Annotated in this window: 45 protein-coding genes, 1 rRNA gene and 1 riboswitch; of the genes, 30 read left to right on the plus strand and 16 right to left on the minus strand. The window is 51.3% G+C overall.

The annotated features are described in order from the left end of the window. Positions 1-659: 659 nt before the first annotated feature. Entirely contained in the window at positions 660-1,325 is a 666-nt protein-coding gene (gene yihA / locus MHN01_RS01725; protein WP_239409758.1) for a ribosome biogenesis GTP-binding protein YihA/YsxC, read from the minus strand. A 158-nt stretch (positions 1,326-1,483) separates the two neighbouring features. Here yihA and MHN01_RS01730 point away from each other — a divergent pair, with 158 nt between their 5' ends. Then, positions 1,484-2,101, plus strand: a complete 618-nt coding sequence (locus MHN01_RS01730; RefSeq protein WP_239409759.1) for a cytochrome c — start codon at positions 1,484-1,486, stop codon at positions 2,099-2,101. Positions 2,102-2,195: 94 nt separating this feature from the next. On the opposite strand, the gene MHN01_RS01735 is transcribed toward MHN01_RS01730, so the two are convergent. Continuing rightward, entirely contained in the window at positions 2,196-2,651 is a 456-nt protein-coding gene (locus MHN01_RS01735) for a hypothetical protein (protein WP_239409760.1), read from the minus strand. 351 nt (positions 2,652-3,002) lie between these two features. On the opposite strand from MHN01_RS01735, the gene MHN01_RS01740 reads away from it, so the two are divergent. From MHN01_RS01740 to hemN, 4 genes are all read left to right on the plus strand, one after another. Beyond that, a complete protein-coding gene (locus MHN01_RS01740) occupies positions 3,003-3,644 on the plus strand; it encodes a class I SAM-dependent methyltransferase (RefSeq protein ID WP_239409761.1) in 642 nt (213 codons plus the stop codon). Then, the gene (gene yihI / locus MHN01_RS01745; RefSeq protein WP_239409762.1) at positions 3,644-4,210 is read left to right on the plus strand and encodes a Der GTPase-activating protein YihI; all 567 of its coding nucleotides are present in this window, start codon (positions 3,644-3,646) and stop codon (positions 4,208-4,210) included. The genes MHN01_RS01740 and yihI overlap by 1 nt, the downstream gene beginning before the upstream one ends. A gap of 52 nt (positions 4,211-4,262) precedes the next feature. Beyond that, positions 4,263-4,733 carry a DUF2489 domain-containing protein gene (locus MHN01_RS01750; RefSeq protein ID WP_370646394.1) on the plus strand — a complete coding sequence of 157 codons (471 nt, stop codon included), beginning with the start codon at positions 4,263-4,265 and terminating at the stop codon, positions 4,731-4,733. A gap of 204 nt (positions 4,734-4,937) precedes the next feature. Continuing rightward, entirely contained in the window at positions 4,938-6,311 is a 1,374-nt protein-coding gene (hemN, locus tag MHN01_RS01755; protein ID WP_239409764.1) for an oxygen-independent coproporphyrinogen III oxidase, read from the plus strand. 105 nt (positions 6,312-6,416) lie between these two features. Here the strand turns inward: hemN and MHN01_RS24485 are convergent, their stop codons facing one another. The 6 genes from MHN01_RS24485 to glnA form a co-directional block, all read right to left on the minus strand. After that, positions 6,417-6,545 (minus strand): hypothetical protein, encoded by a 129-nt coding sequence (locus MHN01_RS24485; RefSeq protein WP_255724937.1) that lies wholly within the window; start codon positions 6,543-6,545, stop codon positions 6,417-6,419. Positions 6,546-6,870: 325 nt separating this feature from the next. Continuing rightward, positions 6,871-9,429: an EAL domain-containing protein gene (locus tag MHN01_RS01760; protein ID WP_239409765.1), complete on the minus strand. Its 2,559-nt coding sequence runs from the start codon at positions 9,427-9,429 to the stop codon at positions 6,871-6,873. A 182-nt stretch (positions 9,430-9,611) separates the two neighbouring features. Then, on the minus strand, positions 9,612-11,027 hold the full coding sequence (gene glnG, locus MHN01_RS01765; protein WP_239409766.1) for a nitrogen regulation protein NR(I): 1,416 nt from the start codon (positions 11,025-11,027) through the stop codon (positions 9,612-9,614). Positions 11,028-11,075: 48 nt separating this feature from the next. Then, positions 11,076-12,125: a nitrogen regulation protein NR(II) gene (gene glnL, locus MHN01_RS01770; RefSeq protein WP_370646390.1), complete on the minus strand. Its 1,050-nt coding sequence runs from the start codon at positions 12,123-12,125 to the stop codon at positions 11,076-11,078. A gap of 122 nt (positions 12,126-12,247) precedes the next feature. Next, positions 12,248-12,802, minus strand: coding sequence for a DUF4124 domain-containing protein (locus MHN01_RS01775; RefSeq protein WP_239409768.1), 555 nt, complete (start codon positions 12,800-12,802; stop codon positions 12,248-12,250). Positions 12,803-12,930: 128 nt separating this feature from the next. Beyond that, entirely contained in the window at positions 12,931-14,340 is a 1,410-nt protein-coding gene (gene glnA, locus MHN01_RS01780) for a glutamate--ammonia ligase (protein WP_239409769.1), read from the minus strand. A 538-nt stretch (positions 14,341-14,878) separates the two neighbouring features. Here glnA and typA point away from each other — a divergent pair. Continuing rightward, on the plus strand, positions 14,879-16,708 hold the full coding sequence (gene typA / locus MHN01_RS01785) for a translational GTPase TypA (RefSeq protein ID WP_239409770.1): 1,830 nt from the start codon (positions 14,879-14,881) through the stop codon (positions 16,706-16,708). A 106-nt stretch (positions 16,709-16,814) separates the two neighbouring features. Beyond that, on the plus strand, positions 16,815-17,345 hold the full coding sequence (locus MHN01_RS01790; RefSeq protein ID WP_239409771.1) for an AAA family ATPase: 531 nt from the start codon (positions 16,815-16,817) through the stop codon (positions 17,343-17,345). Here the strand turns inward: MHN01_RS01790 and MHN01_RS01795 are convergent. Next, positions 17,342-17,983 (minus strand): DUF2959 domain-containing protein, encoded by a 642-nt coding sequence (locus tag MHN01_RS01795; protein WP_239409772.1) that lies wholly within the window; start codon positions 17,981-17,983, stop codon positions 17,342-17,344. The two genes, MHN01_RS01790 and MHN01_RS01795, sit on opposite strands and share 4 nt — an antisense overlap. Positions 17,984-18,084: 101 nt before the next feature. Between MHN01_RS01795 and MHN01_RS01800 the strand changes: the two genes are divergently transcribed. From MHN01_RS01800 to MHN01_RS01810, 3 genes are read left to right on the plus strand one after another with little or no spacing between them, the layout of a single operon-like run. Beyond that, the gene (locus tag MHN01_RS01800) at positions 18,085-19,026 is read left to right on the plus strand and encodes a virulence factor BrkB family protein (protein WP_239409773.1); all 942 of its coding nucleotides are present in this window, start codon (positions 18,085-18,087) and stop codon (positions 19,024-19,026) included. After that, complete coding sequence (gene dtd, locus MHN01_RS01805) at positions 19,023-19,460, plus strand: D-aminoacyl-tRNA deacylase (protein WP_239409774.1); 438 nt, start codon at positions 19,023-19,025, stop codon at positions 19,458-19,460. Before MHN01_RS01800 ends, dtd begins: the two co-directional genes overlap by 4 nt. Before the next feature lie 49 nt (positions 19,461-19,509). Next, complete coding sequence (locus tag MHN01_RS01810) at positions 19,510-20,430, plus strand: bifunctional GNAT family N-acetyltransferase/hotdog fold thioesterase (protein WP_239409775.1); 921 nt, start codon at positions 19,510-19,512, stop codon at positions 20,428-20,430. Here MHN01_RS01810 and MHN01_RS01815 read toward each other — a convergent pair. From MHN01_RS01815 to hslR, 4 genes are all read right to left on the minus strand, one after another. Next, the gene (locus MHN01_RS01815) at positions 20,385-22,355 is read right to left on the minus strand and encodes an AsmA family protein (RefSeq protein WP_239409776.1); all 1,971 of its coding nucleotides are present in this window, start codon (positions 22,353-22,355) and stop codon (positions 20,385-20,387) included. The two genes, MHN01_RS01810 and MHN01_RS01815, sit on opposite strands and share 46 nt — an antisense overlap. 159 nt (positions 22,356-22,514) lie before the next feature. Next, positions 22,515-24,146 (minus strand): phosphoenolpyruvate carboxykinase (ATP), encoded by a 1,632-nt coding sequence (gene pckA / locus MHN01_RS01820; protein ID WP_239409777.1) that lies wholly within the window; start codon positions 24,144-24,146, stop codon positions 22,515-22,517. Between the two features lie 319 nt (positions 24,147-24,465). Beyond that, entirely contained in the window at positions 24,466-25,344 is an 879-nt protein-coding gene (gene hslO, locus MHN01_RS01825) for an Hsp33 family molecular chaperone HslO (protein ID WP_239409778.1), read from the minus strand. A gap of 26 nt (positions 25,345-25,370) precedes the next feature. Then, entirely contained in the window at positions 25,371-25,778 is a 408-nt protein-coding gene (hslR, locus tag MHN01_RS01830; RefSeq protein ID WP_075762186.1) for a ribosome-associated heat shock protein Hsp15, read from the minus strand. A 285-nt stretch (positions 25,779-26,063) separates the two neighbouring features. On the opposite strand from hslR, the gene gspC reads away from it, so the two are divergent. The 14 genes from gspC (at position 26,064) to cysQ (ending at position 38,863) form a co-directional block, all read left to right on the plus strand. Then, positions 26,064-26,948, plus strand: a complete 885-nt coding sequence (gspC, locus tag MHN01_RS01835) for a type II secretion system protein GspC (protein WP_239409779.1) — start codon at positions 26,064-26,066, stop codon at positions 26,946-26,948. Between the two features lie 41 nt (positions 26,949-26,989). After that, entirely contained in the window at positions 26,990-28,999 is a 2,010-nt protein-coding gene (gene gspD, locus MHN01_RS01840) for a type II secretion system secretin GspD (RefSeq protein WP_239409780.1), read from the plus strand. Continuing rightward, complete coding sequence (gene gspE, locus MHN01_RS01845; protein WP_239409781.1) at positions 28,999-30,501, plus strand: type II secretion system ATPase GspE; 1,503 nt, start codon at positions 28,999-29,001, stop codon at positions 30,499-30,501. Before gspD ends, gspE begins: the two co-directional genes overlap by 1 nt. A gap of 3 nt (positions 30,502-30,504) precedes the next feature. Then, positions 30,505-31,725, plus strand: a complete 1,221-nt coding sequence (gspF, locus tag MHN01_RS01850; protein WP_239409782.1) for a type II secretion system inner membrane protein GspF — start codon at positions 30,505-30,507, stop codon at positions 31,723-31,725. 24 nt (positions 31,726-31,749) lie between these two features. Continuing rightward, on the plus strand, positions 31,750-32,184 hold the full coding sequence (gene gspG, locus MHN01_RS01855; protein ID WP_239409783.1) for a type II secretion system major pseudopilin GspG: 435 nt from the start codon (positions 31,750-31,752) through the stop codon (positions 32,182-32,184). 27 nt (positions 32,185-32,211) lie between these two features. After that, positions 32,212-32,802: a type II secretion system minor pseudopilin GspH gene (gspH, locus tag MHN01_RS01860; RefSeq protein ID WP_239409784.1), complete on the plus strand. Its 591-nt coding sequence runs from the start codon at positions 32,212-32,214 to the stop codon at positions 32,800-32,802. Next, positions 32,799-33,161, plus strand: a complete 363-nt coding sequence (gene gspI / locus MHN01_RS01865; protein WP_239409785.1) for a type II secretion system minor pseudopilin GspI — start codon at positions 32,799-32,801, stop codon at positions 33,159-33,161. The genes gspH and gspI overlap by 4 nt, the downstream gene beginning before the upstream one ends. After that, positions 33,148-33,819 carry a type II secretion system minor pseudopilin GspJ gene (gene gspJ, locus MHN01_RS01870; RefSeq protein ID WP_239409786.1) on the plus strand — a complete coding sequence of 224 codons (672 nt, stop codon included), beginning with the start codon at positions 33,148-33,150 and terminating at the stop codon, positions 33,817-33,819. The genes gspI and gspJ overlap by 14 nt, the downstream gene beginning before the upstream one ends. After that, positions 33,819-34,826, plus strand: a complete 1,008-nt coding sequence (gspK, locus tag MHN01_RS01875) for a type II secretion system minor pseudopilin GspK (RefSeq protein WP_239409787.1) — start codon at positions 33,819-33,821, stop codon at positions 34,824-34,826. Before gspJ ends, gspK begins: the two co-directional genes overlap by 1 nt. Beyond that, positions 34,795-36,078 carry a type II secretion system protein GspL gene (gene gspL / locus MHN01_RS01880; RefSeq protein ID WP_239409788.1) on the plus strand — a complete coding sequence of 428 codons (1,284 nt, stop codon included), beginning with the start codon at positions 34,795-34,797 and terminating at the stop codon, positions 36,076-36,078. The genes gspK and gspL overlap by 32 nt, the downstream gene beginning before the upstream one ends. Continuing rightward, positions 36,075-36,551: a type II secretion system protein M gene (locus MHN01_RS01885; RefSeq protein ID WP_239409789.1), complete on the plus strand. Its 477-nt coding sequence runs from the start codon at positions 36,075-36,077 to the stop codon at positions 36,549-36,551. Before gspL ends, MHN01_RS01885 begins: the two co-directional genes overlap by 4 nt. A 2-nt stretch (positions 36,552-36,553) precedes the next feature. Continuing rightward, positions 36,554-37,312, plus strand: coding sequence for a type II secretion system protein N (locus MHN01_RS01890; RefSeq protein ID WP_239409790.1), 759 nt, complete (start codon positions 36,554-36,556; stop codon positions 37,310-37,312). A gap of 156 nt (positions 37,313-37,468) precedes the next feature. Then, positions 37,469-38,020 (plus strand): ADP compounds hydrolase NudE, encoded by a 552-nt coding sequence (gene nudE / locus MHN01_RS01895; protein WP_160655873.1) that lies wholly within the window; start codon positions 37,469-37,471, stop codon positions 38,018-38,020. 9 nt (positions 38,021-38,029) lie between these two features. Beyond that, positions 38,030-38,863 carry a 3'(2'),5'-bisphosphate nucleotidase CysQ gene (cysQ, locus tag MHN01_RS01900; protein ID WP_239409791.1) on the plus strand — a complete coding sequence of 278 codons (834 nt, stop codon included), beginning with the start codon at positions 38,030-38,032 and terminating at the stop codon, positions 38,861-38,863. 54 nt (positions 38,864-38,917) lie between these two features. Here the strand turns inward: cysQ and sthA are convergent, their stop codons facing one another. Further along, positions 38,918-40,333 carry a Si-specific NAD(P)(+) transhydrogenase gene (gene sthA / locus MHN01_RS01905; RefSeq protein WP_239409792.1) on the minus strand — a complete coding sequence of 472 codons (1,416 nt, stop codon included), beginning with the start codon at positions 40,331-40,333 and terminating at the stop codon, positions 38,918-38,920. Positions 40,334-40,657: 324 nt separating this feature from the next. On the opposite strand from sthA, the gene fabR reads away from it, so the two are divergent. Together fabR and MHN01_RS01915 are read left to right on the plus strand one after the other, a co-directional pair. After that, complete coding sequence (fabR, locus tag MHN01_RS01910) at positions 40,658-41,290, plus strand: HTH-type transcriptional repressor FabR (RefSeq protein WP_075762200.1); 633 nt, start codon at positions 40,658-40,660, stop codon at positions 41,288-41,290. A 23-nt stretch (positions 41,291-41,313) separates the two neighbouring features. After that, the gene (locus MHN01_RS01915) at positions 41,314-41,682 is read left to right on the plus strand and encodes a YijD family membrane protein (protein WP_239409793.1); all 369 of its coding nucleotides are present in this window, start codon (positions 41,314-41,316) and stop codon (positions 41,680-41,682) included. An 88-nt stretch (positions 41,683-41,770) separates the two neighbouring features. Here the strand turns inward: MHN01_RS01915 and trmA are convergent, their stop codons facing one another. Then, the gene (gene trmA / locus MHN01_RS01920) at positions 41,771-42,877 is read right to left on the minus strand and encodes a tRNA (uridine(54)-C5)-methyltransferase TrmA (protein WP_239409794.1); all 1,107 of its coding nucleotides are present in this window, start codon (positions 42,875-42,877) and stop codon (positions 41,771-41,773) included. 148 nt (positions 42,878-43,025) lie between these two features. Beyond that, positions 43,026-43,252, plus strand: a riboswitch (cobalamin riboswitch). 39 nt (positions 43,253-43,291) lie between these two features. On the opposite strand from trmA, the gene MHN01_RS01925 reads away from it, so the two are divergent. The 3 genes from MHN01_RS01925 (at position 43,292) to murI (ending at position 46,677) form a co-directional block, all read left to right on the plus strand. Beyond that, on the plus strand, positions 43,292-45,091 hold the full coding sequence (locus MHN01_RS01925) for a TonB-dependent receptor domain-containing protein (RefSeq protein WP_239409795.1): 1,800 nt from the start codon (positions 43,292-43,294) through the stop codon (positions 45,089-45,091). A gap of 41 nt (positions 45,092-45,132) precedes the next feature. After that, a complete protein-coding gene (locus tag MHN01_RS01930) occupies positions 45,133-45,798 on the plus strand; it encodes an adenine nucleotide alpha hydrolase (RefSeq protein WP_239409796.1) in 666 nt (221 codons plus the stop codon). A gap of 84 nt (positions 45,799-45,882) precedes the next feature. Beyond that, positions 45,883-46,677 (plus strand): glutamate racemase, encoded by a 795-nt coding sequence (gene murI / locus MHN01_RS01935; protein ID WP_239409798.1) that lies wholly within the window; start codon positions 45,883-45,885, stop codon positions 46,675-46,677. On the opposite strand, the gene MHN01_RS01940 is transcribed toward murI, so the two are convergent. Continuing rightward, a complete protein-coding gene (locus MHN01_RS01940; RefSeq protein WP_239409797.1) occupies positions 46,646-47,101 on the minus strand; it encodes an RNA-binding protein in 456 nt (151 codons plus the stop codon). The two genes, murI and MHN01_RS01940, sit on opposite strands and share 32 nt — an antisense overlap. 457 nt (positions 47,102-47,558) lie before the next feature. Here MHN01_RS01940 and MHN01_RS01945 point away from each other — a divergent pair. After that, positions 47,559-48,186 (plus strand): 16S ribosomal RNA (locus MHN01_RS01945); the annotation flags it as partial.

Raw genomic sequence — 48,186 nt, forward strand, 5'->3', positions numbered from 1 at the left:
CCCAAAAATTCCCGCCTGCCGTTTTTTACCGCTTTGATTTCATGCTTTGCCTACTCATATCGCTATATTGCTCAATAAATATGCATTAGGTTGCTTATTTGCTTAATATCAATCTATTTTGACTGTGTGAGCTATTGCCTGAAAGAAATAAAGGTAAGCTGTAAGCACTTCTGATTTTAGAGTAATTACTTTAATTTTTGTCAATAGAGCGGTATAATCATGCATGCTTCTTGTTCATATTTGTTTTTGGTAGCGGGTCAATGTACCGGCTAGCCAACACATCCATGAAAATGCCACCCTCGATTTGGGGTGGCTTTTTTTTCGCCTTCTTATTCATAGAAATGTAATTAACTTCCATATGCACATGAGTGCTTTTGTGTTTTTACCTCTGTTAATTTTCGACAAAAAACAACTGAATGTGTTTTTGTCGCCAAACGGCTAAAAAACGGAGTTTAGGGCGAGAAAACGCGGGCGGGAAGCTGATAGATGTGATTAAAAAGCAGACAAAATCGGGATAAAAAACTTGCGTTGGTGAGGGAATTCATTGATCCTTTTAGGACAAAAATAAAAACCTCCTATTTCTCTCCCGTTGCCCCACCTGGAAGGTGGGGAATTTTTATGGCCCCGTCCATAGAGCCATACTCTCTCGCTTACGTCAGTTACTCGGCATCGTTGTCGGAAGCTGCTTCTTCCTGTTCCAGCAATGCTTGCTGACGTGCCAGCTCAGGGGCAAACCAGCTATCGAGCTTACGGCGAACCTGATCAACACCAATGCCTTTCAGGGAAGAGAATACCTCCACCTGCACATCACCACCGAAGCTGAGCGCAGTATTACGTACTGTCATGAGCTGCTTTTTACGGGCACCGCTTTTCAGTTTGTCGGCTTTGGTCAGCAATACCAGGACTGGCAACCGGCTTTCGACAGCCCAGCTGATCATTTGCTGATCGAGGTCTTTCATCGGATGGCGAATATCCATCAGCACCACCAGGCCCTGCAGGCATTCGCGCTTTTGCAGGTACTCCCCCAGGGATTTCTGCCATTTCAGCTTCATTTCCAGCGGAACCTGGGCGAAGCCATAGCCCGGCAGGTCAATCAGGTTGCAGCCGTCCACGACCTCGAACATGTTAATGAGCTGGGTACGCCCCGGTGTTTTGGAGGTACGTGCCAGGCTTTTCTGATCGGTGATGCGGTTCAGGGCACTTGACTTACCTGCATTGGAGCGGCCAGCAAATGCGATCTCAACGCCTGTGTCGTTTGGCAAGTGACGAATGTCCGGTGCACTTGTGATGAATCCTGTATTTCTATAGTTGAGAGGTTGATTCACTGTTAACTCCGTCAAGTCTTCATGTAGTCGACTGATTACTTTTATGTGAAATTGTGTAAAATGTACGAAAACCGTGCTTGGTTTGTGGTCGCATTGTATACCATGTAACTGAGCATTACCTGTGGTACTGGAAGCTCTATAATTATAAACGGAATGTCATGAAGAAATTAGCACTGATATTGACTCTTCTTGCCAGTTGCTCAGCCTGGGCCCAAGGAGATGTAGAAGCTGGAAAAGCGAAAGCCGCGACCTGTGCAGCCTGCCATGGTGCAGACGGTAACAGCATAATGGCACAATACCCGAAAATTGCCGGTCAGCACGCCGGTTATCTTGAAAAACAGCTCAAGGATTTCAAGCTAGCGATGACGACGGGTGGCAAGCAAGGCCGTAACGATCCGGTAATGGGCGGCATGGCGATGCCTCTGACCGAGCAGGATATGGCGGATCTGGCAGCATACTACGCAACCCTACCTATCTCTGACAACACAACACCTGAATCCTCGGTCGAAGTTGGCCAGCAGTTGTATCGTTTTGGTGATGCCGAGCGAGGTATTGCCGCGTGTACTGCTTGTCACGGCCCGCGTGGTAACGGTACCAGCCTGTCTGGCTTCCCTAAGATTTCTGGCCAGAATGCCGAATACGTAAAACTGCAGCTGGAGAAATTCCGTGCAGGCCAGCGTAGCAATGATTTGAATGCGATGATGCGTTCAGTAGCAGCAAAACTGTCTGATGACGAAATAACCGCCCTGTCACAGTACGTAGGTGGCTTACACTAAACAAACCGCAGCATTCCAGTATTGAGTAATCCAAAGGCAGCCTCGGCTGCCTTTTTTACTTTTTAGCAGCGGTAAAGGCTGCCGGGTTTGCAACTCAATGACAGCTGACACTGAAAAAACGCGGATAGCTGAGTAGCTTGTAAGAGATCTGCCATTCCTTGCTGACGATGATGATGAAAGTTTTTAGAGGAATAGCAACTAAGTTCTTATTCATCAATACCTTACTATTGTTGAAATAATATTCCAAAAAAATAACCGTCAGGGACAATCTTGTATCGGTGCTGAATCGGCGTAAAGTATGCGGTGTCGACAGGGAGAGCGGCAAGGGACAGGAAAGCGCCATAGACGGCATAGGCAGGTAGCCTGAAGGATTCACAGGACGTCTGGCCAGGAGGCCGGAAAGTTCGCATGATGCGTAGGGAACGTCAGGGTAGACACTTACGGAAAAGGCTTCATATAGAAGAATCTGGTGTGCGACGGAAAGCATGCCCACAAGGATGGTGAATTGGGTTGTCGGGACGGCAACGAGCTTTAAGGATAAGCCGATCATGGAATGGTCGACATGACAGGGAACAGTAGCAAGGAAGGTCAGAATTCATCAGGACGATGAAGAACAACCAATGTTGGCAGGGAAAGCACTAATAACAAAAGGACTGTTGTCAGACCGGGATGTTTACATACTGGTTAAGGACAGACTAGACAGGATAAAGCCAGCAATGGCGGCCCATAGAGCGACAGGTGATCACCTGTCGCTTTTTTCTTTTCAGTAACCCCCCACTTTGGCACGCCTGGTGCGAAAGTGCACATTTCTCGATCGAATCTGCTATTATACCCGGCTTCATTTTAAGCCAGCTTGCCATATGTGACGTGTCGCATGTTGGCTATTAGGAGACAGTTTTTCATGCAGCCCTGCCCGTTATGCCAAAGCCATTCGGCCGATACATTCCACCAGGACAAGCGCCGGGTGTACTTTCGCTGTCAGGAGTGTGCGCTGGTATTTGCTGATCCGGAGGCCTTGCTGGCACCGGACGATGAGAAGGCGGTCTACGACAAGCATGAAAACAACCCTGATGATCCAGGTTACCGGCGCTTTCTGGGTCGGCTTGCCGATCCGCTGGTCGAACGGCTGGGGGCGTCATCGTGTTCCGGGCTGGATTTTGGCAGTGGCCCGGGGCCGACTCTGTCCGTGATGCTCGCAGAGATGGGGTATAATATGGCTATATATGATCCGTATTTTGCCCATGATCCGACCGTGCTGGACCGGCAATATGACTTTGTTACCTGTACAGAGGCAATCGAACACTTTTATACGCCTGCAAAGGAATGGGGGCTGCTGACGGCGATGGTAAAACCTGGCGGATGGCTGGGGTTTATGACCAAGTTGGCAACAGATGCCGATGCCTTTGCGCATTGGCATTACAAGAACGACCCAACCCACGTGAGCTTTTTTAGCCGCGAGACTTTCCGTTACCTGGCAAAGCGCGATGGCCTGGAAGTCGAGTTTGTTGGAAATGATGTAATTTTGCTGAGGAAAACCCAGTAATGACCCGTAAGAAAAGAAGCCGTAAGCCAGGATCAGAAGGTCCTGCTGAATTTACAAAAAAATCAACAACTCAGATTGATTTGGAAGCCCGTAAACGCCAGAAAGACAAAAAGCGCAAGGGACTGAAGTCTGGTAGCCGCCACTCGGAAGCGCAGACGACGGATGCCAGAACGCTGGCGAAACGTAAAGACCCACGTCATGGTAGCAAGAAGCCGGTTCCGCTGATTGTAGAAGCCAAGAAACCAGCAACCAAGAAAGAGCGCCGCCTGAGTGCCGAGCAAGAGCTGGCGATGCTGGAGAATGATGCTCAGCTAATGGTGTTGTTGGATCGCATTGAAGCGGGTGAAAGCCTGGGTGCGGGCCTGCAGAAGCAAGTTGACCAGAAATTGGATCGTATTGAGCAGCTAATGAACCAGCTAGGTTTGCTGGAAGATGACGAACCGCAAACGGCTGATGATTTTGCTCCGGCTGCCAAAGTGTCTTCTGACGATGATCTGCTTGAGCAGTTTGAGAACGCAGACTTCGGTCTGTTCGAGGGCTCGGCTGAGAACTCGGACGAGAAGTAAGACAATCACTCTTTCTAAAAAACCGTTCGATAAGGAGTAACCCTTGCAGGATATGACGCTTTGGCTAGGACTGGCCGGCAGTGTGATCGCCGTACTGGCGGCATATGCTGGGTATTTGCTGTATAAACTTTATCGGCAAACGACACGCCACAAGGCTTTTATGGAGCGGGCTGAGCTTCACCAGGCTGAAAAGATCAAAGAGCGCAATACCAACATTATGGATAGCGTGTTCATTATCGCCGAGGCTGGCAAGCAGGATCAGTGCGATATGTCGGAAATCTCCATTCGTCTGTATAAGCTGATGGAAGTGCTGCAAGGTGAGCAGCAGGTTGATTTTGCCAACCAGTATCCGGCGATGAACGAGCTTTATCTGGTGGTTAAAGATATGCACCGTGGTGATGCCCGCAAGGCGTTGCAGAAGAAAGAACGTATGAAGCAGGACCTTCTGCGAATGAAGGCCGAAGCCCGACTGGGTGATGACATCAAGCGCGAGCTGGATGTTATTTTGGCCCTGAAGGCCTAGGTTACGCCTGCCTTTCATAGGATTGAAAGACCTCATCTATACTGAAGCTAACAGATGGGTGAGGTTTTTTGCTCGGTGCCAGGGAAGAATCTGAGCTAGTCATCATTTCAGTTAGCTGAAAAAAGTAAAACGTCTACATCTTTACCAAGTTATGGCACACTTGGCATTCGCAATTTACCCCAAGACCTTGAGTGGAAGTAAGTCATGTCACATGAGCAGATTATTTGGGATCAGGCACTGATAGAAAAATATAATTACTCAGGCCCCCGTTATACCTCATACCCGACCGCCCTCGAATTTCATGAGGCCTTTACGCCGGCGGAATTTGATATGGCGTGTGCGCAGTATCCGGAACGCAACCTTTCACTTTATGTCCATATCCCGTTTTGTCACAAGCTTTGCTATTACTGCGGCTGTAATAAGATTATTACCCGTCATCAGCACAAGGCCGACCAGTACCTGGATGCCCTGGAGCAGGAAATCCGCCAGCGGGCGGCGTTACTGGGTGAGCGTAATGTCAGCCAGCTGCACTGGGGCGGGGGTACCCCGACGTTTCTTACCAAGCCTCAGGTAAGCCGCCTGATGGGCTTGCTACGTGAGCTGTTTAACTTTGCGCCGGATGCCGAAATCAGTATCGAGGTGGATCCGCGCGAAATCGACCTTGATATGCTGGATCACCTGCGGGCAGAAGGGTTCAACCGATTGAGCATCGGGGTCCAGGACTTCAACAAGGAAGTGCAGAAGCTGGTTAACCGCGAGCAGGATGAAGAATTCATTTTTGCCATGGTAGAAAGGGCCAAAGAGCTGGGATTCCGCTCGACCAACCTAGACCTGATATATGGTCTGCCGAAACAGAACCGCGAGCTGTTTGCTAAAACCCTGGAGCAGGTACTGGCTATGAAGCCGGGTCGGTTGTCGATTTTCAACTATGCCCATATGCCGAAACTGTTTGCCGCCCAGCGCAAGATTAACGAGGCCGATTTACCGGCCGCGAAAGAGAAGCTGGCTATTTTGCAAGATACCATCGCGACCCTGACGGGCGTAGGTTACCAGTTTATCGGTATGGATCACTTTGCCTTGCCGGATGACGAGCTGGCCGTGGCGCAGCGTAACGGGATTTTGCATCGCAACTTCCAGGGCTATACCACCCAGGGCGATTGTGATTTGTTGGGACTGGGCGTGTCGGCTATCTCGATGATTGGTGACTGCTATGCCCAGAACCAGAAAGAGCTGAAAAAATACTATGCCAGCGTGAACGACAAGCGTGAGGCGCTGTGGAAAGGTGTCTCGCTCGATGACGACGACTTGCTGCGCCGTGAGGTGATCAAGGCGCTGATATGTAACTTCCAGCTGGACAAGCACGATATCGAGCAGCGTTTCGACCTCGATTTTGATACTTACTTTGCCGAAGATCTGGAGTTGCTGCAGACCTTTATCAACGATGAGCTGGTGACCGTGGACGAGCGTTATATCCAGGTGGAGCTGAAAGGCCGCTTGCTGATCCGCAATATTTGCATGTGTTTTGACAAATATCTTCGTGATCGGGCGCGCCAGCAGCAGTTCTCCCGTGTGATTTAATCCTCACCGGAACGGTTAATAACAAAAGCCCCCGTACTTTGGCTCTTGGCCTGGGTACGGGGGCTTTTGCGTATTACCGCCCCGGGACGGGAACGATATAACAGCTTAGCTGTTAAACATGTTGACGGCAGCTAACAAGGTCAGAATGCCCGCAGCAAAATGGCCCGAACCATTGGCTGCAAGTTCACTGACGGCAGGTATAGCCACACTGAATGAGAGAATACTTTCCAGCATGGTGGTTTGTCCCACAGTGTTTTTGTTGGTGTTATCGCGGATGGTATAAAGCAGCGTGCTGTTTTATCCCGCTCAAAAGCCATAAGGCGAGAGTCCGAGAGGACTAAGCAGGCACGGTTTGGCTTTGAAGTGGGCGTATTCTACGCAATATTGGCCAAAATGGAATTGTTTTTGCTCAATAAATGAGCGGAAATATCCATGTGGCCAATATTTCTTTCTAACTCTCTGATTAGCGGCTGGTTGCTTTCGCTCTGAGTGCATCTTTTTCGGGCTCTGGCATGAAGGCAAGCCAGTAAACGTAAAGAGGATACTCTAATCAGTATCGTTAGTGTTGATAATTGTCGATGTCGGCAGAAACTGGGGCGATGCTTATCCGAGCTGTTGACCATTCGCTGAGCGGCTGGGGTTTGGCGTAGTAAAAGCCCTGGGCATAGCGACAGCCGAGGGCTTTCAGCTGCCGGGTTTGCTCCTGGGTTTCGACGCCCTCGGCAACGATATCGGCATTAAAGTTCTCTGCCAGGGTAATGATCGCGGCGATAACCGGGGTGTAGTTGTTGCTCTCGGTCATCTGGTTGACGAAAGACCGATCGATTTTCAGGCTGTCAAACGGCAGCTGGGCAAGATAGGATAGCGAGGAATAGCCGGTCCCGAAGTCATCGATGGCAATATGGATACCGAGCTGGCGTAGCTGTTGCAGGGCCTCGGTGGCCTGTTGTGGCTGGCTGATCAGTCTGGACTCGGTGATTTCCAGTGTGAGGTTGGCTGCCCGTAATCCCGATTCTGCCAGGATAACTTCGACCTGCTCGACAAAGTCGGCCTGCAGCAACTGGCGAACCGACAAGTTAACGTGGAGCATAAAGGATTGCGGCCAATGCTGCTGGGCTATCATCTGGCTGGTTTGTTGACAGGCCAGGCGCAGGATTTGCTGGCCCATCTCGATGATCATCCCGTTCTCTTCCGCCAGCGGTATAAACTGATTCGGGGGAACCAGGCCCCGGGTCGGGCTGCGCCAGCGAACCAGTGCCTCGGCCCCGCAGGTTGTTTCACTGGCCAAATCAATCAGAGGCTGGAAATGCACTTCAAGCTCGTTGTGCTCGAGAGCCCGGTTGAGTTCGGCGGCCAGCCGGGTTTTTTCCAGCGAGGCCTCAAGCATTTGCGGCTCAAAATAGTGGACCGGTTTATCTTCCTGCATCTTAGCCTTGTTGAGTGCCAGACTGGCATTGCGCAGCCACTCGGCCATACCGGCTTGCGGCAGTATTCCCTGGACAGCGCCGATGCTCGCAGACACCATGACCTCGACACCATTGACGATGAATGGAAAAGAGAAAGGGCTCAGTAACTGGTGGGCGATTAGCTCTGCCTTGTCATGGGTATCGAGGCCGGGAATAAATACCGCGAACTCGTCCCGGCCGACTCGGCTCAGCAAGGCTCCCTGAGGCAAATCCCGCTCAAGGCGGCGGGCAATAAGTACCAGAAGCTGGTCGCCATTGAGGTGGCCGATACTGTCGTTGATATGGCTAAAGGCCTTCAGGCCAATGATCATCAGGGTGGCCTGCTGGTTGGCATGCGGGCTTGACGTTGCCTCGCTAATGCCTTCCCGGCTTAACAGCCCGGTCAGATTGTCGTAGAGGACCTGCTTGCGCAGCGAGTTAAACGAATGCTGAAGGCGGGAGGACATTGCCTGGAAGGCCTGGGCTAGCTGGTCGGTCTCGTGCAGCCTGAATCCCTGTCTGATATCCACACTCCAATTGTTCTCGGTGATTTTCTGCGAGGCTTTGGCAATGTCGGTGATCGGCTGAGTCAATCGGTTTAGCACCAGCAGGCCGACCATCAGTCCGAAACCGGCCAGCAGTATGGCCGCCAGTAATCCTGATTTCTGATGCTGCGGAAGCTGTCCCAGCAGCTCTGCCTCGGGCATGATAACGACGATTTTCCATTTGAGGCTGTATTCGTCCTGGTAAGGGGTTATCCGACTGAAATAGCGGGTGTTGTCGTGTTCGAACTCAAACTCTGTTCCCTGACTGGCAAGGGGAAGCTGGGTCTGTGCCATGAAGGCCTGGCTGGCGGCGATGAGAGAGTCGGGCTGCGGCAACTGGGTGGCGGGCTGCTCTGCCGGTGGCAGCGCCGAGCTGGCAATCAGGGTGCCCTCTTCGTTGATGATGTAGGTGCTTCCGGAAAAGTCTTTGCTTTCTCTTTGCAGGAACTTGTTGATGTAGTTGAGGTTTATATCTGTCACCATCACCCCGAGCAAGGTATGGTGGTTATCGTCAATCACCGGGCTGACTGCGGAAATGGTCAGCGATTGCGTTTCGTCCTGGTTGGTATATACCCCGGCCCACCCTGGACTGAGGCTGCGGGCAAAGGGCTCGTACCAGGGACGCCGGGTCGGGTCGTACTTGCTGATCCTGTGGGTGGTCGTGCCGAAATGTGTCGAACCGTTATAGATATGGAGTTCGTTGTCGGTACGCCGGTCCTTCAGGATTAATGAAAGCTGGTGCTGGTTCTTTTTGCGAAAGCCGACAAAATACTTGTCTTCACTGCCGAAGCCGATGGTGGTGATCTGGGGCTGGTGAATATACAGGGTCGAGATGGCGTCTTTCAGGTACGCTTCTAACCCCGTCAGCCGTGGCGGCTGGTATAGCTGGTGACGCTGGATACTATCGGCGATGGTCAGGTTGGTATTAAAAGGATCGCCAAGAAATACCCGCAAGTCGTTGCTGATGCTTCGGGTGTAGGAGCCCAGAAGCTTGCCGCTGACTTCGGACAGCATACGCTCGTAGCTGTTCTGCTGGGCGATGGCGATCACTCCGACAGTTAACAGCAATAATGAGGTAAACGGTACCATGACCGCTAAGCGCAATGTTAGCAGGCGAGACTTAAGCATTTTCTGTGATAGTAGATACGTCGTACTGTAATTCTTATCTTCTGATAGTCAGGTAAATTGGCAGAACTTGCAAACGATCTTTTCAGGAATGTTATATTCATGCCGCTAAACTGAGAGATCAGTCGATGGGGGCAGGCCTGCCAGGGCTTGCGCACCCCCATGCGGTGTTAATGAGCTGTCATTTAATCCGCCACGACATTGAGCTCTTTGAGTTTTCTGGTCAGGGTATTCCGTCCCCAGCCAAGCAGTCTTGCTGCTTCCTGTTTGTGGCCGTGGGTGTGCTCCAATGCCGTCTCGAGCAAGATTTTCTCAAACTCCGGCAGGGCCTCTCCCAATAGGTTCTGATTACCCTGCTGCAGGGTATCTTTGGCCCATTGCTCGAGCGCATGGTGCCAGTGTCCCTGGCCGTTTTGGGGTTCGGTGTGGGTATCGCTGGTGAGTAGCTCCGGCGGCAGGTCGGTCGGCAGAATCTCGTTGCCGCTGGCCATTACCGTCAGCCAGCGACAGGTATTTTCTAACTGACGGACGTTACCCGGCCAGTTCAGTTCGGTCAGGGTGGCTTCCGTGGTCGGGTGGAGGGTCTTCACCTCGACGCCAAGTTCATCGGAGGCACGCTGGAGAAAATGACGGGTCAACTGCGGGATATCCTGGCGGCGGTCTTTCAGCGCCGGCAGGTGGACCCGGATGACATTGAGACGGTGAAACAAGTCTTCCCGGAAGTCGCCGTTGGTCACAAGCCGTTCAAGGTCCTGGTGGGTGGCGGCGATGATCCGGACATCGACGTTAACCGGTGAGTGGCCGCCGACCCGATAAAACTGGCCGTCAGCCAGTACCCTTAGTAGGCGAGTCTGAATATCGAGCGGCATATCCCCTATTTCATCAAGAAACAGGGTGCCGCCGTTGGCTTGTTCGAAGCGCCCCTGGCGGACGCTGTTGGCACCGGTGAACGCCCCTTTCTCGTGACCGAACAATTCGGACTCAATCAAGTCTTTAGGGATGGCCGCCATGTTGAGGGCGATAAACTCTTTGTGGCTGCGTGGGCTATGTCGGTGCAGGGCGTGGGCCACCAGTTCTTTACCGGTCCCGGACTCTCCGTTGATCAGCACCGAAATGGATGAGCGTGACAGGCGACCGATAGCCCGGAAAACTTCCTGCATCGCCGGAGCCTCGCCGATGATCTCAGGGGCATTTTTCTCTTCCTGCTCCGGCTGTTGCTGGCGTTTTTGTTCCTGGCTATGGGTGACGGCACGCTCGACAAGGTTGACCGCCTCATCGATATCAAAGGGCTTGGGTAGGTATTCAAAAGCGCCTTCCTGGTAGGCATTGACTGCGGCATCCAGATCGGAATGCGCCGTCATGATGATTACGGGCAGCGCCGGGTAGTCCTGTTGCAGCGACTTGAGCAAGGTCAGCCCGTCCATCCCCGGCATCCGGATATCGGAGACCAGAACGTCAGGCACGCTGCGCTCCAGTGACTCGATGACACTGTCAGCGTTGGCAAAGGTTTCACACTTTAATCCGGCCGCGTTGAGGGTACGTTCCAGCACCCAGCGAATTGAGCTGTCATCATCGACAACCCAAATTAGTCCTTTGCTCATATCACGTCCTCTCTCGTTATCGTTCATCGGTAATGTGTCTGCTACCCATCATTTTATCGGTAGATAAATGGTGAACTTGGTATGGCCCGGCCAGCTGACAACTTCGATTTTTCCCTGGTGCTGATCAATCAGGTTCTGGGCAATGGACAGCCCCAGTCCGGTTCCCCCTTCCCGGCCCGTCACCATGGGGTAGAACAGGGTGTCCTGAATATCGCCAGGGATCCCCGGTCCGTCATCAATGATGTCGACCTTGGCGGCGATACGGTAGCGCTTGCCATGGATCAGGGTCTGGTGGGCAGTCCGGGTTTTCAGGGTAATGTTCCCGCCGCCGTGCTGCTGCAGGGCCTGGGCGGCATTGCTGACTATATTGAGTATGGCCTGTTCCAGCTGCTCCGGATCCATCGTGAAGTCCGGCAGGCTCGGATCGTAGTCACGGTGAAGCTGGATATTGCTGCCGCTGTCGATAGCGACCAGCTGGCGAACCTTTTCCAGTACCACGTGGATATTATCCACCTGGCGCGAGCCCGGTCGTTGCGGACCAAGCAGCCGGTCAACCAGGTTGCGTAACCTATCAGCCTGCTCGATGATCATCTGGGTATATTCGGTGTAACTGGGATCCGGCAGGGTTTTTTCCAGTAACTGGGCGGCGCCGCGCAGCCCGCCGAGCGGATTTTTGATCTCGTGGGCCAGCCCGCGTACCAGCTCTTTGGCGGCCTGTTGCTGGGCATGCTGGCTCAGCTCCTGGCTGATCCGTCGTTGCTGGTCAATCGGCTTGAGTTCAAGCAGGATCAGCAGCTCCTTTTGCCATGATAATGGGCTGGCATTGACCTCCAGGGTGTAGTGCCTGCCGTCAATAACAAAGGTGACGTCGCTGTCGGCCAGCCCCTGGCCGCTTTGCAGGGTGTCCTGGATCAGACCGAGGTCAAGCGAGGAATGCTGAAGCAACTCCGGGAAGCAAGTATTGTTGAGGCGACGCTTGCTGAACGACAGCAGCTGCTCTGCAGCCGGGTTGACGTAACGTATCGTCAACCCTTCGTCGAGCAGCAGTATCGCAGTAACCAAATTGTCCAGGATCAGAGGGGTAAAAGAGGCTGTCACGATTATCATCCTTGTATTGCCCGTTCACTTTGGTGCAGCGCACAAGTGATGCACCAACTTGGTGCAATCAAGTGTAGCCTGTCTAATCTACATCGTGAACCGAAAATCGCGTCAGCTCAGTGTTACTTGGGTGTTACCGCTGGTGACTGGGGCTGAAGCCGTGAAGCCCGATGTAGATAAACAGTGATTACTTCTGATAATGCAATAACCTTGCCGCTATTTAGAATCTGTACCTGCAAGGTGTGGCTGCCCCGGTCGATATTGCTCAGGTGCCAATTAAGGCGGGATTGCGGTGGTCCAGAGGATTCGCCGTCGAGTAACAGTTGGACGGTGTGGTGAGGGGCTAGTTTGTGGCTGGTGGTGGCTGCTATATCGATGATCCCCTGATTGTCACGAAGCGTCTGCTGGTCGTGCGGCGACAACAGCCGGATACTGATGGACGGGCCGGGCTGGTTGTCCTGCATATCGGCAGGGGCAGATGCGGTGTTTGACTGGAACTCGGTGGCGAGCGGGGCCGTCAGTTCAATGATATTGGCATTGGGGTCAGGGCGGTCGGAAAAGTGCGTGACTCCACGGTCATCTTCCCAGGTATATATCGGGGCGGCCTGCAGCCATGACGAATTAGTGAGCCCGGGCAGTAAGCAGATTGCCAGCAGTAAGTATGTCGCTTTCTTCATGAGTGAAAAGGGGGCTGATAGTCACTGAATGACTATGAGTGTTTCAACTGGAGGCGAGAGGGCAAGATCAAAAAGGCCTGCTTGTGAAGCAGGCCTAAAACTTAGCTGTTTAGCAATGTGCGAATTGCTTATACAGAGTAGTACAGTTCAAACTCAAGCGGGTGAGTTGTCATGTTAATCTTCTCTACGTCCTGAGACTTCAGACCGATGTAAGAGTCAATGAAGTCATCAGAGAACACGCCGCCCGCTGTCAGGAAGTCACGGTCTTCGCTCAGGCTCTGTAGCGCGCCCTGCAGAGACTCGGCAACTGTTGGGATTTCAGCCGCTTCTTCTGCCGGTAGGTCATACAGATCCTTGTCCATTGCTTCGCCTGGGTGGATCTTGTTCTGGATACCGTCAAGACCAGCCATTAGCATGGCTGCAAATGCCAGGTATGGGTTAGCTGCTGGGTCACCGAAGCGAACTTCGATACGACGTGCTTTCGGGCTAGGTACCACTGGGATACGGATAGAAGCAGAACGGTTACGTGCCGAGTAGGCCAGCATAACAGGCGCTTCGAAGCCTGGTCCCAGACGCTTGTACGAGTTCGTTGACGGGTTGGCAAAGGCGTTGATTGCACGTGCGTGCTTGATGATACCGCCGATGTAGTAAAGTGCAGTTTCAGACAGGCCGCCGTACTTGTCGCCGGCAAACAGGTTCTGACCGTCTTTCGCCAGTGACTGGTGAACGTGCATGCCTGAACCGTTATCACCTACAAGCGGCTTCGGCATGAAGGTTGCTGTTTTACCAAATGCGTGCGCAACGTTATGAACAACGTACTTGTAGATTTGGATTTCATCGGCTTTGGTGGTCAGGGTGTTGAAGCGGGTCGCGATTTCGTTCTGACCGGCAGTTGCCACTTCGTGGTGGTGTGCTTCAACAACAAGGCCCATTTCTTCCATGATCAGACACATGGCTGAACGGATGTCTTGTGATGAGTCAACAGGTGCAACAGGGAAGTAACCACCCTTAACACCCGGACGGTGACCCTTGTTACCGCCTTCAAAGTCAGAACCTGTGTTCCAGGCCGCTTCCACGTCGTCAATCTTGAAGAAAGAACCAGACATGTCTGTGGCAAACTTCACGTCGTCAAACAGGAAGAACTCTGGCTCAGGACCGATAAGTACGGTGTCAGCGATGCCTGTTGCACGCATATATTCTTCAGCACGCTTGGCAATAGAGCGTGGGTCACGGTCGTAGCCTTGCATAGTTGCAGGCTCAAGGATGTCACAGCGGACGTTCAGGGTTGCATCTTCAGTAAACGGGTCCAATACCGCGCTTGATGCGTCCGGCATCATAACCATGTCTGATTCGTTGATACCTTTCCAGCCAGCAACCGAAGAACCATCGAACATTTTGCCTTCTTCGAAGAAATCAGCATCGATCTGGTGAGCTGGGATAGAGATGTGCTGCTCTTTACCTTTGGTGTCGGTAAAGCGTAGGTCAACAAACTTAACTTCGTTTTCCTGGATCAGCGCTAGTACGTTTTCTACTGACATCTTGAGTAACCTCCGGTGTTAGATTGGGCAACTGGCCGCAAAAATAAGTGATGAACAGTTATGTTGTTCAGCTGAAATTATCTTTGCGAGAACCGTGCCAACTTTTAAAAGCCCCAAAATCGCCCATTTAGCGCAGGTTGGGGCCCAATAATTCCATTAAGTTGCACTGTTTTGGTGAATCCGTGCACCAGTTTGGTGCAGTGGTGCGTCAATTCACAATCTTGGTGCGTCTCTACTATTAGCCGATGGCGATATATTGTCAAACGAAAGACTGCATAATTACGCCGAAATAGTGGGTGAAATGCGAGTTGCCAAGGCTAACGATATGGCTGCAAAGGGGAAAAGTTCATCGGCATTTGACAGAAATCGGAAGGGGAATTCCTTACTGGAATGTGGCCTGGCGGACTTAATTAAAAAAGCTGGTGATATAAATCACATATTTCGTGGGTTTTGGCGTAAAATCTGTTAGATTATGAGCCGTTTTTTTAACCAAGTAGCACCATAGGGTCGCTGCATGTTCTGAGTGAATGTGAAATCCATGTCTAATCCACAGATCGATAAACTAAGAAATATCGCAATTATTGCGCACGTTGACCACGGTAAAACCACCCTGGTTGATAAGCTGCTTCAGCAGTCTGGTACGTTAGAGTCTCGCGGTGAAGCTGAAGAGCGCGTAATGGATTCCAACGATATCGAAAAAGAGCGTGGTATCACCATTCTTGCCAAGAACACAGCGATTAACTGGAATGATTACCGCATCAACATCGTTGATACCCCGGGACACGCCGACTTCGGTGGCGAAGTTGAGCGTATCATGTCGATGGTAGACTCTGTGCTTCTGATCGTTGATGCCGTTGACGGTCCGATGCCGCAAACCCGTTTCGTTACCCAGAAAGCGTTTGCCCACGGCCTGAAGCCAATCGTTGTAATTAACAAGATTGACCGCCCAGGTGCTCGCCCTGAGTGGGTAATGGATCAGGTGTTTGACCTGTTCGACAACCTGGGTGCAACTGACGAGCAGCTGGATTTCCAGGTTGTTTACGCATCAGCACTGAACGGTTGGGCGACCCAGGAAGAGGGTGTGACTGGCGAAAACATGGAACCGCTGTTCCAGGCTATCGTTGATAATGTTGAGGCTCCGGCTGTTGATGTTGAGGGTGCACTGCAGATGCAGGTGTCTCAGCTAGACTACAGCTCTTACGTAGGTGTTATCGGTGTTGCGCGTGTAACGCGTGGTTCTGTGGCCCCTAACCAGCAGGTCACTGTGATTGGCGCTGATGGTAAGAAGCGTAACGGCAAAGTCGGTACCGTGCTTGGCTACCTGGGCCTTGAGCGTCACGAAGTGGAAAAAGCAACGGCGGGTGATATTGTTGCGATCACCGGTCTGGGCGAGCTGAAAATCTCTGACACTATCTGTGACGTTAATACTGTTGAAGCACTTCCTGCTCTGTCTGTTGATGAGCCAACAGTAACTATGACTTTCCAGGTGAACACCTCTCCGTTCGCAGGTAAAGAAGGTAAGTTTGTTACATCTCGTAACATCCTTGAGCGTCTGCAGAAAGAACTGGTACACAACGTTGCCCTGCGTGTTGAAGAAACGGAAGACCCGGATAAATTCCGCGTTTCAGGCCGTGGTGAGCTTCACCTGTCTATCCTGATTGAAAATATGCGCCGTGAGGGCTTCGAGCTGGCTGTATCGCGTCCTGAAGTAATCATCAAAGAAGAAGATGGTCAGTTAATGGAACCGTTCGAAGTTGTAACTATCGACGTGCTGGAAGAGCACCAGGGCGGTATCATGGAGAACATCGGCCTTCGTAAAGGTGAGCTGACTGATATGGCACCGGATGGCAAGGGCCGTGTTCGCATGGACTTCATGATGCCTTCTCGTGGCCTTATCGGTTTCCAGACTGAGTTCATGACGCTGACATCAGGTTCTGGTCTGCTTTACCATACTTATGATCACTATGGTCCGCACAAAGGTGGTGAAATCGGCCAGCGTAACAACGGTGTGCTGATCTCGAACGCAACGGGTAAGGCGCTGACTTACGCCCTGTTTAACCTGCAGGAGCGTGGCCGTCTGTTTGCCGAGCACGCGGATGAAGTTTACGAAGGTCAAATCATCGGTATTCACAACCGTTCTAACGACTTGACTGTTAACTGCCTGAAGGGCAAGCAGCTGACTAACGTCCGTGCTTCTGGTACTGATGATGCGCAGGTACTGACACCGGCAATCAAGTACACGCTTGAGCAGGCACTTGAGTTCATTGATGATGATGAGCTGGTAGAAGTAACGCCTGAGAACATTCGTATCCGTAAGAAGCTACTGACGGAAACGGATCGTAAACGTGCGAGCCGTGCTGCAAAATAACCAGCAAGCGTTACCTATAACGCCTTGCCGTTAACCCATCCCCCCATCGGTGCTACCATGGGGGGATTGTTGTATCTGAGCCCTATAAAATCAAAAGAATACCTTTATGCAGCCTATTATTATTACTGGTGGCCCGGGTGCCGGGAAAACCACGTTGTTGAATGCGATGGAAAAGAAAGGCTACCTGGTATTTCCGGAAGCATCCCGAGCGCTGATCCAGCAGCAGTCGCAGCTTGAAGGCGGCGTGCTGCCCTGGACGGATTTGCCTGCTTTTGCACAGCTGTGCCTGGAGATGATGACCGAGCAGCGCAATCTGGCGGGCAAAGGCACGATACCGGCAATGGTTGATCGGGCTGTCGGTGATATTTGCGCCTACCTGACCATTGGTGGCGAGCCGGTGGCCGATCACTATCTTGAGGCGGCAAAAGGCTATTACCCGACTGTGTTTTGCTGTGCCCCGAACCGTGACATTTATGTGCAGGACGAGGAGCGCCCGCATAGCTTTGCCGAGGCGGAGCAGATCCACCGTCAGCTGGTTGAGACGTATTTGGCGCTGGGTTATCGCGTCGAGGGTGTGCCCTGGGGCAGCGTTGAGGAGCGGGCCTGCTGGGTGCAGACCCGGTTAAGGCAAGGCTAGGCTTTTTTCAACTGGGCGATAAAGCGCTCAGATTCGGCGATGGCTGCCTGCATATCGGAAATCGCGCGCTGGATGTCGCGCTGTAGCGAGTCGAACTCGCCCTGCAGGGAGCCGATAGCGGCGGGATTGAGGTTATGCTTCAGGTACAGGGTATTGTCACGCAGCGTATTGAGTACCGGGGCCATCTTTTGTTCTGCCCGGTGCATGGCACCCAGCATCTGGCGGTATGATGCTTTGGTGCTGCTTAGCTTTTTCTCACTTTCGCGCTTGAGGTTGCTACTGGTATAGAGCGACAGTTCATCCTGCCATTCGTCAAACAGGGCATCGGCGACATCTTCGATGGCGGCAATGCGGCTGCTGACCTTCTCGGCCGCATCAGAGCTGGCTTCGTATTGATCGTTGATGGTGTTGTAGGCCGCTTCCAGCTCGCCGCCGTCGAACTGATTCAGGGTCTTGAGAGCGTCAAGGGCACTGGTGAACTGCTGTTGGGCATCCTGTTGGGCTTCCGTTGCCTCCTCGACTCTGTCGACCATGATCTCACGCTTATGAACGCCGACGGTTTCCATGGCAGAATAATAGGCGCTCTGGCACCCGGACAGCAGAGTAAGGCTGAGCATTGCAATAAGCAAGTAAGGCATAACAGGCTCCTAATCAGTTGGTATGGCTAGCGGTTACAGAGTTGCCAGCGCCAACTGAACCAACTATTTTGACTATTAAAAACAGATAAATAAAACAGAATATGGCTGACAAAAAGATAACTGGCAAGTGGAAATGGCGACGGCCTTTGTTTCTCGGTATCGCCTATCTGAAATACCTTAATCGGCGAATTGGCCATGATCGGCTGACGGTGGCGGCAGGGTCGATGGCCTATGTGACCTTGCTGTCGCTGGTGCCGTTGCTGACTGTGGTGCTGTCTGCGCTGTCGAGCTTTCCGGTGTTTGCCGGTCTGGGCGAGGTGCTGCAAAACTTTGTGATCGAAAATTTTGTGCCGGCAGCCGGTGAAGTGGTCAAGCAATACCTTAATGAGTTCGTTGCCAACGCCGGCAAGATGACGGCGGTGGGGGTGGCGGCATTGTTCGTGGTGGCCTTGATGCTGATTTCGTCCATCGATAAGTCGCTTAACTATATCTGGCGGGTGCATGAAAAGCGCCGGCCGGTGATTTCGTTCTCTATTTATTGGATGGTCTTGACCCTGGGGCCGATCCTGGTCGGTACCAGTATTGCGGTGAGCTCCTATCTCGGCTCGCTCAACTTGCTTGACAGCGAAGCCGTTAGCGGAGTCTTTCAGCAGGCATTGCGCGGACTGCCGGTGATTATGTCCAGCTGCGCGTTTCTGGGTCTTTACTTACTGGTGCCGAATACCAAGGTACGGTTTAACCACGCGCTGATCGGAGCCCTTATTGCCAGTATGCTGTTCGAGCTGAGCAAAAAAGGCTTTGCCCTCTATATCACCAATTTCCCTTCCTATCAGGTGATTTACGGGGCGCTGGCAGTGATCCCGATTTTGTTTGTCTGGGTCTACCTGTGCTGGTGTATCGTGTTGCTGGGGGCGGAAATTACCGCCAGTCTGGGAGAACGTGTACACTGGCAGCCGACTGCAAAGAAAGATATGCCACCGCAAGTCCCGGCGGCCTCTCAGCCAAATGAAGAAAAAAGTGAACTCAAGGAGCCAAAAGAATGATTGCGCTTATTCAACGTGTAAGTGAAGCCAGTGTGACTGTCGAGGGACAGGTGACCGGTACGATAGGCAAGGGCCTGCTGGTACTGCTGGGCGTAGAGAAAGGAGACGATGAAGCAAAAGCGCAACGTTTACGTGATAAGGTGCTCGGTTACCGTGTTTTTGAAGATGATGCCGGTAAAATGAATCTGAATGTACAGCAGGCTGGCGGCAGCGTGCTGGTTGTATCCCAGTTTACCCTGGCAGCCGATACCAAGAGCGGTATGCGCCCGAGCTTTTCTGCCGGGGCGACACCGGCTGATGCGGAACGTCTGTACGATTATTTTGTCGAAAGCTGTAAGGCCAAAGAGATCAAGACCGAAACCGGTATTTTTGCTGCCGACATGAAAGTGGCGCTGCTGAACGATGGCCCGGTGACGTTCTGGCTTCAGGTATAGATATAGATCACACGAATAACCGCTCAAGGAATGTTTGGAGAAGGATTGCATGTTTCGATTGATCACCCCGCAAACAGAGGATGAACTGGCAAAGTACTATGATTTTCGCTGGCGAATGCTGCGTGAGCCGTGGCACATGCCGGTTGGTTCGGAGCGAGATGCCTATGACGAGCTAGGATGCCACCGGATGATCGTCAGCGACAGCGGCGAGGCGATTGCGATCGGCCGCTTGTATATGACGCCGGACAATGATGGCCAGATCCGTTTTATGGCCGTGCATCCGAAATATCGGCACAAGGGAATGGGCGCATTGGTGCTGATGGCGCTGGAGTCGCTGGCGCGTCAGGAAGGAGCCAAGCGGTTGGTCTGTAATGCCCGTGAGGATGCCATTCCGTTTTACCTGCGTAATGACTTTGCCAGCCAGGGTGAGCTGAGCGAAGAGCGGGGGCCGGTGAGGCATCAGCAGATGCTGAAGCACCTCAAGCCTCTGAACGAGGTGGTGCGTCACCCTGACTGGTGTCAGGAGCTTCAGGAGCTGTGGCAGTACCAGATCCCTATCAGTGAAAAGATGGGCGTCAAAATCAGCCAGTATACCGGTTATCGTTTCGAGGTTAGTGCCCTGATTAATGCCAATCTGAACCCGAACGAGAGCATGTTTGCCGGCAGTATCTTTACCATGGCAACGCTGTCTGGCTGGGGCTTTGTCTGGATGCTGCTGAAAGAGCGCAAGCTGGCTGCCGATATTGTGCTAGCTGATAGCCATATCCGCTATGTGGCCCCGGTCAAGGAGCGTCCGCGTGCAGTGACCTCGGTCGAGAGCCTGTGTGGTGATCTGGACCGATTGGCCAGCGGCCGGAAAGGCCGGGTGGTCGTCGAAGTCAACGTGTACAGTGGCGAACAGCTAGCTTCAACCTTTACCGGTACCTATATGCTGTTGCCGTCGCAAGGGGACAGTGATAGCTGTTGCTGATCGCCGTGCCAGTCCCGGCTGAGCACCTTGCATCCCTGCGTAGCCTGAAGTTGGATCAATTGCTTGTCCGGCTGGGCCAGATCCCAGTGACCCTGCAAGGTGGCGGCGAAGTCCTCGCCTTTTAGAACCACAGGCTCGACGGTGATCCGCCCCCGGTCGGCAGTGACTGACAGGGAGGAGGCAGTCAGCGGACTATGCTCTTCAGTCGGGGGCTGATTTGATGCCAAGACATTGCGTTGACTCCATTGTTGCCAGAGCTGGGCGGTTGTCTGTGTGTCGAGCTGTAGCTGGCGCAGCTCCCCGTTGAGTTCCCCGTCAAGACTATAGGCCAATCCGGTAGCATGCTGGGCCAGCCCGGTGGCGTTGAGGCTGATATCCATAGCTCCGTTGACCGGTAGAGGAAGCAGGAGCCATTTCGGCAAGATACTGGCAGGCATGCTGTCGGCAGACAGTGCAAGTTGCCACGGCTGGCCTTCGCGGTGAAGATCCAGGCTTGCTTCGGCCTCCAGCAATCCGTTACGAAACGGGATCAGCAGTTTTGTCAGCTGCCAGTGACCTGCCTGACTGTCCATTTCTATCAAGGGCTCGACCATAGTAATGCTGTTGATGCTGGCAAAGCCGGCACTGGCATGCAGCTTGCCCTGCCATAGCCCCGCCTTTCCCCTTCGCTTGAGCACCAGATCGTGACCGCTAGCATTGATCCCTGATAGCTGGAAGGGAAGCTGAGAGTGGGGAGCGGTAAGCTGGGCATAGCCGATATCAAGGCTTGTCAGGCTGATATTGTCGAAGTAGCGGCTGTGTGCTGTTAGCTCAGTAAGCCACTGCTCGGGGAGAAACCACCTGATGCTATTGATGGTTAGCTGGTTAAGTGCCAGCGTGTCTGGGGTGATAGTCCCGTCAGTTTGGACATAACCGTCGAGGAGTCTGGCTGACATGCCTTCCATGTTGATTTGCTGCGGAGAAAAGGTCAGCTCGGCCAGTGGGTCGTCGAGAACGGTATTTTTCCAGCGCACAGTGCTGGCACCCAAAGAAAGAAAAGCGTCGTGCTGCTGCCATGGGCTGGCCGGCCAATGCCAGTTATGCAGCGATAGGTTGCCGTTGTTGATGGTGTAGTCTGCCAGCTCAATACTGCTGTCGAGAATATCGAGCCGTCGAATATCGATGGTGGTAGACGGCGAGATTAACTGCTCAAATCGTGATTTAAGGGTGTCGATTTGCGCGCCATCCTGGAGCTGCAAACCGGATACGGTTAGCTGGTGCAGTGCCAGTGAGCTGGTATCTGCCTTAGACTGATATTCAGCCTGCCCGCTGAAGCTGGCCTGATGCCAGCCAAAGGAAAAGCCGTGCATTTTCCAACTCTGATCGCTGCGTGTTCCGTCAAGCAATACATTCTTCAATACCACCTGTTGCCAGCGAGCCTGCGTAGCCGACAGCTGGATGTCTCCGCTGAAGTTTCCCCATGAATGCGGCAGGCTGTGCCAGTTGTCCAGTTGTAGCTGGCCTTCTTTCAAGGTCAGTTCAGGGGTGATGAGCTCGATGTCGGTGAGCGCCAGACGGTTGGCACGGATTGCTGGCAAGTTGGGTAGCGGTGTTTCCGGCGACAGGCGAAGTCCTGCAACCAAAATTGAATCAAACGCCCAGCCGGGAGATAACAGCTCGGTGGGGGTGAGCCACAGATCCAATTGTTCGGCGTGAAAAGAAGGTTCCTGTCCCAGACTGAATTTGGGTTGCTCTATCGTTAGGCGCCAGGGCTCGGTAATGGTGTAGTGAATGTGGCGTGCGTCGAAAGCATAGGGGCTGAAGGTATTGATGCCGTAGCGGATAATTGCCGTTGTGTACTGGGTGTGCAGCAGGGTAAGCATTATCGTCAGGACAAGCAGCAACAAGACGATAAAGGTAGCAATAAGTTTCCCGACTAGACGCATTGAACCCTCCTATGGTTACGCTCAGATTGACGGAAAAATGCGCGTACTGCAAGTCGGAGCCGCTTGTTTATATCAGTAATTTTCAGGTGGTTACTTTAGTCCAGATAAAAAACAAGCCCCTCGAAAGAGGGGCTTGAGGTGTCGGGCACTAACCCTGGATTAGTCTAGCTGCGGGCCGGCGGCAACCAATGCTGCGCCTTCGTCATTATCAGTGTACTTGTCGAAGTTATTGATAAAGCGCTCGGCCAGATCTTTCGCCTTGCTTTCCCACTGTAGTGGATCTGTGTAGGTATCGCGAGGGTCAAGGATTGCCGGATCAACGCCTGGCAGTGCAGTCGGTACTTCCAGGTTGAAGATTGGCACCTGCTTGGTTTCGGCTGTATCGATAGAACCGTCAAGGATGGCATCGATAATACCGCGGGTATCCTGAATCGAGATACGCTTGCCAGTACCGTTCCAACCAGTGTTGACCAGGTAAGCTTCGGCGCCAGCGGCTTCCATACGCTTAACCAGTACTTCGGCATACTTGGTTGGGTGCAGTGTCAGGAAGGCATTACCGAAACAGGCCGAGAAGGTTGGCGTTGGCTCGGTGATACCACGCTCAGTACCGGCCAGCTTGGCTGTAAAGCCAGACAGGAAGTGGTACTTGGTTTGCTCCGGCGTCAACTTGGATACCGGAGGCAGTACGCCGAATGCATCCGCAGACAGGAAGATCACCTTGTTGGCATGGCCGCCTTTAGACACCGGCTTGACGATATTTTCGATGTGATAGATCGGGTAAGAAACACGCGTATTTTCAGTCTTCGAGTTGTCATCGAAGTCAATCGCGCCATCGGCACGAACGGTAACATTCTCTAGCAGGGCATCACGGCGGATCGCATTGTAGATGTCTGGCTCAGCTTCCTTAGACAGGTTGATGGTTTTCGCGTAGCAGCCGCCTTCGAAGTTGAATACGCCGTTGTCATCCCAGCCGTGCTCGTCATCACCGATCAGGGCGCGTTTAGGATCGGTAGACAGGGTTGTTTTACCGGTGCCAGACAGGCCGAAGAAGACAGCCACATCGCCATTTTCACCCATGTTGGCAGAACAGTGCATGGAAGCGATGTCTTTCAGCGGCAGGAAGTAGTTCATCATGGCGAACATACCTTTCTTCATTTCGCCGCCGTACCAAGTACCGCCAATCAGCTGCATTTTTTCGGTCAGGTTGAAAACAGTAAAGTTTTCAGAGTTCATTTCGTGCTCTTCCCATTTCTGGTTGGTGCACTTCGCCCCGTTCATGACAACGAAGTCAGGCTCGAAAGTTTCCAGCTCTTCCTCGCTTGGGCGGATAAACATGTTTTTCACGAAGTGTGCCTGCCAGGCAACTTCGGTGATAACACGGATGCATAGTCGGGTATCAGGGTTGGCACCACAGTAACCGTCAATAACAAACAGGCGTTTGCCAGAAAGCTGACCGGTGACAAGCTCTTTCAGATCGTTCCACGCTTCCAGACCAATGCTCTTATTATCGTTTTTGCCTTGGTCTGCCCACCATAGGGTATCTTTGGTGGTGTCATCTTTGACGATGAATTTATCTTTTGGCGAGCGGCCAGTGAAAATACCTGTGTCAACAGAAACGGCGCCCAGCTCTGTTACGATACCTCTTTCATATCCTTCCAGCTCTGGTTTGGTCTCCTCTTCGAACAGAACTTCGTAAGACGGGTTACGAACTATTTCTGTAACATTTTTGATACCGTATTTAGATAGATCCATATTTTTTGCAACCTTTTTTTCGACGTTCATGACAGTCATAGGTGCTCCTTGGGTAAGATGTTGTTTAACTGTTGACCATGCTAGCAACCCTAAAGGGGTAATTCAGGGAGGTTTATCAAAAATTAACCATTGAAAAGTTACGACTAAGTAAAAGTTATAGGGAAATTGTAGGTGTGTATTTTACAGTGATGTGAAACGTTTGCGCCAGCTCCCAAAATTAATATTTCTCTTGAAAAAAGCGGGAGTTAGCGTGTTATTGAGTTTCAGTTGAGCGGGAAAAAGTGTGCTTCAGTTAAAAAAAGAGCCGGAATAAATCCGGCTCTTGTAACTAACTTTCAGAGTTAATGCGAGATGATAATTAATGCACCTGATTGCGGTTACTTTCTGGTGCATTTTCGAACAATGCTGCCACGTCAATGCTATCAAAGTCATAGCTGGTGCCGCAGTAGTCACAGTGCAGTGATACCTTGCCTTCTTCGGCAACAATGCGATCTACTTCACTACGCTCAATTGAGCAGATCGCCGAGGCGCTGCGCTCGCGAGAACAGCCACAGTGGAACGCTACTTCTTGCGGCTCGAACAACTGGACAGTTTCCTGGTGGTACAGGCGGTAGAGGACATCCTGGGCTTCGAGTGTGAACAGCTCTTCGTTCTTCACGGTTTCGGTCAATTGCTCCAGGTGCTCGAAGTCTTCGTCGCTGCCCTGGTCGTCTGGAAGAACCTGCAACAGCATGCCTGCCGCTTTTGGCTGGCCTTCAATCTCGCCGGTACGCAGCCAGATGCGAGTCTTCAACTGCTCCGAGCTTTCGAAGTAACCTTCCAGGCAGCTTGCCAGGCTGTCACCTTCCAGGCCGACAACGCCCTGGTAGCGCTCACCCTTGTTCGGCGTGATGGTAATGACCAGATGGCCCTTGCCCATAAGATCATGGATATTGCCGGTCGACGGCACGTCGCCATCCCAGCGCGCCACTCCACGCAGCTTCTGATCGTGATCGCCGTTGATCACAGCCAGCTTCACCGGGCCGTCACCCTGCAGCTGAACGGTGATCGAGCCTTCGAACTTCAGCGTTGCAGTGAGCAGGCTGGTGGCGACAAGCAGTTCACCCAGCAGAGTCTGGACCGGAGCCGGGTATTCCTTGCTGGAAATGATTTGCTGATATGTCTCGTTCAGCTGAACAAGTTCACCACGTACAGATACACCGTCAAACAGGTAACGGTACAGACTATCGTTTGTCATCTTTTATATACTCCAGCAGGTAAAATTTAGTTACTGCTCTTAAACTTAATTATATTGCGTCGCTGTTTTTTATCAGGACGCTTGTCAGGGCTCGGGCTGCCGAAGGCATTGAGCTTGCGCATTTGGGCATGCTGTTCACGCTGTTTGATACTTTCAGCGGTTTCCTGATAAAGCGTTTGTGCTTCGGGAGCGCCCCGGCGGTTGTCGGACAGTTTGGCTATGATGATGGTTTTCTCATCACTGCCTTGTCTCAGGCGAATTTCCGCGCCGACCTCGACCAATTTGCTTGGCTTGGAGCGCTGGCCGTTATAGTGCACTTTGCCGCCGTCAATCATGTTACGGGCGATTGAGCGGGTTTTGTAAAACCGGGCGGCCCATAGCCATTTATCGAGGCGTACCTGGAGGGTGCCGGAATCTGATGATTGCTGTCCCATAACGTGCTCCTTACCCACAACGGGCGCTAAAAATACCACAATGCAATAACAGCGTCAGCTCTACTAAATGGTGATATGAGATCGTATTTTCAACAGCAAATGGAGAATAAATCGCTCATAATAGCTAGTCTATTGAAACTAGATGTATTTTTTCCGTGATTTGTTTTGGTATATTGAACCTTTTTGAGAGCAAATTACTGCCGTTTTCTTCACTAACGGGTATTCTATTGATAGCCGACCGATAATTCATCGGCATTATTAATCCCAAGGATAATGGATTTCAACATGGTTGCAGCAAATTGGTTGGGAACGCTTCAGACTAAGCGCCCGATGTCAGTCACGACACTCACCCGGATATTAACCTGGCTGTTGGTCGTGTTGCTGGCATGGATCTTGGGCCGTCTGGTGTGGTCGGTTATCCAGCCAGCGACGGCTCCCTCCCAGTGGCAGGCGCAAACTGTTTCTGTCTCGTCAGCGAACCGCTCGGGATTTCAGGTGTCTGATGTACTGGGAATGAATCTATTCGGCCGTTATCAACAAAATGCGCCGGTAGTCAAAAAAGAGCCGGTAAAACAGGATGCGCCGGAAACACGCCTTAACCTGACTCTGGTTGGAGTAGTGGCAAGTTCTAACCCGCAAACCAGCCTGGCGGTTATTACCCACCGCGGCAAACAGAATACGTACGGGCTGAACGAAGCGATCGAGGGAACTCGGGCGACGTTGCAGGCCGTTTACGCTGACCGGGTGATCATTCGTAACAGTGGTCGTGATGAAACCCTGATGCTTGACGGGATCAAATTTAGCAAGAGCCAGCCGCGCCAGGTGCCGGTGAAAGCGGCACCTGAATCCTCAGCACCTTCTTCGCAGTTGGGCAGAATTAAGCAGGAGATCCTCGAAAAACCGCAGACCCTGTTTAGCTATATTCGTCTGTCGCAGGTCAAGCGCGACGGCCAGCTGGCGGGTTACCGGGTCAATCCGGGTAAAGAGCGGGCGCTTTTCGATTCGGTAGGACTGAAGGCCAACGATCTGGCTGTGAGCCTAAACGGAAATGATCTCACCGATCCTGCCGTTATGGCGAAGCTTTGGACGGAGCTATCGCAGGCAACCGACTTTACCTTGACGGTAGAACGTGAAGGCCAGTTACACGATATTTATATTGAGTTGCGCTAGTGGCTGACAGGCAACAACGCGACATAAAGCAGGAGTTTTTTGTGAAAAAATGGATGGGTAAACGTGCCCTGTTGCTGGCCGGGAGTTTGTTGTGCAGCTCCGCACTGGCAAATGACTTTAGTGCCAGCTTCAAAGGAACCGATATTCAGGAATTCATTAATATTGTTGGGCGCAATCTGCAGAAAACGATCATTGTTGACCCTGCTGTTCGCGGTCAGGTAAATGTTCGCAGTTATGATTTGCTAAATGACGAGCAGTATTATCAGTTTTTCCTCAATGTACTGGAAGTCTACGGTTTCGCCGTTGTCGAAATGGATAACGGGGTGCTGAAGGTCATTCGTGACAAGGATGCGAAGATTTCAGCTATTCCTGTGGTCGGTAGCAAAGATCAGATCAAGGGCGATCAGGTGGTCACTCGCGTCATTGCCGTTCGCAATGTCTCGGTCCGTGAGCTGTCTCCGCTGCTTCGCCAGCTCAATGACAATGCCGGTGCGGGTAACGTGGTGCACTATGACCCGGCCAACATTATTATGATCACCGGCCGTGCGGCGGTGGTAAACCGTCTGGCCGAAATCATCGAGCGTGTTGACCGTGCCGGCGACAAAGAGATCGATGTCGTCGAGCTAAACAACGCCTCGGCCGCGGAAATGGTACGTATTGTTGATGCGCTCAATAAGTCTGCTGATTCCAAGTCAACACCGCAGTTCCTACAGCCGAAATTGGTCGCCGACGAGCGAACCAATGCGGTATTGCTATCGGGCGATCCTAAGGTGCGTAATCGCCTCAAACGCCTGATCCGTCAGCTCGACAAGGAAATGGCTACCTCGGGCAATAACCGGGTTGTGTACCTCAAGTATGCCAATGCCGAAGAAATGGTAGATGTGCTGAAAGGGGTGTCGGACAACCTGCAGGCCGAAAAGCAAGGCGGCAGCAAGAAAACCTCCGGTAGCAACGCCGAAGTGATGATCTCGGCCCATGTCGATACCAACTCCCTGATCCTGACAGCGCCGCCAGATATCATGCGCGCACTGGAAAACATCATCGCGCAGCTGGATATTCGTCGAGCCCAGGTACTGATTGAGGCGATGATCGTTGAGTTGGCCGAAGGTGACGGAGTTAACTTCGGTGTTCAGTGGGGATCATTGGATGGCGGTGTTATCCAGTTTGGTAACTCCGGTATTCCAATTTCCCAATATGCGATTGGCTTGAAAGAAGCTGAGGATGTACCAGGCTCCACTGTAATTAACTCTGACGGTACAACTACAGTTAATGAAGCAACTCAGGGTGATTATAGTACCTTGGGCAGTGTGCTGGGTGGCGTAAATGGTGCTGCCCTGGGTATCGTGATGGGTGACTGGACTGCGCTGGTGAATGCCGTTGCCTCGGATCGCAACTCAAACATCTTGTCTTCGCCGAGTATAACGGTAATGGATAACGGCGAGGCATCATTTATCGTCGGTGAGGAGGTACCGGTCGTGACCGGCTCGACCTCCAGTTCGAATAACGACAACCCGTTCCAGACCGTCGAGCGTAAGGAAGTCGGGATCAAACTGAATGTGGTGCCGCAGATCAACGAAGGTGACTCTGTCCAGCTGAAAATCGAGCAGGAAGTATCCAATGTCCTTGGTGCTGAAGGGGCGGTCGACGTGCGTTTCTCCAAGCGCCAGCTAACCACTTCTGTATTGGTACAGGATGGTCAGATGATTGCGTTGGGCGGCCTGATCCAGGAGCAGGTGGACGAAAGCGAACAGAAAATTCCAATCTTGGGCGACATCCCTATTCTCGGTCACCTGTTTAAGTCGACCAATACCACCAAGGCCAAAACCAACCTGATGGTATTTATCAAGCCGACTATTATTCGCGATGGTGTTACCGCAGACGGTATTACCCAGCGCAAATACAATTACATCCGTGCCGAGCAGCTCTACCGTGCTGATAAAGGTCTGCGCCTGATGCCTGATACCCAGACGCCGGTATTGCCGAAGTACGGTGAAGATATTTCGCTGCCGCCGGAAGTGCGTGCCTTCGTTGCCCAGTTGGAGACGAAGTAATGGATGCCGATAATCCGGTGACGGCACTTCAGCCTTTATTCCGGTTGCCATTTTCCTTTGCCAAGCGCCACCGGGTGGTGCTGGAGTCAGACGAGCAGGGTTGGGTTCTGTTCTATAGTGGCCAACTGACAGCACCTGTGCTGGCGGAAGTTCGCCGGGTTGCCGGTGGGGCGTTCATTCCGCAAGCGCTCAGCGACAAAGAGTTCGAGCTTAAGCTGACGGATGCCTATCAGCGCGACTCGTCGGAAGCCCGTCAGCTGATGGAGGATCTGGGCTCTGACAGTGATGACTTCTTCTCGCTGGCTGAAGAGCTGCCGGAGACCGAAGACTTGCTGGAGTCCGAAGATGATGCCCCGATCATCAAGTTGATCAATGCGATGCTGGCAGAGGCTATCAAAGAAGCGGCGTCGGATATTCATATCGAGACCTTTGAGAAAGTGCTGTCTATTCGCTTTCGGGTTGACGGCGTGTTACGCGAAGTACTGCAGCCGAGCCGTAAGTTGGCCCCGTTGTTGGTCTCGCGGATCAAGGTCATGGCTAGGCTCGATATTGCCGAGAAACGGGTCCCGCAGGATGGCCGTATCTCGTTGCGTATCGGTGGCCGGGCCGTCGATGTACGTGTTTCGACAATGCCGTCGTCACACGGTGAGCGGGTGGTGTTGCGTCTGCTTGACAAGAATGCAACCCGACTAGATCTGCATAGCTTGGGAATGACACCTGGCAACCATAAAAATTTCCAGCATATTATTCAGCGTCCGCACGGGATCATTTTGGTTACCGGGCCGACAGGTTCGGGTAAGTCGACCACCCTGTATGCGGGTCTGCAGGAGCTGAACGGCCAGGAGCGTAATATCCTGACTGTCGAAGATCCGATTGAATTTGATATTGACGGTATCGGCCAGACCCAGGTTAACGCCAAGGTGGATATGACCTTTGCCCGTGGCCTGAGAGCGATTTTGCGTCAGGACCCGGATGTCGTCATGGTCGGGGAAATCCGAGACCTGGAAACGGCCTCGATTGCCGTGCAGGCCTCGCTGACCGGTCACATGGTGCTATCTACCCTGCACACCAATACCGCTGTTGGTGCCATCACCCGTTTGCGGGACATGGGGATTGAGCCGTTTTTGGTGTCGTCTTCCCTGTTGGGTGTACTGGCCCAGCGTCTGGTGCGGACACTGTGTAAAAGCTGCCGTGAGCCTTATGAAGCGGATGCCGAGCAGAAGAAGCTGTTTGGTCTGTCCGAGTTTGAACCACTGACACTATACCGTGCCGTGGGCTGTGAAACCTGTAATAACAAGGGGTACCGGGGACGAACCGGTATTCATGAGCTGTTGTTGATTGATGACAACGTGCAGGAGCTGATCCATGCCGAAGTCGGTGAGCTGGCGATTGAAAAAGCCATTCGGGCACATACGCCTAGTATTCGTGATGACGGTCTGGCAAAAGTGAAGGCAGGTGTCACCACCCTTGAAGAAGTGATGCGAGTCACCAGGGAGGGGTAACAGATGGCTGCGTTTGAATACAAGGCGCTTGATAGTAAGGGACGGCAGAAAAAAGGCGTACTGGAGGGTGATACAGCCCGGCAGATACGCCAGCAACTGCGGGAGCAGGGGCTGATCCCGATTGATGTCGTCCAGGCCCATGAGCGGGAGAAGAAGAAAGCCAGTGGTGGCTTCCAGTTACGCCGTGGGATCAGTACTACCGAGTTGTCGCTGATCACCCGCCAACTGGCAACCTTGGTGCAGGCCTCGATGCCGCTGGAAGAATGCCTCAAGGCGGTTGCCGAACAGAGTGAAAAGCCACGGCTGAAGAATATGCTGCTGGCGGTTCGCTCACGGGTTGTAGAGGGTTATACCCTGTCAGATAGCATGGCTGAGTATCCCCATATCTTTGATCAGCTGTTTCGCGCTATGGTGGCTGCCGGTGAGAAATCCGGCCATCTTGATACGGTATTGAACCGCCTGGCGGACTATACCGAAAACCGCCAGCAGATGCGGAGCAAGCTGCAGCAGGCAATGATTTACCCGACCATGCTTACCTTGGTCGCGGTAAGTGTTGTGGCCTTCTTGCTGGCAACCGTGGTACCCAAGATTGTCGATCAGTTTGTCCAGATGGGTCAGCAGCTACCGACCATTACCGAGGTGCTGCTGGCGGCCAGTAATTTCGTTCAGAACTGGGGAGTGGTTGTCCTAATCGCGATTGTCAGCATGGTTATGCTGCTCAAGGCGGCACTGAGGAAACCGGACTTTCGCTTGCGATGGGACCGCTGGGTCATGGGACTGCCTGTGATCGGCAAGGTTGCCCGCGGCCTGAATACCTCGCGTTTTGCCCGTACCCTGTCAATTTGTACATCCAGTGCGATTCCGCTGCTTGACGGCATGAAGGTCGCCTCGGATGTGATGACCAATACCTGGGTCAATAAGCAGGTGCTTGAAGCGGCCGATAAGGTTCGCGAAGGTGCAAGCCTACGTGTTTCCCTCGAACAAACCAAGCTCTTTCCGCCAATGATGCTGCATATGATCGCCAGTGGCGAGCGCAGTGGTGAGCTAGAGCAAATGCTAACCCGGGCTGCCGACAACCAGGATCGTGACTTTGAGTCTCTGGTGAATATGGCTCTGGGTATTTTTGAACCCTTACTAATCGTCGCCATGGCCGGCATCGTGATGTTTATCGTGATTGCCACCCTGATGCCGATTATTGCTTTGAACAACATGGTTGGCATGTAGTTTTTTTCTTTGGAGGTCTTTTCAATGCAACGCAAACAACGCGGCTTTACGCTGCTGGAAGTGATGGTAGTTATTGTTATCTTGGGTGTGCTAGCCAGTTTGGTTGTTCCGAATCTGTTAGGTAACAAAGAGAAAGCCGATCAGCAGAAAGTGGTTACTGACATTAGTGCACTGGAGCAGGCGCTGGATATGTACAAGCTGGACAACAGTGTCTACCCGAATACCGATCAGGGGTTGGATGCTTTGGTGACCAAGCCGTCATCAAGCCCGGAACCTCGTAACTATCGTGACGGTGGTTATATCAAACGTCTGCCAAAAGACCCATGGGGCAATGACTATAACTACGTGATGCCGGGGGAAAATGGTGCTGTGGATATCTTCAGCCTGGGTGCTGACGGTCAGGACGGTGGCGAAGGCGTGAATACCGATATCGGTAACTGGAACATGCTGGACTTCTAAGCGCTGATCGACTCAGAGACGAATTGAATGAAGAAACGTGCAGCAGGTTTTACCTTAATTGAAATTCTACTGGTGCTGGTATTGCTTGCAACCAGTGCGGTGGCGGTGATCGTTACATTGCCGGAGAGTCAGGAAGACAAGGTAAAAGAAGAGGCTGCACGTTTTCATCATTTGATTCAGCTATTGGGCGAGGATGCCCTGCTTAACGGCATCGACTATGGCGTCCGGATCGAGCGAAATCGTTATCAGTTTCTTCAGCTAACCAGTCAAGACTGGCAACCTATACAGGAGTCTCGCTTTTTCACTGAGGTTGAAATGGACGAGGACATTAAGCTGATAGTCGAAATCGGCGGCTATTCTTGGCAGGACAAGGATCGCTTGTTCAAACCGGGTTCGCTGTTCGACGAAGACTTGTTTGCTGAGCAAACTGACAAGAAGAAAATTAAGCCGCCGCAAGTGGTTGTGATGGCCAGCGGTGAATACACCCCTTTTAGCCTTGAGTTCGAGGTCGACGGGGAAAATCAGTTCTGGCGGGTTCAGGCTGACGAGCTGGGGCAGCTGTTTTTGCTGGCTCCAGGGGAAACAGTCGAAAGCCAGACAGAAAGGACGACGCGATGAAAAAGGGAAATCGCGGCATGACCTTGCTTGAAGTCCTGGTCGCACTGGCCGTATTTGCTACAGCGGCACTCAGTGTGATGAAGGCTGTCAGCCAGCATCTCAATACATTGGGTTATTTGGAAGAGAAAACCTTTGCTGCCATGGTGGCAGATAACGAGCTGACGAAAATGCGTCTGTCCGGCCAGATCCCGACAACAGAAAAAAAGGGCAAATCAGAGCTGGCCGGGCGCGAGTGGTACTGGTCAATCAAAAGCACCAAGACGGCCGATGGCTTTCTGCGGGCATTGGATGTAACAGTTGCCACCGATCAGGCAAGAAAACAGTCGGTTGTGACGCTGAGAACTTATGTTGAAAATTAACCGACACAATCTATCGACGAAGACGAAAATGATGCGACAGCAAGGTTTTACGTTGCTGGAGGTACTAGTTGCTATTGCCGTCTTTGCGATGTTGAGCCTTTCGGCCTATCAGGTCATGAGCGGGGTTCAGACCAGTGACCAACAGTCCCGGGAGCACAATGCCCGATTGCAGGAAATTCAGCGTGCCATGGTCATGATGGATAATGACTTTCGTCAGGTTGTTGCCAGAAAAACGCGAAACCAGGGGGAGAAGGCCAGCGACAAGCTGCTGCTTACTGGCGAGTACCTGCTTGACTCGTCGAGTCACGGCATCATGTTCACCCGCACTGGTTGGCAAAACCCTCAGCAGATGTTTCCCCGGGGAGAGAATGTCCGGGTTGGGTACCGCATTATCGAAGATACCCTTGAGCGGGTATGGTTTCGCTACCCGGATACCGTGGTCGGTAGCGAGCCGCTGACTCGTCAGGTACTGGCGGGCGTGACCAAGCTGTCTTTTCGCTTCTACAGTAATAAAAAGTGGCAGGAGGCATGGAGCGAGGGCGGAGCCCTGCCTGAAGGCATTATGGTGCAGATGACACTGGAAGACTTTGGCGAGATTGAACGGGTCTATATGCTACCGATCTCTGCACTGAGTGCTGACGATAAGGAGAGCAGTTGATGAGACAGCAAAAAGGGGTTGCTCTGATTGTTGTGCTGATGCTGCTGGCCCTGATGACCTTGCTGGCAGCCCAGATGAGCGAGCGGTTGCAGCTTAATTTCTACCGGGTAGAAAACCAGGTGCAGAACCAGCAGGCCTATTGGTATGCGCTGGGTATGGAAGAGCTTGGCAAGGTCGCCATTCAGCAGGGGATTGATGATAGCGATACGGTGAACCTCAGTCAGGCCTGGGCCACGCAGGGCCAGCGCTACCCGCTTGATGGTGGTGAGGCGATCGGTGATATCGTCGACAGGCAGGCTTGTTTTAATCTCAATGCCTTGTCCGGGCTGCCGCTGGAGGCGGATCGCACCAAGAAGCCATTTTTGGTTCGAGTCCTGCAGTCTGTCTTGGAAGAGGCGGGTGTCGAAAACTATGACGCCGAAGTGATTGCAGATTCGAGTTGGGAATTTGTCGATCCGGCCGAGGCGATTAATTCAGCCTTTGGGGCTGGTGACAGTACCTATGAAGGCTTTCAGCCACCGTATTTGCCGCCTAGCGATTTTATGGCCGACGTTAGCGAGTTTCGGGCCGTTAACGGCGTGAGTGCTCAGATATATCGCAAAGTGAAACCGCTGTTGTGTGCCATTCCAACAACCGACATGAAGCTTAATGTCAATACTCTTTATGAGCACCAGGCTGCCTTGCTGGTAGGTTTGTTTGCACCGGAGCTGTCTTTATCGGATGCCCAGAAACTGATCGCCGATCGCCCTTATGATGGCTGGCAGAAGCCCGATGATTTTATGGCCGAGGCCACGATTGCCCGCCTGGGAGACGAGGTGAAAAAACAAGCCAAAGAATATTTGGCCGTGAGCAGCGATTATTTTCAATTGGATACAGAAATTCTGGTCGATAGATCCAGGGTTAGATTAGTGGCCTTGCTTAAACGTGACGGTCAAGAAAAGGTGACTGTAATACGTCGCCGTTATGGAGGAATCAGTGAGCGAATTTCTGACGATAAGGCTAAGTAGCCGGCCTGAACAGCCGGTGCAATGGCTGGTCTGGTCGCCACAGCAGAAAGAAGTGATTGCATCCGGTCAGCTGGCTGATCTCGGGCAGTTAAACGAACTGACTGAATATGCTGCCCAGCGCCAGGTCTTTGCACTGATCCCGGCTGGAGATGTGCTGTTGACCGAAGTGGCAATCCCTACCGGAAGTGGGCGGCAGCTAGCCTCTGTACTGCCATACCTGCTGGAAGAAGAGTTGGCCCAGGATGTCGACGCATTGCATGTTCACCTGCTTAAACGCGAAGGTGATACTGCCCATGTTGCGGTGGTTGAGCACCGTAAGGTTCAGGCGTGGCTAAGCGCCTTGGATGACGCTGGCATAGAAGTGAAAAAGCTGCTGCCTGATTGCCTGTGCCTGCCGCTGTTTAGTGACAGCTACAGTGCTGCCGAGCTGGAAGGCCAGTGGTTGATCCGCCAGGCGGAAACCTTGGGAGTATGTGCCGAGGCTTCGTGGCTCGATGCTTGGCTGCTTGCTCAGAAAATGCCGATTACAGCGACTGACTCGATTGGTGATGATAGTGAGTCCCCAACCGCTGAAGGTGCTGTTGCCGGGCAGGATGCAGACACAGTGCAGCCATTGCTTATTCGTCACTATACACCGGCACCGGCAAAGGTGTCGGGCAAATGGCAGGCGGAAACGCCAGAGCTGGTGATGCAGTTGTTGGCATTGGGCGCAGAAGCGAGCAAGGTTAATTTGCTCTCTGGTGCATACAAACAGCAACCGGCATGGCGAAAGTATCTCAAGCCATGGCGTAAAGTCGCGATTGCTGCAGGCTTGGTCTTAGTGGCCCTTGTTGGTGAACATATCGTTTCGGTCCAGCGGATGGAAGCCCAGGCTGCTGTCTATAAGGCAGAAAGTGAGCGTATTTTCCGCCAGGTATTGCCTCAGTATAAACGCATACCGTCTCAGAGTTACCTCAAGCGGCAGATGAACAGTGAACTGGCTCGTCTGGGAGGAGCTGGCAGCGAAGACGGACTGCTGCGTTGGTTGGCTCAGCTCAAGCCGGCACTAAGTAAAATTCCTCAGTTGAGTGTTCAAAATTTGAAATATGATCAGAACCGTGCCGAATTGCGCTTTCAGGCAAGTTCAGCAGAGTTCCAGCATTTTGAGCAGTTGCGTACGCTACTGGCTGAACAGTTCGAGGTGCAACAAGGCCAGCTTAACAAGGAAGGCAATCAGGTGACCGGTTCGGTGGTACTAAGGAGAAAATCATGAATGCATGGTGGAAGGCCTTAAGTGCCCGAGAACAGCGTTTGGTGCTCGGTGGTGGCGGGGCCTTGATTATTGCAGTGCTCTACTGGGGCCTGTGGCAGCCATTGGCCAACCGTGCCGAGATGGCCGAGCGACGGTTGCAGACCGAACGTCAGCTGCTGAGCTGGGTGTCGACGAAAGCTGATGAGATCACAACGCTTCGTGGCCAGTCGGGCTCTACGGGGGCGATCAGCAATAAAGGGCTTAACCAGGTGGTTAATGAAACTACACGTCGATTTCGAATCGAACTTATTCGAATGCAGCCCCGAAGCGAAGCCGTTCAGGTGTGGGTTAAGCCGTTGCCGTTTAATACATTGGTTAACTGGCTGGCTTTTCTCAAGGAAGAACATGGGATTGATGCCCAGTTCCTGGACGTATCAAAAGCAGATAGCGCCGGTATGGTAGAAGTGGGTCGTTTACAGCTGGGCCGAGGATAGTAGTGAAGTATAAGTTAGGGTTAGGTGTCACCTTTGGCGCCGTGTTAATGACGAGCCTGGTTGCTCATGTGCCTGCCAGTTGGGTCTGGCAGCAGGTTCCGCCAGTCAGAGGCCTGAATATATCAGGTCTTAGCGGAACACCATGGCAGGGAATGGCATCACAGGTTCAGTGGCAGGGAAAAAATTATGGCCGCTTGCAGTGGGATATGGCTTCGCTGTCGCTGCTGTCAGGAAAAGCTGTTTTCAATGTCCGCTTTGGTCAGGGAAGTGACATGAACATTAATGGCCGTGGTATTGTCGGCTATAGTACCAGCGGACCATTTGCAGAAAATTTGTTGGTATCCATGCCTGCCCAGCAGGTCATGAAGTTTGCCCGGGTACCGCTTCCTGTTACCGTTGCAGGTAATCTGGAGCTGACATTGCGGGATTATCAGTATCAGGCACCTTACTGTTCTGTTTTGAAAGGCTCACTGGCTTGGACGGCTGGTAATGTCAGTTCACCGATGGGAGGCCTCAATCCTGGTCCGGTGATAGCTGATCTCAACTGTGAGCAAGGCAAGGTTGCAGCTGATTTAGCTCAGTCATCGGCCGATGTATCGAGTGAATGGCAGGCTGTGTTGGCAACCGATCACCGTTATACCTTGAGCGGTTGGTTTAAACCTGGAGCCGAATTTCCCGCTCAGCTTAGCCAGCAGCTTAAATGGTTGGGTAACCCGGATCCTAAGGGCCGCTACAAAATTAGCTATAATGGACGCCTTTAATAGTTGAGTAATTCACTCAACTTAACGCTTTCCCTAAAATTTACTTTATTTCGCCTGGCTATTGCCCTTAAATAGCTAATACCCTGTGGCAGATGATCCGCTTGCACAAGCTTGCTATCAGCCAGTAGGGCTAAGATGATGATACAGGACACTGGCATGGCTGCGGACAAGAATAAACCTGAAATACTGGCAACGAAAGTGGTTGCCCAATCCCGACTCTTCAAAGTTGAATCGCTTGATTTGCGTTTTTCTAATGGTGTCGAGCGTACCTATGAGCGAATGAAGCCCAGCGGGCGACATGCAGTCTTGGTCGTTCCTGTGACCGCCGAAGGTGATTTACTGTTGATCAGGGAGTATTCAGCAGGGACAGAGCAATATGAGCTAGGCTTCCCAAAGGGACTTATTGACCCGGGTGAAGAGGCGGCAGAGGCAGCGAACCGCGAGCTGAAAGAAGAAATCGGCTTCGGGGCCCGCCAGTTGGTTCCGCTGAAAGAGGTGGTACTGGCTCCGTCCTATTTTTCCAGCCGGATGACGCTGTTTCTGGCTCAGGACCTTTACCCTGAGCAGTTAGAAGGTGACGAGCCGGAGCCGCTGGAAATTGTTCGCTGGCCTGTGAGTCAGGCTGAAGAGCTGCTGCATCATCTCGATTTTGCTGAAGCCCGCAGTATTACTGCGCTTTTTCTCGCATTAAACCATTTATCCCAGTAGGAACGAGTTATGGATTTATCGAACCTATTACCTTCAGTGATCGAGATTGCCCGAGCTTCCGGGCAGGTGATCCTCGATATTTATCAGCGTGGCCAGTTTGAAAAACAGATTAAAACGGACAATACCCCGGTAACCAGTGCGGATTTGGCGGCGCATAAGCTGGTGGTTGCAAAGCTGGCGGAGCTGACGCCGGATATTCCTGTCCTTTCTGAGGAAGATGCGGAAATCCCGCTGGTTGAGCGAAGCCAATGGCAGCGTTATTGGCTGGTGGATCCGCTGGACGGTACCCAGGAGTTCATTGCGGGCAGTGGCGATTTTGCGACAATCATTGCCCTGGTCGAAAATAACACCCCGGTGATGGGGGTTGTCTATGCGCCGGTATCTGGTGTGGCCTATTATGCCTATCATGGCAAGGGAGCATGGAAGGTGACGGCTGAAGGTGAAACTGTCCGTATCTCTACCCATAAACATGAGCTGCCTGCTCAGTCTATCGCTGTGGCAATCAGCCGTCGCCAGGATATCAGTGCCATCACCAACCGTCTCGATCCCTCCCTGAACTATGACTTGGTCCCATTAGGCTCAGCGGCGCTTAAGTCATGCCTGGTGGCTGAAGGCACGGTCGATTGTTACTTACGCCTGGGGCCAACCGGGGAGTGGGATACCGCCGCGACGCAATGTATTGTCGAAGAAGCGGGTGGGCGTATTTTGAATACTCATTTGACGGCGCTGTCCTACAACGAGCGAGATACGCTGGAGAACCCGAACTTTATTACTTTGGGTGATGAAACATTGCCGTGGTCGACTATCCTGACGCCAGACAATCGGCTGATGGACAGTCAGTAACGTTTTGTTGAGATGAAATAAACGGAGCCTCGGCTCCGTTTTTGTGCTTAGGGATTAAAATAACCGATTTAGTCCGTTGAGAGCTGCAACACGGTAGGCTTCGGCCATGGTCGGATAGTTGAATGTCGTGTTGACGAAATAGTCGATGGTGTTGCCTTCGCCTTTTTGCTCCATTATTGCTTGTCCGATATGAATGATCTCGGCCGCACGTTCACCGAAGCAGTGGATCCCCAGGATCTCTTTGGTTTCGCGGTGAAACAGAATTTTCAGGCTGCCGACTTCGGTACCGGCAATTTGTGCTCGGGCCAGATGCTTGAACTGCGAGCGTCCGACTTCGTAAGGTACTTTTTCTGCCGTCAGCTCTTGTTCGGTTTTCCCGACAGAGCTGATCTCCGGAATGGTATAAATTCCCGTAGGAATATGGTCGATCAGCTGACCTTGCGCTTCTCCGTTGGAAATTGCCTGTGCGACGAAGCGTCCCTGATCATAGGCGGCACTGGCCAGGCTCGGGTAACCAATCACATCGCCGACGGCATAGACGTGTTCAACATCGGTACGGTAGTTCTGGTTGACTTTCAGCTGTCCGCGAGAGTCCGGTGTCAGGCCTACTTTGCCCAAGGCGAGGCGGTCGGTATTGCCGGTTCGGCCATTGGCATACAATAGGCAGTCGGCCCGCATTTTCTTGCCGGACTGCAGATGAAGGACCACCCCGTCTTCGGTTCCTTCGATGCGCTCGTAGGTTTCACCGTTGCGGATCATTGCCCCACTGTTCCATAAGTGATAGGACAGCGAGTCGGAGATTTCATTGTCGAGAAACTCCAGTAGTCGGTCACGGGTATTGATCAAATCGACCTTGACGCCGAGCCCTCTGAAAATTGAGGCATACTCACTGCCGATAACACCGGCACCATAAATGATGATATGGCGTGGGTCGTGCTTGAGCTGCAAAATGGAGTCGCTATCGTAGACCCGGGAATGGCTGAAGTCGACATCTGCAGGTTGATAGGGGCGCGAGCCTGTTGCAATTACGAATTTATCGGCACTGTAATAATCATGGCTGCCGTCTGCCGTTTTGACTTTTACAGTGTGGGTGTCTGTAAAGCTCGCCTCGCCAAAGATAATGGAGCATTGGTTACGGTCATAAAACCCCTGGCGCATTCGGGTCTGTTTGTTGACGACATCTTGGGCATGGCCGAGGATCTGGCTGAAGGTACTGTGCAGGGTAGAGTTGTTTTTGCAGTATAGCGGGTTCTGATTATATTCAATGATCCGGCTGACGGCATGGCGTAAGGCTTTTGAAGGAATGGTTCCCCAGTGCGTACAGCCGCCGCCAACGCTTTCTTCCCGTTCAATGATAGCCACATTGAAGCCTGCCTTGGTGAGCCCCATGGCAGCCCCTTCACCGCCGGGACCACTGCCAATGATAATGGCGTCAAAGTGCTGGGCATTCTTTTTTTTTGATTGGGTCATTGTTCAGGCCTTTCTTATCATCCGTGCAACATTGCTGTCGCTATAGTTTAACTTTTTCCGGAAGTAGGTAGAATAAACGGGTGATGATAGATAGGTAATGATCACGTTGTCGGAGCATAAACGCGGTGAAAACGAGACGTAGCCTGCCCGTGAAGTAAGCCTGCGACTTTGTGAGCCAGTAGTGAAAAGTAACAATTACTGCTTTGATTCAGCTCTTATCAGGAATTACTATGTTCTGATTGCTGCGAAATAGCGATTCTCGCTGAAGTAGCTATCAAAAAAGCGTATAGTTGCACAAAAAGCTTAAAGAGAAACAACAGGTTCATGGGTATCAGAGCTCAGCAAAAAGAAAAAACCCGGCGTTCACTTATTGATGCTGCATTTAATCAGCTAAGTGCAGAACGAAGCTTTTCGAATCTTAGTTTGCGTGAAGTGGCGCGTGAGGCAGGTATTGCACCCACTTCCTTCTATCGTCATTTTAAGGATATGGATGAGCTTGGTTTGACTATGGTTGACGAGGGTGGTTTGATCCTTCGTCAGTTGATGCGTCAGGCTCGTCAACGCATTGCCGAAGAAGGCAGTGTGATCCGGACCTCTGTCGAAACTTTTATGGAATTTATTGAAAGTAGCCCGAACGTATTCAGGTTACTTTTACGCGAGCGTTCAGGAACTTCCCCCGCGTTTCGTGCGGCTGTTGCTCGGGAAATACAGCACTTTGTGGCTGAGTTGACCGAGTATCTTGAGGCCAAAACCGGCGTTACTCATGACGAGGCCTTCACTCAGGCTGAGGCATCTGTAACGTTGGTATTCAGCTCCGGTGCGGAAGCGCTGGATTTGGATAGCCATGCTCGTGCCGAGCATGCTGAAAGACTGATCATGCAGTTACGAATGATTGCAAAGGGTGCCTATTGGTATCGTAAAGAGCGTGAGCGTCGTGAGCTCAGGCAGAAACTCTAACTTTATTTTGTTGGTGAAAGTATATGAACAAGGAACAAGTAAAAGCTGAACGTAAAACATTGCTTCTATCTTTGTTAGCAGGCCTGTGTGGCAATGCTACGTTAGCAGTACTCACATCAAGCGCGGTGTCGTTTTCAGTTTTCCCTGTTATTGCATTCGGTCTGGCAGTGTACTGCCTGTATCAGGAATACCTGAGCAAGCCGATGTCTGAAGGTACACCGTCGGTTGCCTTTGCCTGCTTCCTGGCGGGTGCTTTTGGTTATTCTGGTTTCCTACGTTCATTCGTACCAGATATGGGTTCTAGCTACCTACCGCTGATTATCACTCTGGGCCTGTTGTTCTGGGTGGTTTACAAGCTGGGTGTGATGTCACCAAGACCGAAAGAGGCATAAGCCTAAGGTTTTTGTTTACGAAAAAAGGCGCCTCGGCGCCTTTTTTAATGCCTGCTTCCCGGCTCAATAGAGCGAGAAGAGTAAGTTGTTATTTGCGCTCAAGCAAAACACCAGCTTCCATATGATGGGTATATGGGAATTGGTCGAACAGGGCAAACCGGGTAATTCGGTGTGTTTCAGCCAAGATGTCCAGGTTATCTTTCAGCGTATCCGGGTTGCACGAGATATACATGATACGGTCATAGCCCTGCACCATACGGCAGGTACCTTCATCCATTCCCGAGCGCGGTGGATCAACAAAGATTGTGTTGCAGTTATAGCTCTGCAAATCGATGTCCTGATCTTTCAGGCGGCGAAACTCTCGCTTGCCTTCCATTGCATCGGTAAAGTCTTCGGCAGACATACGGATGATCTGTACGTTATCGATGTTGTTAACCGCAATATTGTATTGGGCAGAGTCGACCGATGGCTTGGCGAGCTCCGTGGCCAACACGCGCTCGAAGTTCTGTGCCAGTGCCAGCGAAAAGTTACCGTTGCCGCAATAGAGCTCCAGCAGATCACCCTCACTGTCCTGGGTACAGTCAACGGCCCATTCCAGCATCTTTTGCGCCACTTCACCGTTAGGCTGGGTAAAGCTGTTTTCGACTTGCTTGTAGGTCAGGGTGCGCTCGTTAACCTTCAGCTTTTCAATCACGAAGTCCTGATCCAATACGATTTTTTGCTTGCGGGCCCGGCCAATGAAGTTGAGGTTGAAGCCTTCGTCATTCAGGCTTTGTTTCAATGCTTTGGCTTCGGCTACCCATTGATCGTCAAGCTGACGGTGATACAGCATAGAAACCAGAATTTCGCCGCTAAGGGTAGAGAGGAAATCAACCTGGAATAGTTTATGGCGCAGCGCCTTGACAGGCTTAAGGGCATCAACCAGCAATGGCATTAAATCATTGATCAGGCGGCTGGCAGCAGGAAATTGATCGACGCGGTATTTTTCACGAGTTTCCTGGTTGAACATGATGTAGAACAGGTCTTCGCCTTCGTGCCAAACACGGAACTCGGCACGCATGCGGTAATGTTCTGCAGGAGAGGCGAACACCTCAAGCTCAGGGGTTTCAAAATCTGCAAAGATATTTTGAATACGCTCTGCTTTTTCATCTAGCTGGGGTTGATACTCAGCTGGATTGATTGCGGTGGATGCCATCGTGTGTGCCTCAAACTGCTCAAATTAAGAGCGCAGATTTTATTGCATTACTGACCGATGTCCAGTGTTGTTGCTGATAAAAGTGTAGTGGGAAACGATTCGTCATATGCCATAACAAACAAAACTAGACATTCTTCAAAATGATAACTAGCATTCGCTTTGCGCTGGTTAGCCTGAACACAGGCCGGGAACACGGTGGGAATCCGTGACTGACGCGCAGCGGTGATAGAGAACGAAAGCACATGGACGTAAAAGTTCCGAACACTGCTTCTGCATGCTGTGCAATACAGTTATTGAAGTGGGAAGTTGTTGCCTTAGGTGGTTGTCCAACCAAGCTCTTAAGTCCGAAGACCAACCAGTGTACCAAGCAGATTATCTGCTTCGTAATAAACGCGACTTAAGGTATCCATAAAAATGAAAAAAACGCTTTTAGCAGTGGCGTTGGCCCCGCTGTGTCTTCAAAGTCAGGCTTTTGCAGAAGAAAGTACATCAGATGAAGTCATGGTTGTGACGGCCAACCGTTTTGAACAGCCAGCAGGAAATGTGTTGGCTTCACTTGATGTTGTTACCAGAGAACAGATCCAGCAAGTCCAAGCCAAGTCCCTTGTTGAGGTCATTCGTTATTTGCCTGGGGTGCAAGTTGACATGAGTGGTGGTCGTGGACAGAAGACCTCGGTATTTATCCGTGGTACGGAAAGTTCACACACGCTAGTGCTTTTGGACGGAGTACGTATTAATTCTGCAACAGCTGGCGGTTATGATTTTTCGGGTATTCCGGCTGCAGTGATTGAACGAGTTGAGTTGATTCGCGGCCCTCGAGCGGCAATTTATGGTGCCGATGCAATTGGTGGTGTAATCAATATCATAACTGTGCCAGATCATTATGATACCCAACATGAGCTACTAGCTGGTGTAGGTGGAGATGGTTATTATCAGGGAGCATGGCGCTCTGTTGGGGAAATCAACGATAAAACTGTTGGTCAAGTAACCATAAATACTGAGTATACAGATGGTTATAACATCAAAGAAGGCAGCTCAGTTGATAGCGGAGATGAGTATGGTTATAAAACGAAGGATTTGGTTGCTAGGTTGAGCCATCAGTTTAGTGATGTGTTGGGTGCTAACTTTAGTGCGCTTTATAATGACGGTTATTCTCAGTATGACTCTTTTGGGTCTTTAAATCGTACAGAACAAGATGTATATCAACTGACTGCTGAAGGTGTTTATTCTTCAGAGCTTTTGCATAGTAGCTTGCGCTTTAGCAAATATAAGAATGATGCCACGAGTTTTCCTGAATCATCGCCAGCATCGATAAGTCAGTTTGTAACCAAACGAGAAAGCTTTAACTGGTTGAATACGTTTGAACCTGTTTCTGGATGGGTTTTAAGTGCGGGCCTTGACTATGAAAATGAATCTGTTGATGGCACAACGAACTATACGGATGATTCAAGAATAAATAAGGCCGCTTTTGTCACAACTACAGCACAAGTGAAAGCTTTTATTCTTGATGCAAGTGTTCGTCACGATGATAACGAAAGCTATGGCAATAATAATACTTGGTCACTTGCGTTAGGGTGGCAGTTTACAGACGATATGCGCATTTTTGGTAGTCATGGTACCGCGTTTAAGGCACCAACATTTAATGACCTGTACTACCCAGGTAGCGGTAACCCTAACTTGAAGCCTCAAGAATCCCAATCAAGTGAGGTTGGAGTTCAGGGGAATCATGAACTAGTATCTTGGCGAGTGAGTTTCTATGACTCTGAAGTGGATAACATGATTATTTATTATCCACCGACATGGATTCCTGAGAATGTAGATGCTGATATTAAGGGTGTGGAATTTGATGCTCAGTTTGAAACAGGTATCATTTCCCACGAATTGAGCCTCGGCTATGCAGATCCTAAAGATTCGAAAGGCTTGCAACTGGCTCGCCGGGCTAAAGAGACGGCAAGTTGGAAAGGCAGTTACTTTGGTGATGATTGGGACTCTACATTAGGCTTGCGATATCAAGGTGAGCGTTATTCTGATCCTAGTAATTTGGAGCACTTACCAGGTTATGTTGTTTGGGAGTTAGCTGCTAATTACTCAGTGACAGAGCAATGGAAGGTTTCAGGCCGTATCGATAACTTGTTTGATAAAGATTATTCGACAGGTAAAGATTATAAGGCTCAGGATCGTATCTGGTATTTGCAGACTACTTATCAATTCTAATCATATGGAGAGAGGTTGCCCAGATGCAGCCTCTCTATTTAATGAAACCTCTAAAAACTATTGTTAGCTGGTCCTCCGGTAAGGACTCAACCCTCACCCTTATTAAGCTACTCAATGATCCCAAGTTTGAGGTTGTCGGCTTATATACCACTTACCTTGAAGATGAAGTGCCCTTTCAGGCTACACCGATCGAAGTTGTCAGGCAGCAGGCGAAGCTTGTTGGTTTGCCGTTAGTCGCTATCGAGTTGCCCGAAGTCTTTCCCGCCAATGATATATACCAATCTTTGGTTGTTGAGGGACTACGGACAAGTGGACTAGAGATAGAGGCCGTTGCTTTTGGTGATATGTTCTGCAACGGTATTGCCGAATACCGTAGAAGCTATATTGAACCGGCAGGCTGGCAATGTGTCTTTCCATTACTAGGCCGTGACAGTAAAGAGTTGGCTCAGGAAATACTAGAAAGTGGTATCAAAACCTTGATAACAACAGTCGATACCTCCCAACTAGATGGTAGCTATTGTGGTAACTGGTATACGGCTGAGTTTATTGCCAGTTTGCCAGATAATATTGACCCCTGTGGTGAAGACGGAGAGTTTCATACGTTAGTCGTGAGAGCCCCTTGTTTTTCGGGTGAGTTAGCGATTAGCAAAACGGACTGTGAAAGACAGGAAAGATTCCACTATCAACGATACTTTCTTTTGAACTAATCATTCTCTTTCAACGGGTATTTTTTATCTGCAGCAGTTCGAAGTATGATGAGCGCCCTGATGTCGATTTTCGGTGAGTAGTAAATAGTGAAACGGGTGCTTATTTTTGATTCTGGTGTTGGTGGACTATCGGTTTACCAGGAAATCTATGCCCAGCTACCTGGTTTTCAGTATGTTTATGCTTTCGATGATGCTGCATTTCCATATGGTGAACTACTCGAGAATGTATTAATCGAGCGTACTCAGCATATAGTGTCTCTTTTGGTTGAGCGTCATTCGATTGATCTAGTCGTCATTGCCTGCAATACCGCAAGTACAGTTGTACTGCCGTCACTGCGCAAGAACTTAACGATTCCGGTTGTCGGGGTTGTTCCTGCTATTAAACCCGCAGCGCTCATCAGTAAGCAAAAAGCAATTGGTCTGCTGGCAACACCAGCTACCGTAAAGCGCGACTATACTAATAAGCTGGTGGAACAGTTTGCCAGTGATTGTGAAGTTTTTCGTATTGGGTCAACCAGGCTTGTCGAAATGGCTGAAGAGAAACTGCGTGGTAAGGCTGTATCAATCACGGAATTGGCAGAGATCCTCCATCCTTGGCAGGATAAAGTAGATAGCATCGTGCTTGGTTGCACTCATTTTCCGCTAATCAAACAAGAAATCGCAGTCGCTTTTGGTTCGCCAGTGCATATCATTGATTCCGGCCTTGCGATTGCAAATCGAGTGAAGGCATTGCTAGGTGAACAGGCGACAGCCTCTTCTGCTTCAATTTTGAATCTTACATACAACAGTGCCGCGAACAATCATGTCGCGGCACTGAATCGTAGTTTGCAAGAGATGCAGTTGGAGGCTATTCAGTCTCTGTGCTATCCGAAGATTTAGGTTCGTTGGCTTCTCGTACTTTCAGAGTGCGCTGTCCATACTCTTTGTTGTTGAGCTGTTCAATGGCGGTATCGGCATCATTACTGTTCATTACAACAAAACCAAACCCGCGACGTTTACCTGTACGCTTATCTTTCATAAGGCGTACAGCAAATACTTCACCATGTTCGGCAAATAGTTTTTTCACTTCATTCTCATTGGCACGATAGGGCAGGTTGCCGACATAGAGGGTTTTGCTGCTTTGAGAAGCATCTGAATTATTGATTGATGGTTGAGTGTTTTCTAGATGATTAATGGCTACAACAGCCGTAATGACACCTAAAGCAAAGGAGATACCGGGAGAAAAAGGAAGAAAGCTAAAAACTAAAGCCCCGATAATGGCGATAGCGCCTATTGCTATCATGGTTTGTTTGGAAAATTTCATATTCAAAGCTACATCGTCATAAATATTATAAGAGAAGGCGTTATTGGTTATTTTAACAACAGAGTCACATCGATATTACTTTCATTGACTTGGAATTGCTAGTTAGTGAATGTGACGATCCTCTAATGTTGAAATTAGAGGCTTTTACATCACATTAGTTGAAATATTCGTCAGGCGGTGATTTTTTTGCAAAAAACACTTGTCAGAGCGATCGAAGTCTCTATAATGCCGCCTCACCGACACGGAGCACGGCGACTTAAGCCAGCAACGTATCGGATTTGTTCTTTAACAATTTGACCATGCAATCTGTGTGGGCACTCGTGAAATGATTAGTCAAAAGATTTATCAATGAAGCTGAGTGACCAATGATACTTTTAGTATCCACAGTCAATTCATTCATTACTTCGGTAGTGAATTAACAGTATTCATTGAGCCGGTCGCAAGACCAACAAAACTTTAATTGAAGAGTTTGATCATGGCTCAGATTGAACGCTGGCGGCAGGCCTAACACATGCAAGTCGAGCGGCAGCGACATGATAGAAGCTTCGGTGGAAATTATGGGCGGCGAGCGGCGGACGGGTGAGTAATGCCTGGGAATATGCCCTGATGTGGGGGATAACCATTGGAAACGATGGCTAATACCGCATAATCTCTTCGGAGCAAAGAGGGGGACCTTCGGGCCTCTCGCGTCAGGATTAGCCCAGGTGGGATTAGCTAGTTGGTGGGGTAACGGCTCACCAAGGCGACGATCCCTAGCTGGTCTGAGAGGATGATCAGCCACACTGGAACTGAGACACGGTCCAGACTCCTACGGGAGGCAGCAGTGGGGAATATTGCACAATGGGGGAAACCCTGATGCAGCCATGCCGCGTGTGTGAAGAAGGCCTTCGGGTTGTAAAGCACTTTCAGCAGTGAGGAAGGGGTTATCGTTAATAGCGGTAATCTTTGACGTTAGCTGCAGAAGAAGCACCGGCTAACTCCGTGCCAGCAGCCGCGGTAATACGGAGGGTGCGAGCGTTAATCGGAATTACTGGGCGTAAAGCGCATGCAGGCGGTCTGTTAAGCAAGATGTGAAAGCCCGGGGC

Origin of the sequence: Photobacterium sp. OFAV2-7 (genome assembly GCF_022347985.1) — a bacterium.
Classification (GTDB): domain Bacteria; phylum Pseudomonadota; class Gammaproteobacteria; order Enterobacterales; family Vibrionaceae; genus Photobacterium.

What these genes read in the sequence shown, in the direction of transcription:
- sthA (WP_239409792.1), bottom strand. Translation starts at nt 40,333, where the DNA reads ATGACCCAATCAAAAAAAAAGAATGCCCAGCACTTTGACGCCATTATC.
- yihI (WP_239409762.1), top strand. Translation starts at nt 3,644, where the DNA reads ATGACCCGTAAGAAAAGAAGCCGTAAGCCAGGATCAGAAGGTCCTGCT.
- MHN01_RS01885 (WP_239409789.1), top strand. Translation starts at nt 36,075, where the DNA reads ATGAATGCATGGTGGAAGGCCTTAAGTGCCCGAGAACAGCGTTTGGTG.
- MHN01_RS01790 (WP_239409771.1), top strand. Translation starts at nt 16,815, where the DNA reads ATGCAGCCTATTATTATTACTGGTGGCCCGGGTGCCGGGAAAACCACG.
- MHN01_RS01760 (WP_239409765.1), bottom strand. Translation starts at nt 9,429, where the DNA reads ATGCTTAAGTCTCGCCTGCTAACATTGCGCTTAGCGGTCATGGTACCG.
- hslO (WP_239409778.1), bottom strand. Translation starts at nt 25,344, where the DNA reads ATGACAAACGATAGTCTGTACCGTTACCTGTTTGACGGTGTATCTGTA.
- cysQ (WP_239409791.1), top strand. Translation starts at nt 38,030, where the DNA reads ATGGATTTATCGAACCTATTACCTTCAGTGATCGAGATTGCCCGAGCT.
- glnG (WP_239409766.1), bottom strand. Translation starts at nt 11,027, where the DNA reads ATGAGCAAAGGACTAATTTGGGTTGTCGATGATGACAGCTCAATTCGC.
- nudE (WP_160655873.1), top strand. Translation starts at nt 37,469, where the DNA reads ATGGCTGCGGACAAGAATAAACCTGAAATACTGGCAACGAAAGTGGTT.
- MHN01_RS01800 (WP_239409773.1), top strand. Translation starts at nt 18,085, where the DNA reads ATGGCTGACAAAAAGATAACTGGCAAGTGGAAATGGCGACGGCCTTTG.
- MHN01_RS01750 (WP_370646394.1), top strand. Translation starts at nt 4,263, where the DNA reads ATGACGCTTTGGCTAGGACTGGCCGGCAGTGTGATCGCCGTACTGGCG.
- gspK (WP_239409787.1), top strand. Translation starts at nt 33,819, where the DNA reads ATGAGACAGCAAAAAGGGGTTGCTCTGATTGTTGTGCTGATGCTGCTG.
- gspF (WP_239409782.1), top strand. Translation starts at nt 30,505, where the DNA reads ATGGCTGCGTTTGAATACAAGGCGCTTGATAGTAAGGGACGGCAGAAA.
- MHN01_RS01940 (WP_239409797.1), bottom strand. Translation starts at nt 47,101, where the DNA reads ATGAAATTTTCCAAACAAACCATGATAGCAATAGGCGCTATCGCCATT.
- hslR (WP_075762186.1), bottom strand. Translation starts at nt 25,778, where the DNA reads ATGGGACAGCAATCATCAGATTCCGGCACCCTCCAGGTACGCCTCGAT.
- MHN01_RS01915 (WP_239409793.1), top strand. Translation starts at nt 41,314, where the DNA reads ATGAACAAGGAACAAGTAAAAGCTGAACGTAAAACATTGCTTCTATCT.
- fabR (WP_075762200.1), top strand. Translation starts at nt 40,658, where the DNA reads ATGGGTATCAGAGCTCAGCAAAAAGAAAAAACCCGGCGTTCACTTATT.
- gspC (WP_239409779.1), top strand. Translation starts at nt 26,064, where the DNA reads ATGGTTGCAGCAAATTGGTTGGGAACGCTTCAGACTAAGCGCCCGATG.
- MHN01_RS01930 (WP_239409796.1), top strand. Translation starts at nt 45,133, where the DNA reads ATGAAACCTCTAAAAACTATTGTTAGCTGGTCCTCCGGTAAGGACTCA.
- MHN01_RS01810 (WP_239409775.1), top strand. Translation starts at nt 19,510, where the DNA reads ATGTTTCGATTGATCACCCCGCAAACAGAGGATGAACTGGCAAAGTAC.
- MHN01_RS01730 (WP_239409759.1), top strand. Translation starts at nt 1,484, where the DNA reads ATGAAGAAATTAGCACTGATATTGACTCTTCTTGCCAGTTGCTCAGCC.
- trmA (WP_239409794.1), bottom strand. Translation starts at nt 42,877, where the DNA reads ATGGCATCCACCGCAATCAATCCAGCTGAGTATCAACCCCAGCTAGAT.
- MHN01_RS01795 (WP_239409772.1), bottom strand. Translation starts at nt 17,983, where the DNA reads ATGCCTTACTTGCTTATTGCAATGCTCAGCCTTACTCTGCTGTCCGGG.
- pckA (WP_239409777.1), bottom strand. Translation starts at nt 24,146, where the DNA reads ATGACTGTCATGAACGTCGAAAAAAAGGTTGCAAAAAATATGGATCTA.
- hemN (WP_239409764.1), top strand. Translation starts at nt 4,938, where the DNA reads ATGTCACATGAGCAGATTATTTGGGATCAGGCACTGATAGAAAAATAT.
- gspJ (WP_239409786.1), top strand. Translation starts at nt 33,148, where the DNA reads ATGTTGAAAATTAACCGACACAATCTATCGACGAAGACGAAAATGATG.
- MHN01_RS01740 (WP_239409761.1), top strand. Translation starts at nt 3,003, where the DNA reads ATGCAGCCCTGCCCGTTATGCCAAAGCCATTCGGCCGATACATTCCAC.
- gspI (WP_239409785.1), top strand. Translation starts at nt 32,799, where the DNA reads ATGAAAAAGGGAAATCGCGGCATGACCTTGCTTGAAGTCCTGGTCGCA.
- typA (WP_239409770.1), top strand. Translation starts at nt 14,879, where the DNA reads ATGTCTAATCCACAGATCGATAAACTAAGAAATATCGCAATTATTGCG.
- dtd (WP_239409774.1), top strand. Translation starts at nt 19,023, where the DNA reads ATGATTGCGCTTATTCAACGTGTAAGTGAAGCCAGTGTGACTGTCGAG.
- MHN01_RS01815 (WP_239409776.1), bottom strand. Translation starts at nt 22,355, where the DNA reads ATGCGTCTAGTCGGGAAACTTATTGCTACCTTTATCGTCTTGTTGCTG.
- MHN01_RS01735 (WP_239409760.1), bottom strand. Translation starts at nt 2,651, where the DNA reads ATGATCGGCTTATCCTTAAAGCTCGTTGCCGTCCCGACAACCCAATTC.
- gspE (WP_239409781.1), top strand. Translation starts at nt 28,999, where the DNA reads ATGGATGCCGATAATCCGGTGACGGCACTTCAGCCTTTATTCCGGTTG.
- gspG (WP_239409783.1), top strand. Translation starts at nt 31,750, where the DNA reads ATGCAACGCAAACAACGCGGCTTTACGCTGCTGGAAGTGATGGTAGTT.
- glnA (WP_239409769.1), bottom strand. Translation starts at nt 14,340, where the DNA reads ATGTCAGTAGAAAACGTACTAGCGCTGATCCAGGAAAACGAAGTTAAG.
- gspH (WP_239409784.1), top strand. Translation starts at nt 32,212, where the DNA reads ATGAAGAAACGTGCAGCAGGTTTTACCTTAATTGAAATTCTACTGGTG.
- MHN01_RS01775 (WP_239409768.1), bottom strand. Translation starts at nt 12,802, where the DNA reads ATGAAGAAAGCGACATACTTACTGCTGGCAATCTGCTTACTGCCCGGG.
- MHN01_RS01925 (WP_239409795.1), top strand. Translation starts at nt 43,292, where the DNA reads ATGAAAAAAACGCTTTTAGCAGTGGCGTTGGCCCCGCTGTGTCTTCAA.
- MHN01_RS24485 (WP_255724937.1), bottom strand. Translation starts at nt 6,545, where the DNA reads ATGCTGGAAAGTATTCTCTCATTCAGTGTGGCTATACCTGCCGTCAGT.